The sequence below is a fragment of the Allobosea sp. 05T438 genome (genome assembly GCF_056396025.1).
Genome location: NZ_JBFTKQ010000022.1, coordinates 1 through 53,625, shown reverse-complemented (window position 1 = coordinate 53,625; position 53,625 = coordinate 1). Strand labels below are relative to the sequence as shown.

Sequence of the window (53,625 nt, the reverse complement as noted above, 5' to 3'; positions counted from 1 at the left end):
TGCCCGGCCCGCATTCGGATTGTCCCGCCGCGGCCTTTTTTCTGGCATGGCAGCCTTAACCGCCGCCGCAACGCTTTCACCCCAGGTCTTTGCCCAGACTGCACCACAGAATGCGATCACGCCAGACGAGGCGCTGAAGCGGTTGATGGATGGCAATGCGCGCTATGCGGCCAATACCTCGGCCAATCTGGATTATTCGGCCGGCCGGGCCGCGCGGGTCACGGTCCAGCACCCGATCGCTGCGATCCTGAGTTGCGCGGATTCACGCGTTGCACCGGAGCTCGCCTTCGATCAGGGACCCGGCGACCTGTTCGTGGTTCGCCTCGCTGGCAATTTCGTCAACGATGACGGGCTGGCGAGCCTCGAATATGCAGTGAAGTTCCTCAACACGCCGCTCGTTATGGTCCTTGGCCATTCGCGCTGCGGCGCCATCGATGCCGCGATCAAGGTCGTGCGGGACGGGGCGGCCCTGCCGGGCCATCTCCAGGAAATGGTCCGCGAAATCAGGCCCGCCGTCAAAGCTGCCAAAGCCGACAAGCCGGACGATGTTCTCGCTGCGGCGATTGCAGAGAATGTCCGCCGGGGCGTGCGGCGCCTCGAAACGGCCAAGCCGATCCTCGCGGATTTCGTGAGGAGCGGGAAGGTCAAGGTGGTCGGCGCCCATTACGAATTGGCGAACGGGAAAATCACTCTGCTCTGATGGCTCCGCGGGAAATTATTCCGCTCGCCCAGGCCGATCAGCCTTTACCCAGGCTTCTTGTCACGAGGCGGCTCAGCCCGTCGGTAAAGGTGCTCGCCGTCCAGGACGCCGGAAGCCTCGAGGAGAAGATGGGCGACCTCACCACGCAATGTCCTATCTACCACTCCGGCCAGAGCCATGCCCCCCGCATGCCGCGAGTTGACTTCGAGGATCAGTTTCGCGGCGCTGTCGATACGACCGGCGACGCCGAGCAGGTGCTCAGCCTAATGGTTCCGGCGAGCACGACGTCGGCCACACGAAGCCGGACGAGATCGCAGCCACGTAGCTTGTTGTCGATTGCGAGATTGAACATCGCCAAGTCTCGCACGCAATGTTTGTGCTGCAGCCGTGTCCTGATCGCCCAGATGTGGCGCCTTCAGTGTGACTCAGCTCCCAAGCGTGACCCCGCCATAAATTGTGAGTAAATATTGAATATGAACAATTATCTTCATTTCGCGAGGGGTCACGATCGGCGCCGATCGTGACCCCTCGCCGAACGAAGATATGTCATTTAAGTCAGTGAGTTAAGGGAGGTTTCTGAGGGGTCAGACTTCGGTGCTTACTCACACATTTCGGCCAACGGAGCCCGTATATCGACGTGAAGTCACGAACTATCGCCCTCGCGTTCGTACTGGGCTAGCTCGGCGTTAGGCTCTTCGAAGAGTTCATCCGAAATGTTCGGTGTCCGCGAAACCGGCAGCAGGCCAATCGCGCGGATCTGCAAGCGGAGAAGGATGAGGGCCCACTTGCTGTTGGATTGCGGCCAGATTGTTTCAGATGTTTCGGACTTGGGGCGGCTTCGAGCGCCATGCCCTTCCCAGCAAGTAGCTTGAGCTTCTGGAGCTCCTCTGATGTCCAGGGTTGGCGGTGCCGTTCGAAACGCTCGGTCACGATATGCTCCTATTTTGACGAGACATCGGCGGCATTCCGCACTCGTAGCAGAAGTGGGCAGAGCTTGGTCAAACATTCGCGCCACGCAACCCGTTGTTTGCGCCATTTCCGGACATTGGGCTGTCGCCAGGAAGCGGACATTTTGCGCCACCATGCCGGGTGCACACGCTCGCTCCGAAAGGGTGACCCCAGCGTCGCTGAAGATATGCCTCGACATGCGGCGGAGTTGATTGTTCGCCTGGTCGAGAGGAACGCCGAGGAGGTGGCCGACAGCCCCTTCGAACCACAAGGGTTCCGGAGACGCTGAGCATAGGGACAGATTCATCTGAACAGAGCGCAACCCAGCGGATCTTTCAGCCAGAGTGGCCAGCCGGGATTTGCTCCTCAGGCCGGCTTGAGTGCCTGCAGATGACGGGCGTAGCGGGTCAGCGGCAGGCAGATGACGAAGTAGATCAGGGCGACCAGGCCATAGACCGTCAGCGGCTCGAAGGTCGCGTTCGAGATGGCGTTCGAGGTTCGCATCAATTCGTCGAAGCCGATGATCGAGGTCAGCGCCGTGCTTTTGACGAGCTGCACGAGGTAACCGACGATCGGCGCCCTGGTGATCGCGAAGGCTTGCGGCAGGATCACGAGCCGCATCTGGTAGGGATAATGCAGGCCGAGGCTCCTGGCGGCATCCCACTGACCTTTCGGCAGGGCCTCGACCCCACCGCGCCAAATATCCGCAAGATAGGCGCTGGCGCTGAGCGACAGGGCGACGACGGCGGCGAGCCAAGGCTCGATGCGCAAGCCGAGTAAGGGCAAGCCGAAGAAAACCAGGAATAGCTGCATCAGCAGCGGCGTGCCCTGGAACAGCCCGATATAGGATTCCGCGAAGCGACGCAGCCAGTCACGCCCCGAGACCCGTGCCAGCAGCACCGCCATGCCGAGGACGGCACCGCCGACGAAGGCGACGGCCGAGAGCAGGATCGTCCAGCGCGTCGCCAGCAGCAGGTTGCGCAGAATATCCCAAAAGGTGAAATCCATCACGGCGCTCCTCCGATCAGGTATTTCCGCCCGGAGAGATGCAGGATCCGGCGCAGCGCGATGCTCAGCGCCAGATAGACCATGGTGACGATGAAATAGGTCTCGAAGGCACGGAAGCTGCGGGCCTGCAGCATGTCCGCCTCATAGGTCAGCTCGCGCACCGAGATCTGCGATACGGCGGCCGATTCCAGCATCATGATGATGATCTGGCCTTGCAAGGCAGGGAAGATCACCTTCAGCGCCTGCGGTAGGACGATCTTGACGAAGACTAGCATGGGCCGCAGGCCGAGCGCATGCCCGGCCTCCCTCTGCCCCTTGGGGACGGCATCGAGTCCCGCCGCAACGATCTCCGTCCCATAGGCTGACAGGTTGATCGTCATCGCCAGGATTGCGGCGACGGCGGGGTCGAGCCGCAGGCCCAGGCTGGGCAGACCGAAGAAGATGAAGAACAGCTGGGCCAGGAACGGCGTATTCCGGATCAACTCGACATAGCTGCCAACTGCGCGGCGCAGCCGGGGGGAGCGGCTGCGTATTGCCGCCGCCCCCAATACGCTACAGACGGTTCCGAGCACCGCCGTGACGGCGATCAACCCCACCGTCGCCACCGCGCCGCGCGCGATGGGTTCGGCGGCCTGGCTCAGCCAGTCGAAGTTGAGGTTATAGGCCAAGTCTTACAGATCCTTGGGATCGAGCGGCTTGCCGAGCCATTTGATCGAAGCCTTGTTGAGCGTGCCGTCGGCGAGCAGCTTGGCGACGATCTCGTTGAGCGCCTGCTTGAGGCGCGGCTCGTTCTTGTTGAGCGCGATATGGTCCGGCGAGGTCATGAGCTGGAACTTCTGCTCGGGTTTCAGTGTCGTCTGGCGCGACAGCACCTGGGAGCCGACATCGTTGCCGACGGCCATCAATTGCGCCTGACCGGAGATGAAGGCCTGGATGACGGAATTGTAGCTGTCGAAGCGCTTGATGTCGGCCGAGGGCGGAGCGGCCTCGGTCAGCGAGGTGTCCTCCAGCGTGCCGCGGCTCACCGCGATCGACTTGCCGGCGAGATCGGCCTTGCCCTCGACCTTCACGGCCTGCGGGCCGATGACCGCGATGTAGTAGGGAGCGTAGGCGGCCGTGAAATCGATCACCTTCTCACGCTCGGCACTGTGGCCGACGCTGAGCAGGATATCGACGCGACGCTCGGTCAGGAAGGGGATGCGGTTCTGACCGGTCACGCTGACCAGGCTCAGCTTCACCTTCAGGGCGCTGGCGATGATCTCGGCGACGTCGATATCGTAGCCCTTGAGGCTCATGTCCGGAGTGGCCGACGAGAAGGGCGGGAAATCGGCGAAGACGCCGACCTTGAGCGTGCCGGCCTTGGTGATGTCGTCGAGGGCGTCGGCACGCGCCGATGCGGTGGCAAGGCCGATCCCGGCCAGCAGGCCGAATGCCAGCAGCGATGTCTTGAGCGAGGCGGTCGTGGTCATGTCGTTCATCCTTTCCTGAGAACGCTAGAGTGAAGCCTGAGATGCGGCCCGGTTGCCGGCCGGCAGCGTGATGCAGGCGTCGACCGGAAAGCCGATCGTCACAGCCTTGCCCGGATCGAGACCGTCCCCGACGCGATTGGCCTGCATGACGAGGAGCTGGTCGCCGCCACTGGTCTCGACGAGGATCTGGCGGGTCGCGCCGAGCAGGGCGACGTTGAGAATCCGCCCCTTCGCGCTGTTGACCATGCCGTCCGGGCCAGAGTTATCGGCCGCGCTGAGGACGATGTTCTCCGGCCGGACGCAGATATCGATCGCCTCCGCATCGCAATGGGGCACGGTGAGCGACAGGCCCGAACGGCTGACGGCCTGGGCGAGGCCGGTCTCGCACCGCGTGACCCGGGCCTCGATCCAGTTGGCGCGCCCCATGAAATCGGCGGCGAAGCGCGAGCCCGGGCGGCCATAGACGTCCGACGGGGTGCCGACCTGGACGATGCGGCCGGACTGCATCAGGAAGACGCGCTCGCCGAGGCTCATCGCCTCCTCCTGGTCATGGGTGACGACCATCGCCGTCGAATTGACCGCCGCCAGAACCTGCTTGAGCTCGGCACGCAGATCCTGCCGCAGCTTGGCGTCGAGCGCCGAGAGCGGCTCGTCGAGCAGGACCAGGCCCGGCCGCGTCGCCAGGGCGCGGGCCAGGGCGACGCGCTGCTGCTGGCCGCCGCTGAGCTGCTGCGGCCGGCGCGCGCCGAAGCCTTGCAGCCTGACCAGCGCCAGCATCTCCTCGACACGGTCGGGGATCTCGCGCTTGTCGGTGCCGCGATGGCGCAGCCCGTAAGCAATGTTCTCCGCCACGGTCATGTGCGGGAACAGGGCATAGTGCTGGAACAGCAGCCCGACATTGCGCTCATAGGGCTTGAGCGCGGTGACGTCCCGCCCGCCGATGCTGACCGTGCCGTGGTCGGGGCGTTCGAAGCCGGCGATGATCCGCAGGATGGTGGTCTTGCCGCAGCCGCTCGGCCCCAGCAGGGCGACGGTTTCCCCGGCGGCGATCGAGAAGGAGACGTCATCGACGGCCGTAACAGTGCCGAAGCGTCGGCGTATTCCGTGAAACTCGACGGCGTTGCTCACGGCTCCCCCCTATGAACAAAACAGGCCCTGGCCCAGCAGCCGGTCGAAACCGACGAAGCGCTCCAGGACGATGATGAGAATGGCGGTGACAGCCATCAGCAGGACAGCCGCCGCGGCGATCGAAAGATCGAAGGAGGCGCGCATGCTGCTGACGAGCGCGACGGGGAGCGTGTAGGTCGACGGGTCGGTCAGGAACATGCTGACCGCGACATCGTCCAGGGAGACGGCGAAGGCGAAGACGGCACCGGTGACCATGCCGCTGCGGATCAAGGGCAAGGTGACGGTCCAGAAGGCCTGGCGCTCGGTCGCACCCAGCACCAGGGCGGCCTCGGTCAAGCGCCTGTCGCGGCCGGCAAGGCTGGCGAGCACGGTGCGCACGACATAGGGCAAGGTGATCACGACATGCCCGCAGAGCAGGCGGGTGAAGCCGTCGACGATGCCGATCCGCGACAGGAACAGCAGCAATCCGAGGCCGATCACCACCGCCGGCACGACGAGCGGCGAGAGAAAGGCCGCCATCAGAAGACCGCGCCCGCGGAAGTCGCCTCGGTCGAGCGCGACCGCGGCGGCGGTCCCGACCAGCACGTCGATCGTCGTCGCCAGCACGGCGATCTTCAGGCTCGTTGCCAGGCCGGTGGCGACATAGTCCAGCGAGGCCAGCTTCTCGAACCAGCGCAGGGACAGGGCCGGCGGCGGCAGCGGTCCGAGAAAGCTGCGTGAATCGAAGGCGAGCAGGCAGGTGACCAGCAGCGGCGTCACCAGGAAGGCGAGCATCAGCGTGAGCGTCGCAACCATCGCGCCGCCGAGGATGCGGTCGCTCAGCCGTTTCATCGTGCCGTTCATGAGCGGGCTCCCTTGCGCCGCTGCGCCAGCGAAGCCAACGACAGGACCAAGAGCGAGATGACGAGCATCGCGATCGAGACGGCAGCGCCGCTGGGGTAGTTCGCGACGTCGCTGAAGCGCGTGTAGATCGTGTTCGACAGGAACAGCACCCGGCCCTTGCCCAGCACCATCGGAATGACAAAGGCGCTGATCGCGAAGGTCATGGCGATCAGGAAGGCCGAGACCAGCCCCGGCAGGGCGAGCGGCACAGTGATGCCGAGATGCGCCTTCCAGGCCGGGGCGCCGAGCGATTGCGCGGCGTCGCAGAGCCGCGGATCGATGTTCTGGATCGTGCCCAGCAGGGTCAGCGTGCAGATCGGCATCACGGCATGCAGCAGGCCGGCGCCGACCAGAACCTCGATATAGCCGCGGCTCGTCGGCGAAATCCCCAGCGCCAGCAACAGCGGCCGCGCGATCCCCACCGAACCGAAGGCGAGCTCCAGCGCATAGGTGCGCACCAGCATGCTGAGGAGCACGAGCATCACCAGAAGGCCGATGCAGGCGGCACGCTGACGCGGCGAGAAGCGCCGCACGATGCAATAGGCCAGCGGAAAGGCTGCCAGCAGCCCGGCCAGCGAAGCCGCCGCGCTGAGCTTGAAGGTCTCGTACAGCACGCCGGCGAAGGAAGGCGTCGCGAGCTCGCTATAATTCTCCAGCGTCAGCGGCGCGTCGACGGCCGAGCCGATCCGGCCCGGCACATATTGCTTGAGGCTTTCCAGCACGAGCCCGAGCAAGGGCAAGGCGAAGATACCGAGCAGGATGAGCAGGCCGGGCGCAAGCAGCACGAGCGACATGCGCGCCGGGGTCGGGGCCGGGATTGCCGGCTCCTGCGTTCGGACGGCGGTCACCGCGCTCATAGCAGCGGCGCGATGTCGGATTCCCAGCGCTTGGCCCAGGCGTCCTGCTGGCTGAGCACGACCTTGTAGTCGGGCACATGGACGAAGCTCTCGAATTCCTTCGGCGTGAAGGCGAGATGGGCCAGCTCCGGCGGTATCGCGGCCTTGCCGTTCAGCGGCGCTTCGCCGGCGATCTTCGCGTAGAGAGCGCTCATTTCCGGGCTGATGGCGAAATTGATGAAATCGCAGGTCGCCTTGCGATTCGGCCGGTTCTTCATCACGGCGAAGCCGCTCTGGTAGAGGAAGGTCGCCATGCCGGCCTGCTTGGTCAGGCGGGTGATCTTGAAGTTCTTCGCGACGGCGGCCCAGCTCGGCTCGGCAAAGAAGCCGGCGGAGGTCTCGCCGGAGGTGAAGGAATTAGTGAAATCGACGTCGGTCACGGCGATGCGGCCGATATTGCCGGATTTCGCCAGATCCTTCATAAGCTTCCAGCCGGGCTCCATGTTGGATTCATTGCCCCCGCCCTGCAGAGCGAGCGCGACGATCTGGAGCATCATGCTCTGGGTCGGCCCGGGCCAGCAGATCGCGCCCTTGAGACGCTTGTCGAAGAGATCGTCGATCTTGCTGATGGCGAAGGGGGCGGTGTCGGTGCGGTAGCCGAAATACATGCCGCCGACAGCGCGGGGCACCGCTTTCACATTGCCCTTGGCGTCCCGCATCATGATCTTCTCGGGGATGTCCGCGAGATTGGGGACGTCGGCAGCCGTGATGGTCTCGACCCAATCCTCGGCGATCATGCTGTTGAAGGAGCCTTCCCAGCCGGCGATGTAGTCGTAATCGACCTTGGGCCAGGCCGCCTTGATCTTCGGCAGAATGGCGCCGGCGCCGCCCTGGTGCAGCACCCAGTTGAACTGCGCCCCATTCTGCTTGGCCGCGATCTGCTTCATTGCCTCGACGACGTCGCCGCCCCATTCGGCAGCGGTGAGGCCCGTGGCCGCCTGGGCTCTGCCCAGAAGAGGGCCAGCCAACCCGACCGCGCCGCTCGCGCCGATCAGGGATAGAACGTTCCGGCGTGTCATCGTCATGGCATCAGGTCCTTCGCGCCAAAGGGTCGAGGGGCCGCGGGCTGTGCCGATCGCATGAGGCGATCAGGCTCCCGAGCCGTTCACGGGCACGATTGCACTCAGAAGGGGGGCGCTGAGGTAGGGGGAAAATCCTTGTCCGGCTATAAGCGGACGTGAACGCCGCGACGGCTCAGAGGCGCCGCAGGTCGCTTTGCTGCGCGATGAAATCCGCCAGGTAGCGCGCCTCGCTCGGCGCGCCCGTCCGGGAATAGAGGCCGATGCTGACCTCCACCGGTTCGGGCAGGCCGGCGGCATGGTCGAGCACCCGGCAGTCCTCGGGGATGGTCGCCGCGATCATCGGGCCGATGCCGATGCCGACACGCACGGCGGTCGCCATCGCGACCAGCGTCGAAGCTTCGCAGACGATCTTCCATTGCAGGTCATGCCCCGACAGCGCGGTCAGCGCCGGCGTCCGCCAGGGGCAGGATTCCTCGAACATGATGATCGGCAGTGGCGCGCTCGCCGAGATCACGATGTCCGAGCGCACGACCCAGAGAAGCCTGTCGCACCAGACGAGCGTCGGCTTGCGATTGAGCCGGGTGGTGTCGCAGACCGCTATGTCGAGCTTGTCGTTCTCGAACATCGCGGCAAGCCGCTTGTTCGGTTCGACGATGATGTCGATGTCGACCTTGGGGTTCTGGTCGCGAAAGGCTTTCAGGATCTCGATCAGGCGCGTCGCGGCGAAGTCCTCGACGACGCCGAGGCGAACCCGCCCTTCGATCATCTTTCCGTTGAGGCGCTTTTCGATCTCGCTGTTGAGCCTGAGGATCTCGCGGGCGTAGGGAACGAGCAGGACGCCGTCATTGGTCAGATCGAGCCCCTTCGACGAGCGCTCGAACAGGTTGCCGCCGAGCAATTCCTCCAGCTTGCGGATCTGCATGCTGACGGCCGCTTGCGTGCGGTTCAGCGACAAGGCGGCACCATTCACCGTTCCGACTTCGGCAACGGTCAGGAACGCACGCAGCAGATAGGGATCGAGCTCCAGCATCCGGCCCGCACCATAGCATTGGTGGCCGTCCTGGACAGCCATGCCGGCAAGTTTGCTGCCGCTTCTCCGACCTGCCTTTCGTTGGGGCACCGTTCAGTTTCGTTTATAGGGCCGCGTGAATTTTCGTCGTTCCGGCGATCCAGGGTCGATGCCAGCCTGCGGGCTCCACACCATTCCCCGCAGGTTGCCATGCCCTTTGACGCCGTTGCTCTCGACCGTTTGCGCCAACGCTACGCCTCGGCCGGCGGCGGCGAGATGCACGATCCGCATTTCAAGGCCGTCGCAGACACCATCTTCCAGGGTTCGGACCGGCGCAAATGGCCGTTTGCCGATCCTGCTACTTTCCTCGACGCTCCGTTTCGACCTGATGGGCTCTCGGTCAACGGGCTTGCCGGGCTCGATGTCGCCCTGATCGGCGTGCCGATGGACCTGGGCGTCACCAATCGCGCCGGCGCGCGGCTCGGGCCCCGCGCCGTACGGGCCGTCGAGCGGATCGGGCCCTACGAGCATGTCCTGGGCATCGCCCCGCTCGGGACGTTGCGTGTCGCCGACGTCGGCGATGTCGCGCTGAGCAGCCGCTACAGCCTGGCCGATTGCCACGCGGATATCGAGGCCCGCTACCGCATGATCAGCGAAACCACGACGATCCCGCTTTCGGTCGGCGGCGATCATTCGATCACCGGCTCGATCCTCAAGGGGCTGGGAGCCAGCCGCCCGGTCGGCATGATCCATATCGACGCGCATTGCGACACGGCCGGCCCCTATGAGGGCTCGAAGTTCCACCATGGCGGCCCCTTCCGGGAAGCCGTCCTGGCCGGCGTGCTCGATCCGACCCGGACGATCCAGATTGGTATCCGCGGCGGCGGCGAATATCTCTGGGAGTTCTCCTTCGAGTCCGGAATGACCGTGATCCATGCCGAGGAGGTCGGCGCCATGGGGCTGCCGGCAGTGATCGAGAAGGCGAAGACCGTCGTCGGCTCCGAACCGGTCTATGTTTCCTTCGACGTCGACAGCCTCGACCCGGGCTTTGCCCCCGGCACCGGAACGCCCGAAGTCGGAGGGCTCTTGCCACGCGAAGTGCTGGAAATCCTGCGTGGCGTCGCGGGAGTCGATATCATCGGTGGTGACGTCGTCGAGGTCGCACCGCAATACGACCCGACCACGAATACGGCGCAAGTGGCGGCGCAGATGCTCTTCCAACTCCTTTGCCTCGTGGCTTGCAAAGGCGCCCGGTGAGCCTTGGACGAATTTTCGCGCGGGGCTATGGGCTTCCGGGCATGCTCCCTATTTCGTCATGCAAGTGTTGATCAGAAGGACCTTCCGTTGAACGAATTGACATTCTKAATCTCTGTTGAAAGGCCTCTGCAGGTGGCATCCCTCTGCTGGCTTCGCGCCACAACCAGACATTGGGAGCTCGCTCAAATCCGGACACTCCTCGTTGCGCCAGTGCCAGCTGGCGCCCCAAGCGGACGTGACAGTCCGGTTCTGCGCACTCAGCAAGCATCGGCTAAAAGTCCGATATTCGGTCAACCTTCTTGGTCAGCTTTCCTGCGACTCGATAGCGTTGTCCGGAGGTTGGATTGGCGCCGGCGAGAGAACGCAGTCAGAGGCATGCCAGATGGTCCACGGAACCGAGGGGGAGCCATCGCCTTAGAGTGCTTGACGCAGCGGTCCACAAGCCGGGCGTTCAGCTCCCTGTAGCTTGCGAAGCGCGGCGTCGGCGCGAAGCAGCGCTCGCACACGTTGCCCTCCTGGTTCTCACCCGCGTCATCCTCAGCCGCGCCACAGCAAAGCGGCGCAGCGCAGATGATCCCGGGAAACGGTTCCCTATTGGACGCCGATCACCGGAATTGGCGGAGACTCATCGCACCCCGATTTCTTCTCTGGCCTACCCTGCCGCCCCAAGCCTCAAAGCCGCGGCCGGAGGACGACGCTTACAAACCTGCGGGCCAGCGGCCATAAACTCGCCCTTAACCTCGATCGGTCATTTCGTCGGACTAGTTAGTGGCTTCGCGCGGGCTGTACCTGCTGCGGCGCGAGGGTGGCAAACCATGCGGCTGATCGTCGGCACAATCATCGTCTTCGTCTGCGTCTTCGGCAGCTACGCGGCGATGGGCGGCCACCTCGAGGTGCTTTGGCAGCCGTTCGAGTTTGTTATCATCCTCGGCGCAGCGATCGGTGCCTTCGTCATCGGCAACCCCGCGCCGGTGCTCAAGGCGGTGCCCGCCATGCTCGGCACGCTCATGAAGGGCCCCAAGTACAAGCAGGAATGCTATGTCGAACTCCTGGGGATGCAGTATTCATTGTATAAGCTTGTGAAGCAGAAGGGCATGCTCGCGGTCGAGCAGCACATTGAAAATCCGAGCGAGTCGACGCTGTTCAACGCCTTCCCGACTTTTGCAGCGAACCATCATGCGGTCGAGTTCGTCTGCGACTACATGCGCATGTTGACGATGGGCGCCAACAACGTCCACGAGATGGACGCTCTCATGGACGAGGAACTGGAAACGCACCACCAGGAGCAGGAGCGTGTCGTTGCGGCCATGCAGTCGCTCGCCGACGGAACACCGGCGCTCGGCATCGTCGCCGCCGTGCTCGGCGTGATCAAGACGATGGGGGCGATCACCGAGCCGCCGGAGGTGCTGGGACATCTGATCGGCGGCGCGCTCGTAGGCACCTTCTTCGGCGTCTTCGTCGCCTACGGCTTCTTCGGGCCCATGGCGCAGTCGCTCAAGGGCATCTATGAAGCGGAATCCAAATACTACCTTTCACTCAAGGCGGGTCTCCTCGCCCATATCAGCGGCCAGCCGCCGGTGATGGCGGTAGAATTTGCCCGCAAGGCTCTGATGAGCGACGTCCGCCCGACCTTCAGCGAAGTGGAAGCGGCAACCGCCGGTCTGCCCGCCTAGATCTGACCCAATCTCCAGCAGGCCCTCGATGACCAAGCCCACCCAGCCGATTATCGTCAAGAAGGTCAAGAAGGCCGCTCATGCGCACCACGGCGGGGCCTGGAAGATCGCCTATGCGGACTTCGTGACCGCCATGATGGCGTTCTTTCTGCTGATGTGGCTGATCAGCATGACGACGCAGGAGCAGAAGATCGGCTTGGCGGAATACTTCGCGCCGGCGGCTCCAAGTCTTACAACCAGTGGCGCTGGCGGTGTCATGATGGGCACCGCCCTGGACAAGTCAGGCAGCAGGCCGTCGGCGCCCCGCGACGCGGCGAGGGGCACTAACGGGCAGGAGGACAAGGCGCGCCCACCCAGCTCGGGCCGCAGCGACCGCGAGGTCAGCCGCCCGGCCGCCGGCGTTGAGGCCAGCTACAGCGCCATAGCCAGCCTCCGGCAGGCGCTCCAGAAAATGCCCGAAATTTCCGAGCTGTCGCGCAACATCGTGATTGAGCCGACCAAGGAGGGGTTGAACGTTTCCCTCGTGGACGAGTACGGCCGCTCCATGTTCCCCGAGGGCTCGGTCCAGCCCTACGACCGCACCCGTCTCGTGCTGGAAGCGCTCGCGCCCACCCTGCGCCGGCTGCCCAACCAACTGTCTGTAGCCGGCCACACGGCCGCCGCGCGCCCGGGCTCGGTGCAGGCCGCCGATTCCTGGAGCCTCACCGCCGGGCGCGCGCTCGCCGTGCGCGAGATCCTGTCTGGTGCCGGGCTCCCCAGCAACCGCTTCGCTTCCGTGGTGGGACACGCCGACACCGAGCCGCTCTTCGTCGATGACCCCTACAACCCGTCGAACCGACGGGTGACGATCACGCTGCTCAATGCGGAGCCGCCGCTGCCGCCGGGCGCCTTGCCCTGACGACAAGGCGCTTCGGCCACCTCAGACTCCGCTTGAGATTGAGCTCTGTCGCTGACACGTAAGAGGCTGACCATTGCGACGTGGATCATGGCCTCGGAGACGTCGATGCGCTGCGCGAAGTTACGGACCGGGCGCCGCGAGCAGTCATCTACGCAGGGGTCCGTTCTACGACCTGTGGCGTCGGTGGGACCCTCGAAGCCTTTCCGGTTCGTAAGCGCTCGGCTTAGATCCAGGAGCGGAAGGTCCATGCCTATAGGCGCCCGCCTTCCCCATGTGAGCCCGAGGAGACGTTGCCCAGCGGTGCGGCGAGGTCCGGCTCGGCGGTGCGCGCTTGGGACTTCAACGACAGGTCGATAAAGTGCCGATAATTGAAGATTATCGGGAAAAGCGAGCGGGTCCTTATCATGGTAATCTGCGGCTGAAGCCGAAAAGGTTGAGGTCGGCGTTTTCATGGTGATGGTCGGATTGGGCAAAAAGCCTGTCCCCTGCTTTCGGCCAGCGGAAGCCCGAATTGCCGCCAGATTCTTCTTCGTCGGCTTTTGCCTAGCCTCAGAGCGCCCGCGCTTGCAGCAATTCCCCGCTGGCGCGCGAACGCCTTATCATTGGTTCCGCCTCCGCAGCTACCGACCTCAATAGCGCGCCACTAAACCGACATTCCGAGCGCGAGCTAATGGGCCAGTTTTGGCGGTTCAAGAGTATCTCAGCCAGCCCGCCGGAAAGCGGACGCTCTAGGCGTCCGCAATGGGCCAGCTCCAGTCTGGCGCCTTGTCGCGGCGTCAGCCAATCGGAGACTGGCATAAATACGCGCCGCGTCGACGCTCGAAGCGATTGCGAGATAGTCACAAACAACCTCGGGACGCTTGGCAGTCGCTTGCACCGAGCCTGTTAGGGCGCAGGACCTGGGGCGCGCTCAGCGAGGAGATAGGCGCGGACGGTCCGTCGCGTGAACAGCAAAATAGTCATGACCTCGGGGGTGAAATGCAACGGCCATAAAACCGCACGACTGTTCCATAAGATAGCTTATGCGAACCAGATCGTGTAGGCGCAAAGTTAGAATGTCTCACCGTGTGTCGTGTAGCCCGATTGGACGTCGCACGATTTGCCGCGCGGTCCAGGACGTGCTGATGGCGACGCCAAGCACCGTGCTGATAGGCGGGCAGATTGCCTCTCCCGATGATCGGACGTCTCGCCGAGATGTCGCTTAGTTCGTCAGCCGGGTATCCTGCCGCTCCACAGCTCTCTACGCGAGCACTCGTATTAGCGGCTCACCGTCCTGCTAAGGCGGAGCATTGATCTGGCCGCCCCTCAAGCGTAGCTGGGACGCCGCCAGATCGAAGGTGTGCAAAAAGCGAAGTGACATCGCCCGCTCATGTGAGGTTTCCGATCGATCGTGCGGCCCTGAGGTAAGGTCGGGTCACATCGTCTTAGGGAATGCCTCCAGGCCGGTGAAGTGATACGCCCATGACCAGCTTCAAAGATGGATTCTGCTACGCCGCGATCGATGCAAACTTCCCCGAATATATCAAGATTGGATGCACCGAAGACATCTCGAAGCGATTTCAAAGCGATCCCCACATGTCGATCTTCTTTTGCTGCGGAGACGAGATCGCGGAGCATCCCAAACGTGGCGGTGATGGCGGCGACACCTATAGCGAAGGTCGCCTTGAGCAACTGGTTTTGGATTTCCTCGCCGATATCGGGCTGGTGGCGTTCCCGGATTTCAAATCCACCCTCGCTTACGGCGAAGATCGCACCGGCTATCCAAAGGGCGCTAGCGAGTACGTGAGGATGGATCGAGCCACGATTCTCCGCCATGTCGAGGACGCTGATCGAGAGACTAGGGCGTTCCTCTTAAAAATGGTCGAAGAATGGTATCACACGCAGCTAAGTCCCGACGACGGCGATCCAGACGCCATCACGCTCGACGACCTCGAGGCGAGTTACGACGAAGAATGTCGGCCCGCAGCCAGGCTCCAGGTCCACTTCGACGAACCCAAGATGGATTACGACGACAATGACTGAGCAGTGGGGCACGCCGCTGGCTTCAGCATAGAGATGAGCTCGATCATGCGCGGCACTGTCTGCCGCTCCTACCGATCTGATCGATGATGAGTTCGACGAGCTAGATTGCAGTCCAGAGGTTCTGCTGCAGCTAACAAACCAGCTCTGATCGCTGGTTTCCTCGGCTTCGCCTGAGCAGCGCTCGCTTTTCGCGCGCGCTCGACAGGCTGTTTCCCTTCGTCCCGAACCGAACAAGCGCCGGTCCACGCACCCGGAGAGGTCGTCATGTCTCGAACTACGTCCAAGCCCCCCTCACCCACTTCCGCGCCTAGCGCTCGCCGCGACCTGTTAGCGCGAGCTTACCTCGATGTCCTCGCGCGCGAGGAATCCTCAAGCCGAGTGGCTTGGCGGCGAGGTGCACGTCGTCGGGCCGTACGACATTACGGCGTAGCTTGAGTCTCCGCTTGCAAAATATTGCGCTACACTGAACGCGGAATTGCCTTTCGATACACCGAGCGCGCTCGGCAAACCTGACGTTTTTCTGCCGCTCGGCACGTACTGCGATGGCTAATAAGGCCGCATCGCCACGATCGTGCGCTTGGCGACGCGCTACGCGATCCAGCGCAAGCATCCATGCCTCAACCGCTTGGTCCTCGAAAACTACCTGCGCGATAAGCTCTAGGTCGCCGATCAAGAAAATCCATTCCGGATGACCTCCGAGGAGTTGAAAAAGCTTCCAGCTCTGGTGGCCGCAGCTCGCAAGAATCGTATCGTCGATGCCGAAAAGCGACGCTCGCAGGGGAAGCGAGACCGCACCGCCTTCGGAGCTCGCGGCCGGTGAGGGCCACCAACATCCCCACTTGGATGCCACCCCGCTCGGCGCCGCGGCTGCACCCGGAAGAGCCGCCGCATGGTTTGTACCTTCGCCTGTGCAATATCAACGGCCTCGCCAGGAGCGCCATGATGCGAACCCTGACCGGAGTGCGGTGCGAGAGGACTTGGAACAGCCATGATCTGCATGCGCTCGCCGAGATATCCAAATGCCCGGTGGCCGATCTTGAACAAAGCGCTTTCAGAGGTGGATCGGGTCGCGCAATCCGTGTGCGTGAGCACATATTGGATTCCAGAGACAACGTGCTGAAATCGTCGCGGCGGTGCTGTCCCGACTGCCTCGAAGAATCTCATCATCATCGCTTCTGGTGGGACTTGGCTTTCATCGACACCTGTCCGCGGCACAAGCGCCGGTTGGTTTCGCACTGCAGCTGCGGGCATCATCTAAGCTGGAAGGACGGTCTGCTCGCCCGGTGCTTCGCATGCGATGACGGGGATGTCGCCGCGGTAGCCTTTGAAGAAGCGGACAGCGAAGTTGTCGAACTCGACCGCTGGCTCCTCGCGCAGTTTGGCGTGGAAAATGTTCCCGCCACCCCGCCGGTTCTTCGGAGTTTGCCGATCCGGCACGTAATCCAGGTCATAGAACGTACCGCCGTTCTCGATCTGTTGGGCTACGATGACCCTCACGCTGGACTTTACGACATCCAAATGGCTTTGGCCGCCGCGCGGGCGAGTGGTTTTCGACTGATATGCGAGGGCCGCCTCGAAGCACTGCTCGACCGTGTCCGCGCCGGCAACGTGGCCCATTGGATATATTCTATCGGGATCAAGTTGGGCGGCTAGATTTAGAGGAATCGAAACGGACCTCTTTGAGGCTCGTTGAATCGATGTTCGCCATCCTGGGCCCGTGACCCATGAATTTAACTTCGACATTGACGGCTGAGTGGTTTCTCCCCTCAACGGTCACGCTCGGCTCGTCGGTCCGTGCAACGGGGATCGAACGCGAACTCCGGCGAAAGCTGCCGTGGGGGAAAAAGAAGTCCCTAACGGTCGAGGGCGGGCACGTCGCCTTGGCCATGCCTGCGACCAGCGAGGATTTTGAGGCCGCTGCCGCGATGATAGATCAAGCGCTCCTCGACATTCCAAGCTTGCTCGTGCTGCCAAGCGAAGCCGAGGACATACTCTCGATCTCATCCCGCGAGCGGCACAAGTGGATGGGCGACGGTCGACTCCAAAGCGCCGGAATGAGAACAGTGAAACTTCGTGGGCGCTCCAAGCCGGTGACCTTCCATGTATTCGACCCACGACATATCGAGCATTTTCTCGACAGCAATCTGCCCGAAATCTGGCGCGCGGAGGATATTGCCACTTCAGCCGAGAACCGCCGGCGCGCCGCAGGCAAAGCCGCCCTGACGCGTGCGGGAAAGCGGCAGGCAAAGTCGACAGCCGATCCTGCCGCCCGGGATGAGATATCCGAAGCCCAACTTGAAGGTTGGGAGGAATTCGCCGCGGAAGGGCTGCTCCGTTAGCGGCGCGCCGACGGTTTTCGGCACGCCCAATAACTTATCCGGCTGGCTCGCCTCCTGTGCTTGCATGGGGCCAGATCGATGGCGGCGCGACGTTCAACGCACCACTTCAAACCTTCGGCCAACGGGAATACGATCAGCCGATGGCTCCGATCATCAGCTCGACCCTGACCGCACGCCGCGATCAGATGTTTCCGATCCTCGCAGAGGCGGATATCGAGCGCGCGCGGCGCTTCGGCGAGGAGCGCGCCTATGCTGCCGGCGACCTGATCGTCAGGGCCGGCGAGATCTCGCCCGGCCTGGTCGTCATCCTCTCGGGCAAGGTCGACATCACGCAGTCCGGCGGCCTCGGCCAGAGCGAGACGATCACCACCTACGGCCCCGGCCACTTCATCGGCGAATTGGCCCAGTTGTCGAGCAGGCCTTCCCTGGTCAATGCGCAGGCCATCTCGCCGGTGCGGTCGATCATCATCGCCTCGCCGCGGCTCCGAGACCTGATGGTGCAGGAGGCGAACCTCGGCGAGCGCGTAATGCGCGCGTTGATCCTGCGCCGGGTCGGCCTGCTGGAGAGCGGCGTCAGCGGGCCGATCATCATCGGCCCCTCCGGTAACGGCGACGTCCTGCGGCTGCAGGGCCTTCTCGCCCGCAACGGCATCCCGCATCGTGCCCTCGATTCCGATGCCGACTCTTGCGGCATGACTCTGGTGGAGCGTTTCCAAGTCGATCGGCACCATCTGCCGATCGTCCTGTGCCCGAGCGGCAAGCTCCTGCACAATCCCGGCGACAGCGAGCTCGCACGCTGCGTCGGCCTGCTGCGGCCCATTGATGCCGGCAAGGTCTATGACGTGGCGATCGTCGGCGCCGGGCCCGCGGGGCTGGCTGCGGCCGTTTATGCAGCGTCGGAAGGGCTTTCGACGATCGTGCTGGATTGCCGGGCCTTCGGCGGGCAGGCTGGGGCCTCCTCGCGCATCGAGAACTATCTTGGCTTTCCGACCGGTATTTCGGGAATGGCGCTAATGGCGCGAGCCTATAATCAGGCACAGAAATTCGGCGCCGACATGGCGATCCCCGACGAGGTGAAGCTGCTTGGCGCCGCAGCGGACCGATCCGGCGGCCGCTACGCGCTTGCCGTCGGTGATGGCGAGACCGTGCAGACGCGCACGGTCGTGATCGCGAGCGGCGCACGCTATCGCCGCCTCGACCTCGCGAACCTCGCGGAGTTCGAAGGGACATCGGTGCATTACTGGGCCTCCCCGATCGAAGCTCAGCTGTGCGAGGACCAGGAGGTGGCGCTGGTCGGTGCCGGCAATTCGGCCGGCCAGGCGGCAGTCTACCTGGCCACGCAGGTGAAGAAGGTCACGCTGCTGGCGCGACGCGACAGTCTCGATGCGACGATGTCGCGTTATCTTGTCGAGCGCATCAAGGCCCAACCGAACATCGAGGTGCTGACCGAAACCGAGATCACGGCGCTGGAAGGCAAAGACGGCAAGCTCGAACAGGTCCGCTGGCGTAACCGTTCGACCGATGCCGAAACCCGGCGTCCCATCCGGCACGTCTTCCTGTTCATCGGTGCCGACCCCAATACGGACTGGCTTGCGAATTGCGACATCGCGCTCGACGGCAAGGGCTTCGTGCGCACCGGGCCGGATCTCGCGCCGAACCGTGGCTTGTTGGAAACCAACCACAGCGGGGTCTTTGCGATCGGCGATGTTCGCTGCGGCTCGGTCAAGCGCGTCGCCGCCGCCGTCGGCGAAGGTGCTCAGGTGGTGGCGGCGCTGCATGCCTGCCTGGCTGAGAATAGCGACCACGCCGTTACCTCCGAATCGGCGAGGAGACCGTGATGGACGAATGCCGGCACACCAGGGGCATCCGCGACGTCACGCCGAGCGCGCTCGGCTGCGAGGACTGCCTGAAGACCGGATCGCCGTGGGTGCATCTTCGGCTTTGCCGGACCTGCGGCCATGTCGGCTGCTGCGACGATTCACCCAATCGCCACGCCACTAGGCATTTTCATGCGACCGGCCATCCGATCATCGAGGGCTATGACCCGCCGGAAGGCTGGGGATGGTGCTATGTCGACGAGGTATTCATCGATCTCGGCGATCGCACAACGCCGCAGAACGGACCGATCCCACGCTTCGTCGAGTTTTGACCGGCAGGGACGAAGCGGAGCACCTCATTTGCTCTTACCCCCCGTTCAAATGAGACATGGCATTTCCTCAAACCAAGGGGGCGAGCCCCCGTAAATCGCCAAGGGGCGGCCGCCATTGCCCTATCGTTGGTCGGTTCAGCGGCGTGGTGTGTACTGCCACTTCCCTCATTGATCTGGGCGCTTGTTCTGTTCCCGAATGAGGTCAATGAGCGCCCGCAGTCCCGCCGGAACATGGCGACGGCCGGGGTAATACAGGCATAGCCCCGGATAAGGGGGACTCCAGTCTTCCAGAACCGCGATCAGCCGCCCGGCCGCAACATGGTCGCGCACCGACCATTCGCTCAGATAGGCAAGGCCCGTGCCTGCCAGTGTCGCTTCCAGCATCAGTGACATCTCATCGAGCGTCAGCGCGCCCGGCACGTCGATTTCGACGACCTCGCCGCGCTGCTCAAACTCCCATCGCCAGACCGCGCCGGTCGCCATGCGGGCGCGAATGCAGCGGTGCTGGTGCAGGTCTGCCGGTGCGCGAGGGCGCTCGCGCCCTTCAAAATAAGCCGGAGCGCCGACGACCATCATGCGGATATCCCCGCCAATCGGCACCGCGATCATGTCCTGCGGAACGGCTTCCGCGATGCGGATGCCGGCATCGAAGCCTTGCCCGACGACATCGATCAGCCGGCCCTCCGTCACCAGCACGACGTTCATGTCCGGGTAACGGTGCAGATATTCCAGGATGATCGGCGTCAGGATCATGCGCGCGGCCCCGGCCGAGGTGTTGATGCGGAGCGTTCCTGCGGGCGTGTCGCGATGGCTGTTGATCCCTTCGATCGCGCCGCCGATATCCGCGAGCGCCGGAGCGATGCGCGCGATGAACTGCGCACCGGCATCGGTCGGCGAGACGCTGCGCGTCGTGCGATTGAACAGGCGGGCTCCGAGGCGCCCCTCTAGTGCCGCGACCGCATGGCTGAGTGCCGAGGTCGACATGCCCAGTTCGGTCGCGGCGGCCCGGAAACTGCCGAGCCGTGCAACCGCCACGACGGCGTCGAACTCGGTAAGGCTGGACTTCATAATTGTCCCGATCTCTGCATCACTTCATGACAATCTATCCGACTTATCGATATAATATCACCGCCCTAGATTACGGTCATCCCATCAGGAGACCGACCATGAAAACCATCGACAAGATCTATATCGACGGCGCGTTCGTGACCCCCCACGGCACTGAGCTGTTCGACCTGTACAATCCCGCGGTCGCCAGGGTGATCGGGCAGGTCCGGCTCGGCGATGCGATCGACGCGCGCACCGCCATCTCCGTGGCCAAGCGCGCCTTCCCCGCATTTTCACAGACATCCAAGGCTGAGCGGATTGCCATGCTGAACCGCCTTGCCGACGCGCTCGAAGCGCGTTCGGCCGACCTGATCGAGGCGGTGATCGCGGAATATGGCGCCCCCATGTCGCGCTCGTCCTGGATGGCGGATTATGCCGTCGGCGCCTTCCGGCTCGCGGCCCAGACCCTCGCCGACTACGAGTTCACGCGCCAGGTCGGCACGGCGCGCGTGACGATGGAGCCTCATGGCGTCGTCGGGCTGATCACGCCCTGGAATGCCAATCCGGGCTTCATCGCCAGCAAGCTCGCGATGGTGGTCGCGTCGGGCTCGACCTGCGTCATCAAGCCGAGCGAGATGAGCGCGACGCAGACACAGATCGTGACGGAGGCTCTGCACGAAGCCGGCCTGCCGGCGGGCGTGTTCAACATCGTCAATGGTCGCGGCGACGTGGTCGGCGCCGAGCTCAGCAGCCATCCCGATGTCGCCAAGATCTCCTTCACCGGCTCAACCGCGACCGGCCGCGCGATCCTCCGCGCGAGTGCCGAGACGTTCAAGCGCGTTACGCTGGAGCTCGGCGGCAAATCGCCGATGGTGATCCTCGACGATGCCGATTTCGCGCAGGCGATCCCGTTCGCGCTCGGCTCCGGCTACATGAACAGCGGCCAGGCCTGTATCGCGGGCACGCGCATCCTGGTGCCCGCAAGCCGGCTTGCCGAGTTCGAGGCCGGTATCAAGGCGGCCGTCGCCACGATCCGCTCAGGCGACCCGCGCGATCCTGATACGGCCATCGGCCCGATGGTCAGCCAGCGGCAGTGGGAGCGGGTCCAGTCCTATATCCGCAAGGGCACCGAGGAAGGTGCAGTGCTGCTCGCCGGCGGCGAAGGTCTGCCCGAGGGCACCGCCGATGGCTGGTTCGTGAAGCCGACGATCTTCACGAACGCACGCAACGACATGGCGATTGCGCGAGACGAGATATTCGGCCCCGTCCTGACGATCATCCCGTACGGCTCGGACGAGGAGGCGATCGCGATCGCCAACGATACCGACTACGGGCTCCACGCCTATGTCGCGGGCGGCGACGAAACCCGCGCCCGTGCCGTCGCCGACCAGATCGTCGCCGGCCGGATCATCATCAACGCCGCCCCGATGGAGATGTCGGCACCGTTCGGTGGCTTCAAGCATTCCGGCATCGGCCGCGAGAACGGCGTGTTCGGGCTCGAAGCCCATCTTGAGGCCAAGGCGATCATGGGCTGATCTATGAGGCCCCGGGCCGTTATACGGCCGGGGCCATTTGTGGCCGTTAGCAGCCCGGGCTGCTGCCGAACCCGCGCTTGAACGCGGTGTCGGATTCATGACCGCGGCTGCCCGCCCTCCGATAGAGGTCGCCAGAGCAACGAGAAGTTTTGAGATCCACCGTGCTGCGTGACCCGATCTAGCTCACCGAGCGAAGTGCGCGCGCAATTCGCAAGGCTTAGGGGGCCGCGAACAAATCCAACGGCCCCGCGCGACTTCAGGCGACCGCGTCCGCGAGATCCTTCGCCACCTTGAACTTCACGACCGTCTTCGCGGGAACGTCAATCATGGCGCCGGTGGAGGGATTGCGGGCCTGACGTGCTTCGCGCTTTGCTGAGGAGAGCTTGCCGACGCCTCCGAGGGTTACGTCTCCACCCGTCTTCAGCGTCTTCGAAACCGCACCGGCAAGCGCGGTCAATACAGCCGACACATCGGCTTTGGACTTGGCTGCATCTTCCGCGATCGCCGCAATCAACTCGTTCTTGGTCATCGTTCGCTCCTGTTTGATTGAGAACTCAATTGGCGCTCAGTTGGCTTTTGCAGCCTTCCCACGCGCAGGCGTCTTCCGGCGCTGCTGGCCCAGTCCCATTTTCTTGGCAAGGTTGGAACGAGCCTCGGCGTAAGCGGGAGCAACCATCGGATAATCCGGCGGGAGACTCCAGCGCGCGCGGTAGTCCTCCGGCGTCATGTCGTAAGCCGTGCGCAGATGGCGTTTCAGCGACTTGAACTTCTTTCCGTCCTCGAGGCAGATCAGGAAGTCGGGCGTGATCGACTTCTTCACAGATACCGCCGGTGCCGGCTTCTCTTCGGCGACGGGCGTGGGAGCAGTACCGAGGCGCGTCATTGCCGCATGGGTGGTGGCGATCAGACCGGGAAGGTCAGCCGCCGGAACGCTGTTGTTAGAGACGTAGGCCGACACGATATCGGCAACCAGGCCGATGAGGTTCTGGTCTTCTTCAAGCACAATCTGCTCCTGGAAATATTGAGGGCCGGCGACTCACCGTTCAGCGCCCGAATAATCCGGCGCAATCGGTGATACGCGATATCAATGTGGCAGAAAATGCCCGCAGCTCGATCAATGCTACCGCTGTTGCACCAAATTTCTTCGCACCGTGCGCCATCCGTCCGACGATTGGTTGGCTGATGACTGTATCGCCTGCCCGGAGATTCTGCCCGAAACTCTCTCAAGAGTTTTGAGAGCAGGAAGCGGAGTGCGGCTCTCCTGCAGATCCCCCTAAAACGCCAACATCCGAATGATTGAGGCAGATCGCCGAACGCAGGTTCGATGCGAGCGCCTCGGGGAGCCATCTCAATGCAAGCCGCATCTGTGGAAGACCTCTTGTCCCGAGACCGCGCGGCGGAGACTTATGGGGAAAGGGCGCCGATCCTGAGCCGCTCGATTTTAGAGGGCAACGATCTGATGTGTCGCCCGGGGAGAGTGACGTCCTCGTCTCCGTCAAAGGGCTGTCTCGCCGCTTTGGGAAGCGCAGTTGGTGGCCGGGGCGCTCGACGAGTTTCTACGCCATTCGCGACATTGATATGACGGTGCGTCGCGGTGAGGCAGTCGGGATCGTGGGCGAGTCAGGTTGCGGGAAGAGCACTCTTGGCCGCGTCATCCTGAGACTGTTGGCGCCGACGTCGGGCACGATCGACTTCGCGGGACACAACATTTCGAACATGGGCGAAAGACAATTGCGGCCTCTCCGCAAGAGGATGCAGATGATCTTTCAAGATCCGTTCGGAAGCCTCGATCCCAAGCGGCGTGTCGGCGAGCAGATCGCCGACGCCTTGAAGGTCCACAAGCTGCTCGACGCCAAGGCACGCGCGACGCGCGTTGCGGAGCTTCTTGCCCAGGTCGGTCTGTCAACGGAACATGCAATTCGGCGGCCTCACGAGTTCTCGGGAGGTCAGCGCCAGCGCATTGCCATCGCGCGTGCTCTCGCTCCCTACCCCGACCTGATCATCGCCGACGAGCCGATCGCCGCGCTTGACGTGTCGATCCAGGCACAGGTCGTGAACCTGCTCGACGATATGCGGGTGAAAATGGGGGTCTCGATGCTGTTCATCAGCCACGACCTCCATGTGGTGAAGCATCTCTGCGACCGGATCGTCGTCATGTATCTCGGCCGTATCGTCGAGGAAGGCACATCCCGGCAGGTCTTTGAAGCGCCTCGACATCCCTATACGCGGGTGTTGCTTGATGCGAGCCCTTCGCTGAAACGCACTGACCGCATCAAAGGCCTGAAAGGCGAAATCCCGAACCCTGCCAACCCTCCATCGGGCTGCGGCTTCAGGACACGCTGTCCGATGGCGACGGCAGCCTGCGCCGAAGCCATGCCCGTGCTTACCCGGACGGCCGACGGCCATGCCGTCGCATGTATTCATTCCAATCCGCCGCCTCTGTCCTCGTGAGCACCTGCTCGGATCCTGATTGCAGACATTCGCCGATCCCGCTCCCACGTACGGAGGAAGCCAGCGATCTGTGGTTCGGATTTGAATTGCCTAAGTGTCGCATCTACCCCGATGCTGGCGCGGGGCGGCACCGAACCGATTGCGAAAGGCCCGGTTGAATACCGACAGGTCGCCGAACCCGACTGAGTAGGCGATGGAGGCGATGCTCTCGCCGGTGCGGCGGGGATCGAGCAGTGCGCGCCGGCTCTCCTCCAGCCGCGTGGCCAAGAGCCAGCGGCCGAAGCTCTGACCGGTTGCGGCGAACCGCGCATGCAACGTACGCAGCGAGATGTTGAAATGCGCCGCGACGGTGCCTGGCGAGAGCGTCTCGTCGCCGAGGCGCCCGCGACAGAAAGCGAGGATCGCCTCATGGAGGTTGTCTCGGCTGTGGCCGGCGGCGTCGCTGGAAAGCCCAATTAGATTGCAAAGATTGTCGGTAAGCAGGCTCGCCGACATGTCGTCGAGGACCTCGCCGTGCCGGGCCAGTTCCAGGATGTGCTGCCGCGCGAGCGAGATGAACCGGGATGCGAGCGGAATTCGGTGCGGGCGGCCGCGCACAAGCCAGGGCGCCTTGAGCAAAAGCGTCCGACGCGGCAGCACGGCAACGACGCGCCGAACTTCCTCCGAGAATGACAAGCGAAATGGCCGCGCGCCGTCGACAAGTCCGATCTCGCCGGGCTGGAGCAGCAGCCGCTCGTCGCCCTGAGAGAGCCGACATTCGCCACATTCCTGCAGGCTGACCAGAACGCTGTCATCGCCTTGGGCAACATGGCGCGGGGTGCGCACGACGTCGTGCCGCGAGGAGCGGAAGCTCGCGATCCTGACATCGCCGAAACTGCGCCCGACGAGGGAACCGTGGAATGCCTCCTGCGGGTCGGGCGCTTCGGTCGAAACGCCGAGCACGGCGCGGCACACGGTTTCGCGCCAGTAGTCGAAACCGGAATCGGGCTCCAGGCCTTCTGTGCGCCAGACGATGGTCCCCATGCCCCTCTCCACCCCGCAGCCGACAGAACATCCCGGGGCGCGGCCAGCTTTTCATAAGAATGGTTTGCACTCAAAGCCGGATTTTTCTGCACGCAGCGCCGAGACCTCGCGCGGCCTGGGTCCCTAGCTTTCCAGTCGGAGGGCAGACGGGAATGCAGACGAATTTCAGCGCCGACCAGCTGCGCGATCCAGCGATCCGGGAAGCCGCCGACATCCTCGACACCTGCGTGCATTACGGCTTCTGCACCAATACCTGCCCGACCTATGTGCTCAGCCGCGACGAAAACGAATCCCCGCGCGGCCGCATCGACCTGATCCGCGAGATGCTGGAGAGCACGGCGCCGCCGAAGGCGCAGACCGTCGCGCATCTCGACAGCTGCCTCTCCTGCCTGTCCTGCATGACGACCTGCGCGGCGAAGGTCGATTACGCGCATCTGATCGACCGGGCCCGGATCCATGTCGAGCGCCATCATCGCCGGCCCGCCGCCGATCGCGCCCTGCGAGCCCTGCTCGCCTTCGTCCTGCCGCGCCCGCGATTGTTCCGTGCGGCGCTGGGGTTCGGTCGTCTCGGGCGATCGATGCAGCGGATGCTGCCGCAGCAGCTCCGGCCCCTGCTCGCGATGATCCCGGAGCGCACGCAGGCCGAGATCCTGACGCCGCAGGTCTTCCCCGCGCAGGGCGAAAGGCGCGCGCGCGTGGCGCTGCTCGCCGGCTGCGCCCAGCAGGCTCTCGACGGCAACATCAACGCCGCGACGAWCCGCTTGCTGACCCGGCATGGCTGCGAGGTCGTCGTCACCGCCGGAGCCGGCTGCTGCGGTTCGCTGACGCTGCATATGGGCCGCGAGGCGCAGGCCGCTAAGGCCGCTGCCGCCAATGTCCGGGCCTGGATGCGCGAGCGCCGCGGCGAGGGGCTCGACGCGGTGATCGTCAACGCTTCCGGTTGCGGCACCACGGTCAAGAATTACGGCCATCTCCTCGCCGGGGCCGAACGCGCGGCCGAAGCGAAGGAGATTGCCGGCATCGCGCGCGACGTCACCGAATTCATCGCCGGTATCGGGCTGCTGCCGCCGGCGGCCGAGCGTCCCCGCCTGCGTATCGCCTATCACGACGCCTGCTCGATGCAGCACGGCCAGCGCGTAACGCGGCCGCCGCGGGACCTGCTGCGCGCCGCCGGGTTCGAGGTCGCGGACGTGCCGGAGAAGCATTTCTGCTGTGGCTCCGCCGGAACCTACAACCTGCTCCAGCCCGCCACGGCCGAAATCTTGGGCCGGCGAAAGGCGGGTCATATCGATAGCACCGCGCCGGACGTCGTGGCGGCCGGCAATATCGGCTGCCTCACGCAGCTCAGGCGCTATGTCGCGGCGCCGATGGCGCACACCGCCGAGCTTCTGGACTGGGCGACGGGCGGTCCTCTGCCGCCGGCCCTGGCCGGTGCGGCGCTAACGAGCCGGCCCGCCCCGGAGCGGGAGGAGGCGCCGGCCAATCTCGTGTCGACCGCCCCACCGGCGAGCGACGATGCGGGCTTCTGGTGAGACGAATGCAGGAACGGATGGCAGAAGGGAGAGCCGGCATGGCGGAAGCATTCTTCAACGAGGTCGCGGCAGCGATCGGGGCCGAATGGATCAACCGCAGCGAGGAGACGCTACGCCGCTACGGAGAGAACACGATGCCCGGTGGCGATCGGCGCCCGCTCGGCGTGGTCTATCCCGGCAGCACGGCCGAAGTGCAGGCGATCGTGAAGGCGGCGAACCGCCATGGCGTCGCGCTCTACCCGGTCAGCACCGGCAACAACATCGGCCTCGGCAGCCGCTCCGCGGTGCATGCGGGCCAGGTCGTCGTCGACCTCGGACGCAGGATGAACCGAATCCTCGACATTGACGAAACGCTGGCCTTCGCCGTGGTCGAGCCGGGCGTCAGCTATCAGGCGATGTATGACGAGCTCGTCCGGCGCGGCGACAAGCTCATGGTCGACGTCACCTCAGGTCCGCCCCAGGGCGGCATGCTCGGCAATGCGCTCGACAAGGGCGCCGGCTATGGCCCCTACTTCGACCATTTCGGCTTCTCCTGCGGCATGGAGATCGTGCTCGGCAATGGCGAGGTGCTGCGCACCGGCGACGGTGCCTTGCAAGGCTCCGAACTGCCGAACTGGCATGTCAGCAAATACAGCTTCGGCCCGATCCTCGACGGTCTGTTCGCCCAGTCGAATTTCGGCATCGTCACCCGCATGGGCATCTGGCTGCTGCCACGTCCACCGGCGATCCGCAGCTTCCACTTCACCTATCCGGACGAGGACGATCTTGCCGAGATCGTCGACATCTGCCGCGCGCTCAAGCTCTCGAACTTCGTGCCGACATTGCTGCGCGTCGCCAACGACACCTATCTGTGCGGCTCCGAGCATCCGAGCCCGGATTATCGCCCGGGCAGCCGCGCCTCGATCTCCGATGAGGCCCGACGCGCGTTGCGGGAGAAGGACGGGCTCGGCGCCTGGACGGTCTCGGGCGCCTTCTACGGCCCCAGCATGGCCGCGCTCGAACCGCAGATCGAGCGCGTGCGCGCCGCCTTCGGCAAGTCAGGCAAGGCGACCTACATCCCGCATGAGGACGCATCGTCCTTCCACGCCCTACGAGTAGCCATGGACGCCTGCTCGGGCGTTCCCGGCGTCGGCGAGCTCGGCTTGCTGAAATGGCGCCCTGGCGGCGGCAATCTCTGGTTCCTGCCGGGCACGCCGATGGTCGGCAGCGTCGCCAATGACTGCCAGCGCATGGCGCGCCGCATCTATGCCGAGCACGGCATGGACTACATGATCATGAACGTCTGCAGCGCCCGCTTTGCGCGCGGGCTGCACGTCATCGCCTTCGATCGCGAGAACCCCGACGAGAACGCCCGTGCCAATGCCTGCTACGAGGCGCTGGCGCGTGCCTATGCCGAGCGGGGCATCTTCGTCGGCCGCGCGCCGCTCGATTATCACGCGCTGCATATGGGCCAGGCCATGCCGGCCTTTCGCGAGAGCTGCACGGCAATCAAGGCCACGCTCGATCCGGCCGGCGTCATCGCGCCCGGACGCTACGGCATCGGCTGATTTCGAACGAAGCAATGAGGGGAAGCAGCATGCACAGGACCACAAGGATTGCTCCGACGGCGCTTGCGCTGCTCGCAGCACTATCAGCCCCAGCCTCGGCCGAGCCGGTTAAATCAGTGAAAATCGGCCTGGTCAGCACCCTGACCGGCCCGCCCGCCGTACTCGGCCAGCACACCCGCGACGGCTTCCAGCTCGCGATCAAGCAGCTCGGCGGCAAGATCGGCGGCATTCCGGCAGAAGTCGTGGTTGTCGATGACGAACTGAAGCCCGAGATCGGCATCCAGCGCGTGGAATACCTGATCGAGCGCGAAAAGGTCGACGCCATCGTCGGCATCGTCTTCTCCAACATCCTGATGGCGACGGCCCGGCGCATGGTCGACAGCAAGACCGTCTTCATCGGCACCAATGCCGGCCCCTCGCCGCTGGCCGGCCGGAACTGCAGCCCGTATCTCTTCTCGGCCGCGTATCAGAACGACCAGAACGCTGAGGCGATGGGGCGCCACGCCACCAGCAGGGGCTACCGCAAGATCGTGGTCGTCGCCCCCAACTACCAGGCTGGCAAGGACGTCGTCGCAGGCTTCAAACGGGAATACAAAGGCGAGATCGTCGACGAGATCTTTGTGCCGCTGGCGCAGCCAGATTTTTCCAGCGACCTCGCCAAGGTCGTGTCGTCGGGCGCAGATGCCGCCTTCGTCTTCATGCCCGGCGGCCTCGGCGTCACCTTCGTCAAGCAGTGGAGGCAAGCGGGCGTCGCGCTGCCGATGCTGTCTGCCCACACCATCGACGAGACCAACCTACCCGCGCTGCAGGAAGCGGCGGTCGGAACTTCGGGCGTGACCAACTGGTCACCTGCGCTGGATGTGCCGGCAAGCCGCGCCTTCGTCGAGGCCTTCAGGGCCGAGTACAAATACACGCCCGCCAACTATGCAGCGCACGCCTACGATGCCGCGATGTGGCTGAACGCTGCGGTAACCGCATCGAGAGGCGAGATCGCCGACCGGGCGAAGCTGATCGACGCCCTGCGCAAGACAAAATTCGAATCCGTGCGCGGGCGCTTCGAGATCGGCACAAACCAGTTCCCGATCCAGGATTATTACCTCGTCGCGGTGACGAAGCGCGATGACGGCAGCTACGCCACCGAGATCGATCGCAAGATTGTCGAGGGCCTGCCCGACGCCTATGGCAAGGATTGTAAGATGCCGTTCTGACAGACTCCGTTGTGCACCGGCCCGGATCGGCACCACGTGCTCGGTGACGGCACTCGTCCTGGCTCTCACCCGACCTTGATGAGGTTCTGGTTCGGCAGAGGACCGCCGGGGAACTGCGCGAGCTTGCCGCCGACCGCGAGCGAACCGAGGTCGATTCCGGCGAACCCGAGGCGCTCGATCAGGGCAGCAACCTCGGATTTAGCTGCGGCGTCGTTGCCGGAGTAGAACAGCACGCGCCGCCCGCCATCCGAGCGGGGATTGGTGGCCAGCAGCTCCGCGCGAAGATGGTTGAAAGCCTTCACGACGCGGGCTTCCGGAACGAGATCGGCAACGACCTCGCTCGATGCTCTGCCACCGAGCTCTACAGGCTTGAACAGAGGCGCTTCGATCGCATTGTTGGCGTCGATGACGATCCGCCCTTTCCAGGCAGGAAGTCTCGCCAGCGCGGCCGGGAGCTTGGTCCAGTTGACGGCGACGAAGACGATGTCGGCGCGCGCCGCTTCCTCGCGGCTGACCGCCGTGATGGATGGCCCGAGCTCGCGGACCAGATCTACGAGAGAATCCGGACCGCGGCTGTTCGAGATGCCGGCCTCGATGCCTGCGCGTGCCAGCGTCCGGGCGAAGGCCGTGCCGATCGCGCCCGAGCCGATGATGCCAATGGTCATGTGATGTTCCTTCAGGGTCGGCGCCGGCGGCAGTCAGCGTGCCGGCGCGCTTGATGTCACGATCGGTGTCAGACGGCTGGTGCAGCTCCGAGTTGCTGCATCAGCGAGAAGAGGTTGGCGACGCCCCAGTGCTCCGCGATCTTCCCTTCACGGACGCGCATGACGTCGACGGTCTCGAACTGGATTTTTCGGCCCGTCGGCTTGATCCCGAAGAGCTCTCCCCGATGCGTGCCGTGATAGGTCTTGTAGGTCGTCACACGGTCGCCATCGGCGAGCTGCCAATGGATCTCGGCGTGGAAATCGGGAAAGGCGGTGCGAAGCACCTTGTACAATTCCCTCGCACCGGCCTTGTCCGGGGTGCGACCCGGCTGCGGCGTGTGGTCGAGGAAATCGTCGGCGAACAATTCCTCGAACACCGCGAAATTGCCTCCGCCCTGTACTTCTTCGGTATTGCGGCGAACGACCGCCTTGGCGGCTTCGCTTGGGTTGCTGCTGGTCATGACACGCTCCGATGAGTTGAGAGGTCTGGGCTACGGTTGCTCGCGAGGGCGGCTCACGCCTTGCCGCCGGCCGCCTGCCCCAGCAGTTGCAGTTCCCAGGCGAGCGCGATGCCGGTGCCGCCGCCATGCTCTATGAAGATCTCCCCGCCCTTCCCGACCGTCTCTTCGCGAGCCCAGTCGCGCTGCAGCTCGCCGGCGACCGCCATCCAGGTGATCGGAACGACGCCCGCCATCACCATGCGGCGCACCGCCATGTCGTGCGCTTCTGCGCTCACGCCGCCCGACGCATCGGTGACCGCATAGACCTCGTAGCCTTCGCCCGCCGCCTGGATGGCCGGCATGGCCAGGCAGATCTCGGACCAGAGCGCCGCGATGATGAGCTTCTTGCGGCCCGTCTTCTTCACGGCATCGACGACGCGCGCATCTTCCCAGGTGTTGATGAAGGTGCGGTCGATCGGCTTCTGCTCGGGGAAGACATCCTGCAGGCCCTTGATCAGCTTGCCGCCGCGGTCCTCGAGGACGGTGGTCAGGATCGTCGGCACGCCGAAGAGCTTGGCCGTCTTGGCCAAAGCGATGACGTTGTTCACGATCATCGTTGGCTCGTGGCTGTGCAGATTGGCGAACTGGAAGGGCTGGTGGTCGATCAGCACCAGCACCGACTCTTCCGGGGTCAGCAGGGCCTTGAGGCCGTTCTTCGGGGCGGTGGACTGGGTAGCCATGGGCGTTTCTCCGATTGGTTCTGCGTTGTCCGCCTCACAGCAATCGCGCGTTTATTCGCCTAGGATTAGTCGGCAATGATAGGTAAGTCTTACAAGCATCACTTGAAGGAAGGCGCTTGGAGACACTGGCTAATCTCGAATCCTTCGTCCGCAGCGCGGAAGCCAGCAGCTTCTCGGTTGCGGCGCGGAGGCTTTCCCTGACCCCGGCCGCGGTCAGCCGCAACGTCGCGACGCTCGAACACAATCTCGGTGTCCGGCTATTTCATCGCAGTACGCGCAAGCTGACGCTAACCGACGCCGGAGAGCGTTTCCTGTTGGAGATCCGGGACAATCTCGAAGGACTCCAGCAGTCCATTTCGAGTGTGGCAACGAACGGCGGAGAACCGGCCGGCGTGCTCAAGGTAAGTATGGGCCTCAATTTTGGGGCCGACTATATTCTGCCGATGCTGCCGGCGTTCCTAGCCCGCTACCCCGGCATCCGGCCCGACTGGCAATTCACGACCCGACAGACCGATTTGATCGCCGAGGGCTTCGATGCCGCGATCGGCGGCGGCATCGAGCGGGGACCCGGTATCATCTCGCGCACGCTCGCGCCGCTGCACCTCATTGCGGTGGCTTCGCCCCGATACATGAAGAAGCGCAGGCCTCCGACCGACCCCGCGCAGCTTTCCGCGTTCGATGGGATTGCATGGCGTTCATCGCGGACCGGCCGAATCCGCGAACGCATCATGCGCGACATCGAAGGCACCGAAATTCCGGTCAAGCTCAAGGAGACGATCGTCCTCGACGACCCGGAAGCGACCTGCCGCGCGGCGCTGCTCGGTCTCGGCGTAACGTTGAATGCCGTGTGCCACGTGCTGCCGCATCTGGAGAGCGGCGCGCTCGTCCGCCTGCTGCCGCAGTGGTACATCGACGAAGGGCCGATCTCGATCTACTACGCAAGCCGCACCCTGCTCCCATCAAAGACCCGTGTCTTTGTCGATTTCGTCGCTGACGCGTTTCGGCGCCAGCGGCTCGCCGAGAAATTTGCCGGCAGTCTTGGCTAGCCATAGATATGCCTCAAGGAGCACATGATCCGAGCTTCTAGCGGCGTCATCATAGGCCTCGTACCAATGTCGAGACCATTGAAGACACCGTCATAACCAACAATGGCGGACTTCCATCGCGGCCAACCCGGTTTCACTCAGTAGCGTCGGCTTTTGTGGGGTCGTCCGGGCTCACGGCGTTCCGCATGCCCCGTCTCAGCGCCTGGACAAGCTGGTTGAGTTCGATCATCTGGGGCACTTCGAAACCGGAATGGCGCAATAGCGCGTCGGTGAGGCAGCCGGTTTGGGGATGGAGCTTCCTACCCTTCTCGGTAAGATGCACCTCGACCAGGCGCTCGTCCGTGGTACTGCGCCGGCGACTAAGAAATCCTGCCGCCTCCAGTCGCTTGACGGCGGGCGTGATCGTGCTCGGCTCCAGCGCGAGCCGTTCAGCGATGGCCCCGATCGTCAGCCCGTCCTTTTCCCAAAGCGTGCTTAGGGCGAGATACTGCGTATAGGTCACGCCGAGCCCGTCGAGCATCGGCTTGTAGACCCGCTGGATCGCCAGCGAGGCCGAATAGATTGAGAAACAGAGCTGGCCGTCGAGCGGCAAGGTCGGCCCCGCAGGCGCAGGCGCAGGCGCGGCGGAAGGCTTCTGGGCGTCGGTCATAACGGTCTCCGGAATCGGCTGGCGGGTCGATGTCGAGAAAAACAATATCGCGATAAAGAAAGCGCTTTACAAGCCCCGAGGGGGTGAGTATGAATTGATTATCGCAATAATGATTGTCGCGCCCAAGTTAACCCAAGGAGCCCGCCATGACCAAGTCCATCCTCGCCGCTGCCGCCCTTGCTCTCTCCGCCACCGTCTCCGCCATCCCGGCCCAAGCCGCCCCCGCCGTCAAGAACGTCGTCCTCGTCCATGGCGGCTTCGTCGACGGTTCCGGCTGGCAGGGTGTCTACAATGCCCTCAAGGCCAAGGGCTACAACGTCACCATCGTCCAGAACCCGACTACCTCGCTTGCCGACGACGTCGCCTTCACCAAGCGCGCCATTGCGCAGCAGGACGGCCCGGTCGTGCTCGTCGGCCATTCCTATGGCGGCGTCGTGGTCAGCGAGGCCGGCACCGATCCTAAGGTGAAGTCGGTGGTCTATATCGCCGCCTTCGCGGCCGATGCCGGCGAGTCCGTGATGTCGCTGATCGCCAACCCGCCCGCAGGCGCGCCCGTCCCGCCGATCCTGCCGCCGGTCGAGGGCTTCCTCATGCTCGACAAGGCGAAGTTCGCCGCCTCCTTCGCCGCCGATGTCGACGCCAGGACCGCCGCCTTCATGGCCGACTCGCAGGTGCCGTGGAACGTCGCGGCTGCCGGCGGCACCGTCACCAGCCCGGCCTGGAAGGTCAAGCCGAGCTATTATCTCGTCGCCACCGACGACCACATGATTCCGCCCCCCGCCCAGCGCCAGATGGCCAAGCGCGCCGGTGCGACCGTAGCTGAGACCAAGGGCAGCCATGCCGTTTACGTCTCCAAGCCCAAGGTCGTCGCGGAGTTCATCGAACAAGCCGCTAACCAGAAGTGACGCGGGAGGTACATCCCATCCGATCCATCGGATGCAACGATCGCGCGGGCCCGAAAGGACCCGCTTTCGTGTGCGTGCTACGAAAGGGGATCGCGCCTTTGAAGGTGAGCGGCTGCGATGGGAGGATGACGCTTACCCCGACTGGCATCGTGCCAGAAACGCGACTGCACCGGTCAAGTCAGCGTGAAAACAGGCCCGGCCAATAGTACCCGTCCGGGGTAGGCCGCTTGCCGAAGATGGCCTGGCCGACGCGGACGACGGTGGCGCCTTCCTCGATCACTTCCTCGAAATCTCCGGTCATGCCCATCGACAATTCGGTCAAGCCGGGATGGAGCCTCATCGCTTCGTCGCGCAATGATCGCAGCAGGACGAAGCAGGGCCGCACCTTGGCCATATCGGTGCTGAACAGCGCCAGCGTCATCAGGCCACGCGGCCTCAGGCGCGGAAACCGATGCAGCGTTTCGAGGACCGCGGCCCACAATGCACCTTGCTCGTCTTCATCGACGATGCGACCAGCCGGCTGATGCACCTGCAGTTTGTCACGGCGGAGTCGACCTTCGACTATTTTGCTGCGACGCGGAGCTATCTGCAGCGCCACGGCAAGCCGGTGGCGTTCTACTGGGACAAGCACGCGACATTCCGGGTCAACAAGGTCGGCGCGACCGGYGGCAACGGCATGACGCGGTTCGGCCGGGCGCTGGACCAACTCAACATCGACATCATCTGCGCCAACGTTCCGCAGGCCAAAGGCCGGGTCGAGCGCGCCAATGGCACGCTGCAGGATCGGCTGGTGAAGGAACTGCGGCTTGAAGGAATCTCTTCGATCGAGGCGGGCAACGCCTTCCTGCGGGGCTTCATGGAGTACTTCAACCGGCGCTTCGCCAAGGTTCCCTTCGACGACAAGGATCTACACCGCCCGCTAGCCAGCAACGACGACATCGACGAGGCCTTCGCCGGGAAGGAGGAACGCACGGTCTCGCAGAGCCTGACACTGCAATACGACAAGATGCTGTTCATCCTCGAGCCAACGTCGGTGACATGTCCCCTCGCCCGTCAACGTGTCACGATCTACGACTATCCGGATGGTCGGTTTGCGATCCGGCACCAGGGCCTCGACCTGCCCTATCGAACTTTCGACAAGGTCCAGCAGGTCGATCAGGCCGCGATCGTCGAGAACAAGCGGCTAGGTGCGACGCTGGCCTACATTGCCGAGCGCCAGAAGGAACTCAATATGTCGCGCAGCGGCCGCGCGCCGCGACGGCAGGGTCAGGGCAAAAGCATCTTCAAGGCAGGTTAGCGAAGCGATGCAGCCGGGTGGCCGGCAATGTCTTAGATGAGTCGGGAGCCGACGTTCCCGGCCTGGCCTCCGAAAGGGGGCGGCTTAAGATTTGACATTGCCATGTCGTACCAGCGCGCTAATTTTCCCCGTCCGGTATTTCCTTACGGAGGTGGGATCTATGCCGTTCTCATCGCTTAGTGACCCCGTTGATCTCGCCCGGGCGCAGGGGGCCTTGGATTCCGCTTGGGACGAAGTCAGATCGATCATTCCCCACGCGTGTGAGGAGCAGGAGCGCATCCGGCTGGCCTACATCGTGGCGGCCTTGGTGCATGTCGCCGAAGACGAAGATGACCTGACACGACGGGCCATCGAGCGATACCGGCAATCTGCCGCCGCATGATATCGGCCCCGTCAGCTCAGGCTGGCGGGGTCTTTATTGCTCCACGCCGCACAACACAGCAAAGTCCGCAGGTTCTCGCAAGGGACCTATTGGCGCCCCGATCAGCCATCATCATCTTCGTCGTCCTGCCAGCGACGATTATAATAGCGGCGCCTCCGCTCCCTCTCCCATTCCCGCTCACGATTGTAGCGATCCCTAAGGTAGCGGTCGTAGCGGTCCCTGCGGTCGTTCCACTCACGGGAGGGAGGCTCGGAGGGCACGTAGTACTGCGCATACACAGTCCCCGCCGCCACCGCGCTCGTAAGGGTTCCGCCTATCAGGGCACTCAGGAAACCTCGCCGGTTCATGGTTGCTCCCCTTGGATTCGTCACGGTGCTGGCCAAAGTGGCCTCCGGGAGATGAACGGCCGATGGATGAAGCGGTTCCGCGCCGCCGCTGTAAGGCCCATGCGAAACCCACTCGCGCTGGCTACCTCAGCGGCCACCGCCGCGCCGAGCGCGAGCGCACCATCCACCAATCCATCCCGCAGATGGCCAAAATGTCCCGCTGTGTGCCACCCCAGGCTCCACCTCAGAGACCACCAGCCCACGTGCTCGAATATTGTGTTGCCTCTGCCTGTTAGAGCACGCCCCTTCCGGCATTCCCCATCTCTTCATCGATTAGATGAAAGGCCCGGTCTCGCCTCGGCGGGGCCGGGCTATTTTCTGGTGTCGCGGCGTGTCAGATAGCTATCAGCGAAGAGCCAGGGGCAGCACCACAACCGCGGCTAGAACAACCACGATAGCCGCCCGGATCAAAACGCCGTGGATGCGGGCCATTGAGGCCTCTGAGGTATTGGGCGCACGCATGACAAGCCCTCCTAAGACCGAGCTTTGCTGATCTGTGACGGCAGTGCAACTTTCTGGCCCCACTCTGACAGCATCCGTCCCACGCTGTGATGGCGCGGTCACAGTTAGCGTTCATGGGACGTCGTGGAGGCGCTGACTAGTTCGCCATGTGCAGGTAGCAGGTTCAGCCGAGGTTAGCTTTCGAAGTGCCGAACGTGTCGCAAGCTGGAACTTCTTTAACGAGAAACAGTTCTTGGCCTGCGGCAGTCGTAAGCTCGCCGGACTGCCAAATGCCGTGTCCTCGCTGGAGGATGACGATGCCGTACCTGACAAAAAACCGCACATTCCCGGCCGCAGAACTTATCGAAACTCCCGAACAGTTCCGCGAGGCTCTTGAGCGCTTGCGGTTCCTTGAATGCGAGGCTGAAGACTCTCCCAGAGGGCGCGAGAGGGCAGAGCTTGAGCTCAGTATCAGTCGCTATCTCGCAGGCTGCGAGCATCGAGTTCGCTAGGCGCGCGCGGCGGGCGATGACGTTTTTGCGTTGGTAACAGGGCCGAGATCGAGCGCGATGTGAGGGCGCTAGATCGCGCGCGAACGGTAATCAATTGATCGCGCAGAGGCTCGCCGCTAGGACGCTGATACTTTCCGCCTGCCGCGCGCCCGCTTCGGTGGGGGCAAGGCCTTTCATTTCGGAACTAACGTCGCTAGGTCGCGTTTCCAAGCCGGATTTCAGAGAAGTGCTCGATCTCAGGCCGAGCAATGGGCTGGAGGCCCAAGTGAGCCCCGCCACCCCATGGCGGGGTTTGCCGCTTCAGATGCATCGCAAATTAACATCTGCGCAGCTCAAAGGGCGTTGGGACTAGGTTTTTCGCCGTCTGGCCTGCTGCCGGTTTCGGGGGCACCGAGGTTAGGTGTTTCATGAAGCCGGAGGTGGCGTCTGCAGCGAAGCGAACAGCAGCGCTGCGTCTTGGTTGCCGCCGGCAGATGCTTTGCCAGTCAGCATGCCGGTCAAGGCAGACAGAGCTATATCACGCCTTCGATAAGCCCGAGATTATGGGCCTCATTGGCTTCTATGTACCAATTTTCCGGCGCCAGCCTCAGCACCTGCTCCATGGTCACCGCCGAGCCGGCGATGAGATTCTGGAACCCCTCGTTCTGGATCTGGATCGAATGCTCGATCTCGTTCAGCTTGGCTTTCAGATTGGCGATGCACATGGTCAAGGGGCAATCGAGGATGACATTGGCCTGGAGCTTGCGCTCGTGGATCATGAGCCGTACCGCGCGTCAGATAGCGGTTCGGGCGAGCGAAGAAGCTCATTAAGGTCGCGCCGGCGTAGTAAATGGCGGTCTTGCCGAGGAAGACGAAGCGCCGGCCCGGTTCCTGCTCGCTGTGAAACCGAACGTCCTCGCCGATCATCCGCGCCACTTCGGGATCGCCTCCCAGGGCGGCAGTGGCGGGAAAAACAGCCTCCGTACGGAAGCCTTTTCAAGGCGGACCCGGCTGGCCGCGCATTTTCACGTTGGAACGAGTCGTCATGGGCGCGGCGATCCTCGCACTCTTCGTGCTCGTGGTTTTCCCGCTGTGCTTCCTGCTGATCGGCAGCGTCTGGAGCAATGGGTGCTTCACGCTCGAATACTTCGCCGAGGCGCCTCGAAGGTGATGGTTCTAATAATGTTCTCATTCTTGAGGGCGCAACGCTTCCTCGACGTCTTTGTGCAGGTCAACACGTCGGGCGAGGACAGCAAATTCGCGCTGCATCCGGATGCGCTCCTGCCCTTCGTCGAGATTCTCGGACAGTTTCCGCGCCTACGACCGCGCGGCCTGATGACATTGGCGCTCTTCAGCACCGACATGGCCAAGGTGCGGCCCTGCTTCGTCCTGCTGCGATCGTTGCGCAACGAAGCGGCCAGGCTCCATCCCGGCCTGACCGAATTGTCGATGGGCATGACCGGAGATTTCGAGGAAGCGATCGAGGAAGACGCGACGGTCGTTCGCGTCGGCTAGGCCATCTTCGGCAAACGTCCCACCTCGGACGGACACTATTGGCCCGGCCTGTTTTCGCGCTGACGTGACGGATGTAGTCGGGCTATCGCGCGATTGCCGGTGGGGTCTCCCGGAGCAGGCTTCGCACTCGCGCTGCGTCGAGCCGCCCAGTTTTGACGTAGCAGGCACGATGCGGTATTCGCCAAGTCATCTAGTGATTTGGTGAATTTGCATGCGTGCGCTGACCAGGCCGAGCCTGGCCGAAACGGCCGTCGAAGCGATCCGTGGCGAAATCCTCGCTCGGCGATGGGAAATCGGTGAGAAATTGCCGAACGAGGCGGCCTTGTCGACCGCGCTTGCGGTCAGCCGCGGCACCGTGCGCGAGGCCGTGCGGGTCCTCGCGTCGCAGGGCATCCTCGAAACCCGGCAGGGTTCCGGCACCTATGTGCTGTCGACGACCGGAACGAGCCTGTCGCTCGCCACGGCGAAGCGAGCCGGTCTTCGAGAGCAGTTCGAGGCGCGGCTGGCGCTCGATGTCGAGGCGGCGCGCCTGGCGGCATTGCGCTGTTCCCCTGTCGATGTGGAGCGGCTTCGTACGCTCCTGGCGGAACGCGGAGAGTATGCCGGTGGTGAGAAGGCCGCTTTCGTCGCCCGCGACTTCGCCTTCCACCGGGCGGTGATCGCGGCATCCCGCAACAGCGTGCTGACGGGACTGTACGATTTCTCCTCGCGGCTGATCGCGGAAACGATCGCGGCGACGCTGGAAGACGATCTGCCCGAGCCGGACATGGCGGCGCATCGCGCAATCGTGGACGCCATCGAAGCCGGCGATCCCGACCGAGCTGACGCGGCCGTGCGTCGCTTCATGGCGCCCGTTCTGGCTGCACTCGACAAGGCGCTGCTGTCATGAGCCAGCCAGCCGCCATTGCCTCGGGCACGACCTCGACCGCGCTTTCGCGATTTCTCCTCGGCGCCAGCCTGGTGCTCATCGCGTTCAATCTGCGGCCAGTGTTCTCCAGCGCTTCGACCATGCTGCCGGAGATCAGCAGCACGCTGGGCCTTTCCTCGCTGGGAGCCAGCGTCCTGACGACGCTTCCCGTGGTCTGTCTCGGGTTGTTCTCGCCCTTGGCGCCGCGCCTGTCGCGCTGGATCGGCACGGAGCGGACCCTGCTCGTGGCCGTGCTACTGCTCGCTTGCGGCACAGCACTGCGCGGCTTTGCATCGATTCCGCTGCTTTTCCTGGGCACGGCCCTTGCCGGAGCATGCATCGCCATCGGCAACGTGCTGCTTCCGGGTGTCGTGAAGCGGGACTTCCCCGATCGAGCGGCGCTGATGACGGGCTGGTACACGATGGCGCTCTGTGCGGGGGCGGCCGGCGCTGCCGGCCTGACCTTGCCCCTCAAACAGTCGCTCCAGTTGTCGCTGGGCGGGGCGCTCGCGTCCTGGGCGCTTCCTGCCTTGGTGGCGGGCCTGCTCTGGCTGCCCCAGGTGCTTTCGAGMCGCTTCCAGGTCACGGGGGCTCGGCCGAACGTGCAGGGCTTGTGGCGGAACAGGCTGGCCTGGCACGTCACCTTGTTCATGGGGCTGCAGTCGGCGCTAGCCTATTGCGTCTTCGGCTGGCTGGTGCCGATCCTGCGCGAACGCGGCCTGGACGGCGTCACGGCCGGGGCGATCGTCTCCGTGTCGGTGATGATGCAGGCAGCTGCCTGCCTGATCGCGCCGCATATCGCCGTGCGCGGCCGGGACCAGCGGGCCATCAACGTCGCGCTCAGCGGATTGGCCGTCGTGGCTCTCCTCGGTCTCCTGTTCGCGCCGCTCTGGTCGATCTGGTTCTGGGCGGTGCTGCAAGGCGTCGGGCAGGGCGGCCTGATCGCCGTGGCACTGACGTTGATCGTCCTGCGCGCTCACGACGCGCATGTCGCGGCCCAGCTTTCCAGCATGGCGCAATGCGTCGGTTATCTGCTGGCCGCCATCGGCCCGCTCGTCGTCGGCCTGATCCATGGCTGGGCCGGCAGCTTCGCCTGGAGCGCGGTGCTCTTCGTGCTTCTGGGGGTGGGCACCGCAGTCAATGGCTGGTTTGCCGGCCGGGCCGTTCATGTCGAACCGTAATGGCGCGGCTTTGATGGGAGCGTTCGTGCGAAAGCCGGGCTCTGATCGAACCCGGCCTGTCTGATCGATGCGGCGGTGCGAGCTTGCCGACCGCGCCGTTCACTTCTGGCTAGCGGCGTGTTCGATGAATTCCGCGACGACCTTGGGCTTTGAGACGTAAACGGCGTGGCTGCCCTTGGTCTCGATGACGGTTGAACCGGCGCGCTTGGCCATCTGGCGCTGGGCCGGAGGCGGGAATATGGGCCGCTTCGTGACGAACAGGTTCGTGCGCCTCCTGGGCTGGAGTGCAACGCTGGTAATGGCAGCCGCGGCAGCGTCGATGGTCTTTCACTGACAGTGACGTATCGGAACCGCCCAAGCACAGAGCTCAACGCGAGCGCGCGCTGGATCTCATCCGCCGAGCCTCGCCCCTCATGGCGGGTATCCGATACGTTCGTCTCGCTCAATGGTCGGCTTCGTTAGAGGCTGCTGCCTAGGCAGTTTGCACCGCGCTGACGCCTGGACTATATTCGGGCCGAATTTAGTTCGCGAGGTCGCTTTGCGGTATTCTGCCCAAGTCAAGCCGATCAGTTATCTGAAGGCCAACGCAGCGGAAATCCTCCTCAACCTCGCCGAAAGGCGAGAGCCTCTGGTGATCACGCAGAATGGCGAGGCCAAGGCGGTGCTGCAGGATGTTGCCTCCTTTGAGCAGACGCAAGAGACGCTCGCGCTGTTGAAGCTGCTGGCCCTCGGAAATCAGGACGTCGAGGCAGGCAAGACCAAGCCAGCTCGCGCTGTCGTCGAAAGAATGCGCGGAAAAGCGGCCGATCGCAGGTGAAGGAGGGCGGCTTTGAGGTCGAGCTGACGCAAGGCGCGGAGGACGATCTCGAAGCCATTCACGCCTACCTTGCTCAGCACCGTTCGATGGAAGCGGCCGAGTCGTTGCTCGATGCATTCATCGAGAAGATCTCCACACTGGAGCGTTACCCGGAACGGGGCAGCTTTCCCAAGGAGCTTGAGGCGTTAGGTGTTCGGGAATTCCGGCAGATTCTGCTCGATCCGTATCGCCTAATCTACCGCGTCATTGGCAGTAGAGTCGTCATCTTCGTCATCGCCAATGGCCGCCGCGACATGCAGGCTTTGCTTGAACGCCGGCTACTTGGCCGGTGATCACAGGCCTGCTCCGCAGGTTCTCGACCGCTGTTGCGCTGAGCGCGAACGGACGAACCTTTAAGTGCGCTGACGTCGTCCGCCGAAGCGACGGACGAGTTGGAGCGGGGGCGGTGCAGTATCTCGCCCCGTAAACGACCACGTACAACTATAAATCGAGCTTCACCGCGCGATTATATGGAGAAAACGACGGCCAATCGGGCTACACGGCAGCGATCCGAACATCGCGGCGTCAGCGTTGCGGGTCAGTCATCGCGATGAAACCAGTTTTTGTTCGGTGGTCAAATCTGCGACCGAGCGAGACTGGATACCCAGTCCGAGACCTTTTCGCTGGCCGAGCGGTTTTGCCAATCCGAAAAACTGTAGGGCCGAGAGGCTGCCGCATCCTTCTCGAACAGGGCCATTTGGGTGCTGGCAAATTTCTGATCGAACAGATTGATGTTGGCTTCGTCGTTAAGTCGTAAGGCGCGGTCGTCGATGTTCGTCGAGCCCACCGAGGTCCAGATATCGTCTACGATCACCAGCTTGCAGTGGAAKAACGTGGGCTGATACTCGCTGATCTTCACGCCTGCCTGAAGCAGCTCCCCCCACAGATGCCGGGACGCCTTTCTGACAATGCGCGCGTCGGTCTGGGGGCCGGGGACAATGATCTGAATGTCGACGCCACGCTTGCGAGCCTCAAGAAGTTGCTGGCGCGTCAGTTCGTCGGGAACGAAGTAGGGTGTAGCGATGCGGATGTTTTTCTGCGCGGCGGCGAGCGCGGTCATCAGCATCAGATGCATGACATTGCGCTGGAGGTTCGAACTGATCACGACCTGAGTGGCGCTATCACCCGCCGGCCCAATCTCGGGGAAGAAACGATCGCCGAGCAGCAGTTCGCCGGTCGCCTCGATCCAGTGCTCCGCGAACGCCGCCTGGAACTCCGCTGCAGCCGGCCCTTCCACGCGGTAGTGATTGTCACGCCATTCGTTTGGCGAGCGCGCGTCGCCGTTCCACTCATCGGCGATGCCGACACCACCGGTGAAGCCCACGCGCCCATCGACGATTAGCAGTTTCCGATGGGTTCGGTTGTTCACCCGATCGATCGTGTACCAGGCGACCGGACGGAACCGCACGACCTCGACGCCCGCATCCTGCATCCGCTTGATCAGCCGCTCGTCCATCGGGAGGCTGCCCGCCCAGTCGAGCAGCACCTTCACGCTCAGCCCCTCCCGGGCCTTGATCGAGAGCGCATCGGCGAACTCCTCGGCGATAGCGCCACGCCAATAGATGTAGGTCTCGAAACTGATCGTCTGCCGCGCCTCGCGGATGGCGCGCAGCATCGAAGGGAAAATCTGTACACCGTTTACGAGCGTCTCCACTTGGTTCCCGGGCACATAGTTCGACCCGAAAAGCGCGCCCATGGACGTCTTGAGCTGGCGATCCGACGAGGCCAGATTATGCGGAAGCGGTTGCCTTAGCTCCTGCGGCTCCGGCAGCAGGTTGCCTACCAGGAGGCAGCCCGCGACGCCAAGGGCGGCCGAGAATAATCCGATCATGAAGGGATGTCGTTGGAGGTTCATTGCCAACTTAGAAATAGGGGCTTGCGGCTGTGGAGAGGATCCGGCGTGAGTATCTTCGGTCTCCGATCATGCCGAGTCCCCTTTCTCCGCAAATTTCAGACAGACCCGGCAGATGCTTCGAAAGGAAGTTTCCACTTCGTCAGCAAGCAAGGGGCCCTGGATATCCGCCAGGGAACTGGAGACTTCCGACAGCTGCCCAAAGACGAGGATCGCCATCGGCACGCGGCGACGAAGGCGCCTCAGGGCATACTTCACGTGAGCAGCATTGTGCGGGCCGATATAGCAAAGACAGATCAGAGCCGGGCCTCGCTCGGCAAGGCGCTCCATTCCGGTGGTCGACAGCGTGGTCGGCGGTAACGCATCCGCCGCCAATCCATGCTTTTCCAAGATCTGGCTCAGCATCAGCGCGGCCGCCTCATCGAGCTGCGATCGCGCGCCTATGCAGACCACGCGATCTCGGCCCCGAAACCTCTCGCTCAGCTCAGCCTCGGCGAGCACCGGCAGATCGGAGGTGCCTTCGCTTTCGTTGGTCTGTTCAACGGCAGCCTCGGACTCGGGATCCGTCGTTGCTGCGCCGAGCGAGGGGCGGCCGTCGTCACGGTCGGACAAATCCTCGACGACCTCGCGGATCGTCGCGAGGATTTGGTTTCGCCGAGGTGCATCGAGAACACCGCGCGCCTCATCCGCAGCGGCGAGCCGCAAACCTTCGAGCGCGACCTCGTCGTAATAGGCGGATAGGGAGCGTTCCTTCAGTACTTCCTCGGCCTTGTCGGCTGCCTCCGCGGGATCTCCCGCGAGAATCCGCTGATAGAATATCTCCGCAGCCGAAAGTGGAGGTCGATCCCCCAGCATGACGTCCAGAAATTCGAGTCTTTCGACGTGCCGACCGAGAACTACGAGGCACACAGTCAAAGGTGTCGCCAAGACCAGCCCGATGGGGCCCCATAGCCAGGTCCAGAATGTCGCGGCGACCACAATGGCGACAGGCGATAGCCCGGTAGAGCGGCCATAGGCCAACGGCTCGATCACATGCCCGGCAAGCGGTTCTGCGATCACGAACAAACCGGCTGTCAATGCGAGCATCATCCAACCGGGATCGACCGATGCGGCGATCACCATCGGAAAGACGGCTGACAGCACCGCCCCGAGATAAGGTATGAACCGCAGGATTGCGGCCAGGATGCCCCAAAGCAGCGCGCTGGGAACGCCAATGGCCCAGAGACCGCAACCAATCACCACTCCGAAGCCGGCGTTGACGATGAGCTGCGTGAGGAATAGGCGGCTGAGACGTCTGGCCGCATCATCGAACGCAGCCGTTGTCTTCTGCAGGTCGTAAGTGCCGGTCAAACGGATGAACCGGTTTCGAAGATCTTCGCGCTTTAGCAGGATGAAAACCACGAAGATCAGCACGATACCCGTCGTAGTCAGAGGATGGATCAGCGGCGACAGAAACGCCTGCAGCGTTTCGATCGCGCCAGGTTTCGGTTGATGGACTTCAACCGGTATCGGGCGTCCCTCTCGCGCAAAGCCGGGCGTTTCACTCGGAGCATGAGGCTCTGCCTTGGGGCGGTCGAGTTCTTTGCCCAAGTCTTGCAGGATATCCGCAGCGCGGCTCAAAACCCCGCTCCCGGCCTCCGAACCCTTCAACGCGGCAATCTTGGCCCGCATGGTGCTCTGATAGGTTGGCAGCTCACTTGCCAATTGTGTCGCCTGTCCAATCATAGCCATCGCCAAGGCAGCCAACGTCGCGAATGCAATCAGGACAACCGTAAAAACCGCCAGTGCTCGCGGCACACGTAGCTTCTGCAGTCCTTTGACCAGCGGCGCCAACACGAAGCTGAGCAGGATTGCGAGTGCCCCGGGGACGAAAACCTCACGCCCGAAATATAGCGCGGCAACAATGAAAGCTCCGAGGGCCGCATTCGCGACGCCGTCGATAGGTGATCTTACCGCTGGACTCGCGACAGTGGATGAAGCCTCGATCGCGGGCATCTTTCGGTTTCCTTCAATCTTGACGCCGGCGTTAATCCGTCGACGGAAGATCGGCCGTCGTCGGAAGTCATTTCTTTGACGGCTGGGGCCGGGTGGAATCGCCGGACGGAACGGACCAGGTCGCCGTCCACGTCTCGCTCAGGGTTCGATTTCGCGCTCTAAGAAACATGCGAAGCTCGGCCGACTGACCGTCGGGGAGCGTCGCATCGACGGTGGCGCGCACGCCTTTCAAGGGGGCATTGAACGCGAGGATCTTGGACGAGATCGTGCCGCTTGTTGTGGTCGCGACCAGCTCCAGGCGATCAAGCTCGCTTTGGTAATAGGCGAGATCGCCACCGGCGAAATCGACGATGAAGCGCTTGGTGCCGTTCCAGTCGACGACGCCGTCTTCGATGTCCGAGCCGTTGAAGGTCTGTTGCACCTGCGCGTAGGGATGCAGGTGCCAGGTCGTCGAGTTCGCCGAGATTCGGTAGCGGAACTCCGCCGCTTTTCCGGGGGGCAACGGCGCGTTCGGGGTCCAGCACGCGACGATGTTGTCGAACGCCTCGTTCACCGTCGGGATTTCAATCAGGTCGATCCGGCCCTCGCCCCAGTCGCCCTGAGGCTGAACCCAGTAGCCCGGCCTGGCATCGTAGCGTGCTTCGAGATCCTGATAGCTGCCGAAGTTACGGTCGCGTTGCATCAAACCGAAGCCGCGCGGGTTCTTGTCGCTGAAGCTCGATATGCGCAGCGCCTTAGGATTTCGAATGGGTCGCCAGATCCATTCTCCGCTGCCGGACTGCATCATTAGCCCGTCCGAATCATGGATTTCCGGCCGGAAATCTGCCCGCTGACCGAGATCGCCTTCACCGGCCTGAAACATTGACGTTAGCGGTGCGATGCCGATCCGCTCGATCTCCTTGCGCGGGAAGATCGTCGCGGTGACGTCCATATAGGTGTCGCGGCCCGGGCTGACGGCGTAGCGATAGGCTCCGGCGACCGACGGAGAGTCTAGCAGGGCGTAGATGACGAGCTCGGTCGTGTCGCGCGACGGCTCCTCCACCCAGAGCGCCCGCATGAATGGGAACTCCTCGGGCTGCTTGCCTCCGACATCCAAAGCCAGCGAACGCGCCGAAAGCCCGTAGCGATGTCCTCGCCCGATCAACCGGAAATAGCTCGCGCCCAGGAACGAAATGACCTCGTCCTGCACCTTCGGGCTGTTCAGGTTGGTCGTTACGGCGAAACCCGCGAAGCCCAGCGCCGGCGAGAGGCCTTTCGGGACGGGGACCTTGCCGTATTCGAAGAGGCCGGTCGTGAAAGGGATCGGGATCGCGTTGCCGTGGTTGATGATGTGAACTTGGACTGGCTTGTCGTGCAGAAAGCCGAGATGGAAGGGCAGCAGGCGGAAATCCGACCCGCCATCGCGCCAAAACGCCTTGTCCCGGCGAAATCGGATTTCGCGATAGCCGTCATAGGTCAGCTTCGACAGTTCGGCTGGAATTTTGGCGCTTTCGGCATCGAAAGGCTGCTTTGCTAAGGCCGTCGCCCGCTCGATGACATCCTTATAGTCGAAGCTCTTCGCTGGGCCTGCGGGCGCCTGAGCCTGGGCGCGGCTCGCAAGCAGGCAGGTGCTGGAGAGCAGAGCGAGAATCGCACGGCGAGACGGTTCGTACAATGCTGCCCCCAAGCCGAAGAACCGCTGCCGATCTGGCTTCGGTCGAGCAGATTTAGAACGCCGGTAAAGTGTCGGGGTTCCCGCATCATCGGTAACGGCACCATCAACTGGATTTCACGTCGTCGTGCCGGCCAACAAAGTCATAGCAAGCTTCCAGCAGGTGGTCTGTTGGCAATCGGAGCCTCAAGGGGCCACGAAGCGAAAAATCGAGCACGTCCCTATCACCCAAAAATCCTATGAGGACTCATGCGCGCGCGACACACTGTTAATCGAGGGCCTTCACTGCTTTGGGGCGAAATGGGACGATATTCGAAGAATTGGCGGCGCTTCGTGCCGCATCTAGATTGTCAAATGCGTTCCGAATGGAATCTCTCAGACGTAGATCTTCTTCCTTTTCGCCGATTGCGCAAAGGAATGCACTTTTCAAGAAAACCATACATTGGTCATAGCTCGAAGTGAGATTTTCGCGACTTAGATCTGACCTCATGGTGGCCCCACGCAACTAAAAGTGGTTCAAGACGGGCCGGCGTAGTCGTAGCAGGGAAGAGAAGCATAAAATATAGGCCGATGGCCCGTCAAAAGACATGACCTACGTCAAATCGGATGTCTATTTTTCGACGGTTTTAGTGGGGTTGCCAGCATTCGGGCCCGCAAAGTAAACGCCAAACTCATGGCGCCAACGGTGGTAGTTAACCTCTGTCACGCCGATTGACGAGGGTCTACTGAAAGCACCCACGAAGATATAAGGAATCGATCAACCGCCCGTAGCTGTTCCCTGCGCCGACACCGCCCCCCGGAATCGACACCTTGCCGGTACGCGGGAAATTTCCGCTGCTTTTGGTCGCATCGCTTTGAGAGAGGTCGATCCGCTTCGAACCATAGCTCGAACGGTTAGGGCCGACTGACCCCATGTCCTAAATGTGCCGCGTTAGAGATGCAGTTGACGCTCGTGGCCGGCGAACGCGAGCGTATGGGAGTTCCGCTCTACAACGATGCGAGTTATCGCGAGGCGTTCACGCGCTCGCGTCACGGTGACGAAACTCACATCGCCGAGACGGGGACATGGCACGGGGGGGCAGCTTTGTCATTGCTTGAAAAGTGCGCATACTGTGCATAGATTGTGCGGGTGCTCTTTTGCCAGGAGAAACCCATGTCTGCGCTCGCGCTGCCCGACGTGCTGGAGTCGGTGCATCAGCCCGGAACCTCTGATCTTTCGGCGCCCGGCGTTGCCGGCCTGTTTGGTCTTCAGCTCCAGGATCTCGCCGCGATCGCGGCAGTTCACCGCAACACGATCCGGACACATCCCAATACGCCCAAACTGCAGGCGGTTCTCCGTGATCTGATGCGGGTTCTGTCCGCTGCATCTACAGTGCAGCCCAACCAGGATCGGGCGCTTTTTCTTATCAAGAACGCTCCGATTCCAGCCTTCCGACATAAGACAATCTTGCAGTTAGTCGCGGAAGGACGAACCAATGATGCAATCGACTACCTCGAGTCCGTGAGCTCGGGGTATGTCGGGTGATCCTCAAGGATTTTCCGGCCGGCACGTTGCTGTTCCGGGCTCACACACCGGAGTGGGCTAGCCGGCCAACAAGTGGCGCTGGGGCCGCGCTCAAGGGCGGCCGCTTCAATCGGGAGGGTGTCGAGGCGCTCTATATGTCGCTCGACGAAGCGACGGCGTTGCGGGAGTACCAGCAGACGTCTCCCTTCCTGCCGCCTTGCACGATCTGTTCCTACACCGTGTCGTTGCAGAAACTCGTCGATCTCCGACAACTGAGCCACGGGGAACCGTGGGATGATCTCTGGCATAGCTGGCAGGAAGATTGGCGACACCTGAAGTTCGACCTGCATATCGAGCCTCCGACGTGGGTGCTCGGTGATCTGGTTCTGGGCGCTGGCCACACGGGCATTATCTTTCCGAGCGTGGCCAATCCAGGCGGCGTCAATGTCGTCGTTTTCAACGAGCAGCTGAAGGGCGACAGCAAGGTCGAGGTGAACGATCCGGACGGAAAATTGCCCGATGACAGATCCAGTTGGCACAATCGGCCCTGAGAGCTTGAGCGGTCATCCCTAAAAGGCGTGTTCCCGCTCGTACTCTTCCATGGCGTTGATGAGCTCGACCAGTTCCTTTTCTTCAAGGCTATCTTCGATCGCGTCCGTCAGTTCCTGGACCCTATCCCAAGCTCGCTCGAAGGCATGGGAGTCGGCAATTTCCATTGGGATCTCCCTTGGAAAGCCAGCTGGGATCGTGTTGGTGCGCACTGGCGTCGCTGTGCCGTGCGCGATCCACATATCTTCGGAGGCAATCCGCCTCGATCAAAGACAGGAACGGATTCAACAGGCCTTCCGGGCCTTGACCGGTCGGAATGTCTTAGGACGCGTGTCTCGTGGCTTCCTCGATCTCGGTCAATCCGTCTGGCGTGTCGTTAGCCTCACTGCCCTCGTCATGCACCTTGGTCTGATGGCTCACACGCCGCCCGGTCTGAACCGAATCCGCCGCTAGAGGGCTTTCTTGCGGTGTAGTCAGGAGCCTATCATCGTCGAGGCGGGCCGGACTTTCCTTTTGCATTTGCATGACTGCACTCCTGCCAAGCATTGAAGCTGGAGCGGGGCAAGATGTTCCCCGCCTTAAAACAAAGTGCGGAAATGCAAACTCGAACGCGGTTTCGGAAATCCAGTCGTGCACGCCTGTCAACGGGCCGCCGGATTCTCAGCAAACGGCACTTGCCAACCTCATGGACGGGTTATCGAGCACGCCGCCGCCGGCTAGCACCAACCGGCTCTCCTAACCGTCGATACCAAGCCGTGCTTTCCCGACGATCAGTTCGATCGACGTACCCGCTTGGACCCAGTGCGCGCGCCTCCAGAGAACGAGAACTCAGGGCGATCAGTCACCCCGGACCAACCTGATCGTTCCGCTCGGCCTGGCGGCCCGGGCATCTCCGGAGCTATCTGCCGGGTCTGCTTTATGCTTCTCGGCTGCGAGCCCTTATTGCCCTGATCGAACGGGTGATGCGGTCCCGTCGGATTCGGAGACCTCGGATACTCGGGCGCCGCAGGGCTTAACGGATCACAATTGGCCGTCGATCAATGACGACGGGACGCGGCCGAACGACTGGCCGAGGAGCGACCACAACAGGCCGGGGAGCGACAACAACGGGGCGCGGTGCAACGACGACGCTCCCGCCGCCTCGGACGCAGCCGCCGAGAGGCCCGCGATAGAAGCCGACACCGCATCCGCCCGCGACCTTTGTGACGTCGTATGTCCTTGTCTGCGACAGGGCGGATGACGTCGGCATGGCCTGCGCCCCAAACGATGTCAGGGCGAGGAACGTGACGCTCATCGAGGCCATAACAATTCTCACGAGCATTCTGGTCGCTTCCTATTCCATTTCGAAATATAATCAGGCTGCCGAGCAGCCAAATTGGCTCAAGGTGTCTCTCCCCTGAATAGCGGAAAACAACACCGGGATTGCTCCTGCCGAACAATTGAGGGCAGGACCTGACGCGCCTCTGACTGGGGCAACCGGAAGAACAAACCTTCTTCAAAATGGGTTAATATAATTGGTGATCGCGACCTGACGCAGCAGCACCCTACGGATCAGATGCGTCGGCTTGACCTGATCCGTGAAGATCGCAGCCTCGCCTGTGCTCCCGGCAGGCAGCGACCCGGCAAAGGTTTCATCGTCAAGCTTGACGCGCACGACGAAGGGCGCTGATGCGATTGCCTTTGGCGCAACGGCTACGCCGGAAACCTGAACCTGGCCTGTGGCAATCGCCTGCACGAGGCTCTCGACCTTGCCTGTTAGTACCCTGCCCGGGAACATCTTGAAGGTGAGTTCGACTTGCTGGCCGGGAGCGAGATAGCGTGCGTCGATCTGAGCGATTTCCACACCGATGGCCGTCTCGGAGGTGTCGATGAAGGCCATCACCGGCGCCAGCGGGAGATTCGCGACACGAGCTCCCTTTCGCAGCGCGACATTGGTGACGTAGCCGTCGGTGGGCGCGCGAACCACGGTTTTGTCGAGGTTCCACTGGGCCGCCGCGAGTTGAGCTTTCAGCTGTTCGACCTCGGCCTGGCGCTGCTCGACGTCGAAGGCGCGTCCCGTGCCGTGCGTCTGCAACTGGGTCATCTCGGCCAACCTCGTCTCCTGAAACTTGAGCTGCGCGGCGAGGGCATCGACCTGTGACTGGAACGGAACCGGATCGATCCGGAACAGCACGTCGCCCGCCTTGAGCGGCTGGTTCGGCCGGACCGGCACGTCGACGACCTCACCCGCGACATCAGGCACGATGGCTACCGAATTCCGGACGACCAGCGCCGCCCCTTGCGGAGCGCCCCAGTTCATCGGCACGAACAGGCCGACCAGCAAGAGCACGAAGACAACGGCCGGCGAGACCTTCCAGAACAGGTTGAAGCGAATGATCCCGAGCTTCACCAGGATGAAGAGCAGGGCGAGATAGACATTGAGGAGAACCAGGATCACGGCGCAGTCGCCTCACCGCCCGAGCCGAGGCGCGGCTTGGCCGGCCAATCGACAAAAGCCCAGATCAGGACGGCTGGCCACAGCACGAAGCCGAGGATGAATGTTACCCATCCGCCTGCGGCGACAGCCTCGACCCAGGGATGGTTGCGCTTCCGGGCTATCATGCCCGGAAGCATGGCGAGGAAGACCACGACGGCGATCATGCTGAAGACCAGCACGACCAGTACGATCCATGCGAAGATGTCAAGAAGGGACATGACTGTTTCATCCTATGGGAACGCTTTCGGAGACAGTCACTTGCAGCTCCGAAGCGCAGAAAGAAGTAATCCGGACGAGGAGATGCGCCCCTGTGATGAATTCGGCATTCACGAAGGCTCCCATCAGAGCCGACGCGGGGCCAACGGATCGGAGAGCCGAAGAGCGGCAAATGAACCTTGGCGAAACGCATTGGGAGGCGTCGGCCCTGCGAGGAAACGCAGTCGAATGACTCATGAAGGACGGTCCGTGCCCGAGTCTGCCAGACACGGACCGTCGCCTCATTCGGCGCGGCGAGCTTTTTCGGCCTTCAAAAGTACATCGATAGCTTTGATGATCGTCGATCCTTGATTCGCCTTGCAATAGACGATCAGCTCATGGACGCCTTCTTTGACCCTGGGCAGATTGACGGAAGACTTCTTCCCGAGTCCGTTATACCAGCCGCTGTACCAGATGCCGAGAAAGTTCGCGTCTTCCTGGAACGTTCCGGCGAGCTGTCCGCAGGTCAGTTTCTGGACATTGATGTAGCCATTCTTATCGGCATAGGCGCTCAGTTCCGTTTGGGCCTGAGCCGGGATCAACGGCATCACGGCCGCGGCAACAAGAACAAGAGCAAGTCGTTTCAACATGAAGTTTCCCTTTTTTTCAATTCGGCAGTGCATTCGACCGACACGTGCCCCCTCCGGCTCGAAGGAGAGACGTTTCCACGCCGTCGAAATTAAGAAGGAGGCGGCGAGGATCGTGCTCGCCGCCTCCGGTTGGTCGGCGCTCAGTCCAGGTAATCGACCGTCAGATGCCGAATCTTGCCGTTGAAGGCGAAGGGCTTGCGGTCGAAATACGCAAGTGAGACGGGGGAATAGCTGTCCCGGCCAACGTCGAAGGCATCATTGGCGGTAAAGCTACCCGATGCCGAGCGTGGGACACGGCCCTTGCTGACTTCCTTGCCGTCGACGCGGATGACGATGTCGAGAGACGCGGGGCGGGCGCCGCTGGCCTTACGCGTTGTTTCGACCTCGATCTTGACCTTCCCGGTCGGGAGCGGTGCGGTCGTCTCCAGCCGCGTCCGATCGATCTCGAACAGGTTGTACTCGTAGTTGAGCTTCCCTTCCTCGACCCACAGTGCGATGCCGCCCGAGACGGCACCAAGCGCGTAGAGCACGCCTTTCGAGCCAGGCTGCAAATCCGCATCGATGGTGACGAGGTTGCTGCGTGATCCGAGCTTCGGCGCGGTAAACTCGGGGACGCCGACGACCTCCTGCGTGAAGCTGAACGACTTGGCGGGGTTGGACGGAGCATCCTCCGGGTGGAAGATCGCGGACCATAGCGCGCCGCCGACCGGATAGACCTTATTATCTTTCGCGCTCAGCTCGAAAGCCTTCTTCAGCTCGTCGAGCTTGCCGGGATGAGCGGCGGCGACGTCCTTCGCCTGCGAGAAATCCTTGTTGAGCTCGTAGAGCTCCCAGACATCGTTCTTCGGCGACCATGTCATGATCGAGGGATCGACGCCCGCTTGCCAGGGTACGCGCGGCCCGAATGCCGAAGCGATCCAGCCGTCCTTGTAGTAAGAGCGGCTGCCCATGACCTCGAAATACTGCTCCTTCTTGCGATCCGGCTCAGTCGGGGACGCGAAGGAATAGGTCATGCTGGTGCCGTCGAGCTGATCCTGGCTGACGCCATCGACGAGCTTGGGCGGCGTGAT

General features: G+C 63.0%; 49 protein-coding genes and 6 pseudogenes. 26 read left to right on the top strand and 29 right to left on the bottom strand.

Features of this window, described 5'->3' with window-relative positions; translation table 11 throughout:
- The first annotated feature begins 19 nt into the window (after window positions 1-19).
- Window positions 20-700, top strand: a complete 681-nt coding sequence (locus AC1DIN_RS26220) for a carbonic anhydrase (RefSeq protein WP_476811872.1) — start codon at window positions 20-22, stop codon at window positions 698-700.
- A gap of 259 nt (window positions 701-959) precedes the next feature.
- Here AC1DIN_RS26220 and AC1DIN_RS26215 read toward each other — a convergent pair.
- From AC1DIN_RS26215 to AC1DIN_RS26175, 9 genes and pseudogenes are all read right to left on the bottom strand, one after another.
- A pseudogene (locus AC1DIN_RS26215) lies at window positions 960-1,106 on the bottom strand (integrase); the annotation flags it as partial.
- Between the two features lie 908 nt (window positions 1,107-2,014).
- Entirely contained in the window at window positions 2,015-2,659 is a 645-nt protein-coding gene (locus AC1DIN_RS26210) for an amino acid ABC transporter permease (protein WP_476811866.1), read from the bottom strand.
- A complete protein-coding gene (locus tag AC1DIN_RS26205; protein WP_476811865.1) occupies window positions 2,656-3,324 on the bottom strand; it encodes an amino acid ABC transporter permease in 669 nt (222 codons plus the stop codon). The genes AC1DIN_RS26210 and AC1DIN_RS26205 overlap by 4 nt, the downstream gene beginning before the upstream one ends.
- Before the next feature lie 3 nt (window positions 3,325-3,327).
- Complete coding sequence (locus tag AC1DIN_RS26200; RefSeq protein WP_476811864.1) at window positions 3,328-4,125, bottom strand: transporter substrate-binding domain-containing protein; 798 nt, start codon at window positions 4,123-4,125, stop codon at window positions 3,328-3,330.
- A 24-nt stretch (window positions 4,126-4,149) separates the two neighbouring features.
- A complete protein-coding gene (locus AC1DIN_RS26195) occupies window positions 4,150-5,253 on the bottom strand; it encodes an ABC transporter ATP-binding protein (RefSeq protein WP_476811863.1) in 1,104 nt (367 codons plus the stop codon).
- A 9-nt stretch (window positions 5,254-5,262) separates the two neighbouring features.
- The gene (locus AC1DIN_RS26190) at window positions 5,263-6,096 is read right to left on the bottom strand and encodes an ABC transporter permease (RefSeq protein ID WP_476811862.1); all 834 of its coding nucleotides are present in this window, start codon (window positions 6,094-6,096) and stop codon (window positions 5,263-5,265) included.
- Window positions 6,093-6,983, bottom strand: a complete 891-nt coding sequence (locus AC1DIN_RS26185; RefSeq protein WP_476811861.1) for an ABC transporter permease — start codon at window positions 6,981-6,983, stop codon at window positions 6,093-6,095. The genes AC1DIN_RS26190 and AC1DIN_RS26185 overlap by 4 nt, the downstream gene beginning before the upstream one ends.
- A gap of 5 nt (window positions 6,984-6,988) precedes the next feature.
- Window positions 6,989-8,056: an ABC transporter substrate-binding protein gene (locus tag AC1DIN_RS26180; RefSeq protein WP_476811860.1), complete on the bottom strand. Its 1,068-nt coding sequence runs from the start codon at window positions 8,054-8,056 to the stop codon at window positions 6,989-6,991.
- Window positions 8,057-8,225: 169 nt separating this feature from the next.
- Window positions 8,226-9,083, bottom strand: a complete 858-nt coding sequence (locus AC1DIN_RS26175) for a LysR substrate-binding domain-containing protein (protein WP_476811871.1) — start codon at window positions 9,081-9,083, stop codon at window positions 8,226-8,228.
- Window positions 9,084-9,272: 189 nt separating this feature from the next.
- On the opposite strand from AC1DIN_RS26175, the gene speB reads away from it, so the two are divergent.
- The 5 genes and pseudogenes from speB to AC1DIN_RS26150 all read left to right on the top strand — a co-directional run.
- On the top strand, window positions 9,273-10,319 hold the full coding sequence (speB, locus tag AC1DIN_RS26170; RefSeq protein WP_476811859.1) for an agmatinase: 1,047 nt from the start codon (window positions 9,273-9,275) through the stop codon (window positions 10,317-10,319).
- 614 nt (window positions 10,320-10,933) lie between these two features.
- The gene (gene motA, locus AC1DIN_RS26165; protein ID WP_476811858.1) at window positions 10,934-11,992 is read left to right on the top strand and encodes a flagellar motor stator protein MotA; all 1,059 of its coding nucleotides are present in this window, start codon (window positions 10,934-10,936) and stop codon (window positions 11,990-11,992) included.
- 28 nt (window positions 11,993-12,020) lie between these two features.
- A complete protein-coding gene (locus AC1DIN_RS26160) occupies window positions 12,021-12,890 on the top strand; it encodes a flagellar motor protein MotB (RefSeq protein ID WP_476811857.1) in 870 nt (289 codons plus the stop codon).
- 1,461 nt (window positions 12,891-14,351) lie between these two features.
- Window positions 14,352-14,912 (top strand): hypothetical protein, encoded by a 561-nt coding sequence (locus tag AC1DIN_RS26155; protein ID WP_476811856.1) that lies wholly within the window; start codon window positions 14,352-14,354, stop codon window positions 14,910-14,912.
- Between the two features lie 843 nt (window positions 14,913-15,755).
- Window positions 15,756-16,127 (top strand): annotated as a pseudogene (locus AC1DIN_RS26150) (TniQ family protein); the annotation flags it as partial.
- A gap of 39 nt (window positions 16,128-16,166) precedes the next feature.
- On the opposite strand, the gene AC1DIN_RS26145 reads toward AC1DIN_RS26150, so the two are convergent.
- Window positions 16,167-16,529, bottom strand: a complete 363-nt coding sequence (locus AC1DIN_RS26145) for a hypothetical protein (RefSeq protein WP_476811873.1) — start codon at window positions 16,527-16,529, stop codon at window positions 16,167-16,169.
- Between the two features lie 107 nt (window positions 16,530-16,636).
- On the opposite strand from AC1DIN_RS26145, the gene AC1DIN_RS26140 reads away from it, so the two are divergent.
- The 3 genes from AC1DIN_RS26140 (at window position 16,637) to AC1DIN_RS26130 (ending at window position 19,400) form a co-directional block, all read left to right on the top strand.
- Window positions 16,637-17,251, top strand: coding sequence for a hypothetical protein (locus AC1DIN_RS26140; RefSeq protein ID WP_476811855.1), 615 nt, complete (start codon window positions 16,637-16,639; stop codon window positions 17,249-17,251).
- Between the two features lie 140 nt (window positions 17,252-17,391).
- Entirely contained in the window at window positions 17,392-19,089 is a 1,698-nt protein-coding gene (locus AC1DIN_RS26135) for an FAD-dependent oxidoreductase (protein ID WP_476811854.1), read from the top strand.
- Window positions 19,089-19,400 (top strand): UBP-type zinc finger domain-containing protein, encoded by a 312-nt coding sequence (locus AC1DIN_RS26130; protein WP_476811853.1) that lies wholly within the window; start codon window positions 19,089-19,091, stop codon window positions 19,398-19,400. Before AC1DIN_RS26135 ends, AC1DIN_RS26130 begins: the two co-directional genes overlap by 1 nt.
- A gap of 165 nt (window positions 19,401-19,565) precedes the next feature.
- Here AC1DIN_RS26130 and AC1DIN_RS26125 read toward each other — a convergent pair whose 3' ends face one another.
- Window positions 19,566-20,468 carry a LysR family transcriptional regulator gene (locus AC1DIN_RS26125; protein WP_476811852.1) on the bottom strand — a complete coding sequence of 301 codons (903 nt, stop codon included), beginning with the start codon at window positions 20,466-20,468 and terminating at the stop codon, window positions 19,566-19,568.
- A gap of 98 nt (window positions 20,469-20,566) precedes the next feature.
- Between AC1DIN_RS26125 and AC1DIN_RS26120 the strand changes: the two genes are divergently transcribed.
- On the top strand, window positions 20,567-21,982 hold the full coding sequence (locus AC1DIN_RS26120) for an aldehyde dehydrogenase family protein (protein WP_476811851.1): 1,416 nt from the start codon (window positions 20,567-20,569) through the stop codon (window positions 21,980-21,982).
- A 256-nt stretch (window positions 21,983-22,238) separates the two neighbouring features.
- On the opposite strand, the gene AC1DIN_RS26115 is transcribed toward AC1DIN_RS26120, so the two are convergent.
- Together AC1DIN_RS26115 and AC1DIN_RS26110 are read right to left on the bottom strand one after the other, a co-directional pair.
- A complete protein-coding gene (locus AC1DIN_RS26115; RefSeq protein WP_476811870.1) occupies window positions 22,239-22,529 on the bottom strand; it encodes an HU family DNA-binding protein in 291 nt (96 codons plus the stop codon).
- 18 nt (window positions 22,530-22,547) lie between these two features.
- Window positions 22,548-22,985, bottom strand: a complete 438-nt coding sequence (locus AC1DIN_RS26110; protein ID WP_476811850.1) for a Ros/MucR family transcriptional regulator — start codon at window positions 22,983-22,985, stop codon at window positions 22,548-22,550.
- Between the two features lie 575 nt (window positions 22,986-23,560).
- On the opposite strand from AC1DIN_RS26110, the gene AC1DIN_RS26105 reads away from it, so the two are divergent.
- Window positions 23,561-24,433: an ABC transporter ATP-binding protein gene (locus AC1DIN_RS26105; RefSeq protein ID WP_476811849.1), complete on the top strand. Its 873-nt coding sequence runs from the start codon at window positions 23,561-23,563 to the stop codon at window positions 24,431-24,433.
- A gap of 90 nt (window positions 24,434-24,523) precedes the next feature.
- On the opposite strand, the gene AC1DIN_RS26100 is transcribed toward AC1DIN_RS26105, so the two are convergent.
- The gene (locus AC1DIN_RS26100; protein ID WP_441473563.1) at window positions 24,524-25,456 is read right to left on the bottom strand and encodes a helix-turn-helix domain-containing protein; all 933 of its coding nucleotides are present in this window, start codon (window positions 25,454-25,456) and stop codon (window positions 24,524-24,526) included.
- Between the two features lie 152 nt (window positions 25,457-25,608).
- On the opposite strand from AC1DIN_RS26100, the gene glcF reads away from it, so the two are divergent.
- Genes glcF through AC1DIN_RS26085 form a run of 3 tightly spaced genes read left to right on the top strand, consistent with a single transcriptional unit; the run spans window position 25,609 to window position 29,743 of the window.
- A complete protein-coding gene (gene glcF / locus AC1DIN_RS26095; protein ID WP_476811848.1) occupies window positions 25,609-26,988 on the top strand; it encodes a glycolate oxidase subunit GlcF in 1,380 nt (459 codons plus the stop codon).
- Between the two features lie 38 nt (window positions 26,989-27,026).
- Window positions 27,027-28,535 (top strand): FAD-binding oxidoreductase, encoded by a 1,509-nt coding sequence (locus tag AC1DIN_RS26090; RefSeq protein ID WP_476811847.1) that lies wholly within the window; start codon window positions 27,027-27,029, stop codon window positions 28,533-28,535.
- Window positions 28,536-28,549: 14 nt separating this feature from the next.
- A complete protein-coding gene (locus AC1DIN_RS26085) occupies window positions 28,550-29,743 on the top strand; it encodes an ABC transporter substrate-binding protein (protein WP_476811846.1) in 1,194 nt (397 codons plus the stop codon).
- A gap of 65 nt (window positions 29,744-29,808) precedes the next feature.
- On the opposite strand, the gene AC1DIN_RS26080 is transcribed toward AC1DIN_RS26085, so the two are convergent.
- From AC1DIN_RS26080 to AC1DIN_RS26070, 3 genes are read right to left on the bottom strand one after another with little or no spacing between them, the layout of a single operon-like run.
- On the bottom strand, window positions 29,809-30,423 hold the full coding sequence (locus AC1DIN_RS26080; RefSeq protein WP_476811869.1) for an NADPH-dependent F420 reductase: 615 nt from the start codon (window positions 30,421-30,423) through the stop codon (window positions 29,809-29,811).
- Window positions 30,424-30,476: 53 nt separating this feature from the next.
- Window positions 30,477-30,908, bottom strand: coding sequence for an ester cyclase (locus AC1DIN_RS26075; RefSeq protein ID WP_441473567.1), 432 nt, complete (start codon window positions 30,906-30,908; stop codon window positions 30,477-30,479).
- A gap of 53 nt (window positions 30,909-30,961) precedes the next feature.
- Window positions 30,962-31,627, bottom strand: a complete 666-nt coding sequence (locus AC1DIN_RS26070) for a hydrolase (protein ID WP_476811845.1) — start codon at window positions 31,625-31,627, stop codon at window positions 30,962-30,964.
- A gap of 116 nt (window positions 31,628-31,743) precedes the next feature.
- Between AC1DIN_RS26070 and AC1DIN_RS26065 the strand changes: the two genes are divergently transcribed.
- Window positions 31,744-32,673: a LysR family transcriptional regulator gene (locus AC1DIN_RS26065; protein WP_476811844.1), complete on the top strand. Its 930-nt coding sequence runs from the start codon at window positions 31,744-31,746 to the stop codon at window positions 32,671-32,673.
- A 133-nt stretch (window positions 32,674-32,806) separates the two neighbouring features.
- Here the strand turns inward: AC1DIN_RS26065 and AC1DIN_RS26060 are convergent, their stop codons facing one another.
- Entirely contained in the window at window positions 32,807-33,322 is a 516-nt protein-coding gene (locus tag AC1DIN_RS26060; RefSeq protein ID WP_476811843.1) for a MarR family winged helix-turn-helix transcriptional regulator, read from the bottom strand.
- A 146-nt stretch (window positions 33,323-33,468) separates the two neighbouring features.
- Here AC1DIN_RS26060 and AC1DIN_RS26055 point away from each other — a divergent pair, with 146 nt between their 5' ends.
- Window positions 33,469-34,227 (top strand): alpha/beta hydrolase, encoded by a 759-nt coding sequence (locus AC1DIN_RS26055; RefSeq protein ID WP_476811842.1) that lies wholly within the window; start codon window positions 33,469-33,471, stop codon window positions 34,225-34,227.
- 178 nt (window positions 34,228-34,405) lie between these two features.
- On the opposite strand, the pseudogene AC1DIN_RS26050 reads toward AC1DIN_RS26055, so the two are convergent.
- Window positions 34,406-34,684, bottom strand: a pseudogene (locus tag AC1DIN_RS26050) (YggS family pyridoxal phosphate-dependent enzyme); the annotation flags it as partial.
- Between the two features lie 3 nt (window positions 34,685-34,687).
- Between AC1DIN_RS26050 and AC1DIN_RS26045 the strand changes: the two are divergent.
- Together AC1DIN_RS26045 and AC1DIN_RS26040 are read left to right on the top strand one after the other, a co-directional pair.
- Window positions 34,688-35,524 (top strand): annotated as a pseudogene (locus AC1DIN_RS26045) (ISNCY family transposase); the annotation flags it as partial.
- Window positions 35,525-35,684: 160 nt separating this feature from the next.
- Window positions 35,685-35,906: a hypothetical protein gene (locus AC1DIN_RS26040; protein WP_476766050.1), complete on the top strand. Its 222-nt coding sequence runs from the start codon at window positions 35,685-35,687 to the stop codon at window positions 35,904-35,906.
- A 1,851-nt stretch (window positions 35,907-37,757) separates the two neighbouring features.
- Here the strand turns inward: AC1DIN_RS26040 and AC1DIN_RS26035 are convergent.
- Window positions 37,758-38,003, bottom strand: a complete 246-nt coding sequence (locus AC1DIN_RS26035) for a hypothetical protein (protein WP_476811841.1) — start codon at window positions 38,001-38,003, stop codon at window positions 37,758-37,760.
- A 266-nt stretch (window positions 38,004-38,269) separates the two neighbouring features.
- Here AC1DIN_RS26035 and AC1DIN_RS26030 point away from each other — a divergent pair, with 266 nt between their 5' ends.
- The 6 genes and pseudogenes from AC1DIN_RS26030 to AC1DIN_RS26005 all read left to right on the top strand — a co-directional run bounded on the left by AC1DIN_RS26030 (window position 38,270) and on the right by AC1DIN_RS26005 (window position 41,976).
- On the top strand, window positions 38,270-38,395 hold the full coding sequence (locus AC1DIN_RS26030) for a hypothetical protein (protein ID WP_476811840.1): 126 nt from the start codon (window positions 38,270-38,272) through the stop codon (window positions 38,393-38,395).
- Window positions 38,396-38,430: 35 nt separating this feature from the next.
- A pseudogene (locus AC1DIN_RS26025) lies at window positions 38,431-38,736 on the top strand (YggS family pyridoxal phosphate-dependent enzyme); the annotation flags it as partial.
- A 214-nt stretch (window positions 38,737-38,950) separates the two neighbouring features.
- Window positions 38,951-39,628, top strand: a complete 678-nt coding sequence (locus AC1DIN_RS26020; RefSeq protein WP_476811839.1) for a FadR/GntR family transcriptional regulator — start codon at window positions 38,951-38,953, stop codon at window positions 39,626-39,628.
- Window positions 39,625-40,827, top strand: a complete 1,203-nt coding sequence (locus AC1DIN_RS26015; RefSeq protein WP_476811838.1) for a CynX/NimT family MFS transporter — start codon at window positions 39,625-39,627, stop codon at window positions 40,825-40,827. The genes AC1DIN_RS26020 and AC1DIN_RS26015 overlap by 4 nt, the downstream gene beginning before the upstream one ends.
- A 538-nt stretch (window positions 40,828-41,365) precedes the next feature.
- Complete coding sequence (locus AC1DIN_RS26010) at window positions 41,366-41,644, top strand: type II toxin-antitoxin system Phd/YefM family antitoxin (RefSeq protein ID WP_476811868.1); 279 nt, start codon at window positions 41,366-41,368, stop codon at window positions 41,642-41,644.
- Window positions 41,641-41,976 (top strand): type II toxin-antitoxin system RelE/ParE family toxin, encoded by a 336-nt coding sequence (locus AC1DIN_RS26005; protein WP_476811837.1) that lies wholly within the window; start codon window positions 41,641-41,643, stop codon window positions 41,974-41,976. The genes AC1DIN_RS26010 and AC1DIN_RS26005 overlap by 4 nt, the downstream gene beginning before the upstream one ends.
- Before the next feature lie 281 nt (window positions 41,977-42,257).
- Here AC1DIN_RS26005 and AC1DIN_RS26000 read toward each other — a convergent pair whose 3' ends face one another.
- The 3 genes from AC1DIN_RS26000 to AC1DIN_RS25990 all read right to left on the bottom strand — a co-directional run bounded on the left by AC1DIN_RS26000 (window position 42,258) and on the right by AC1DIN_RS25990 (window position 47,184).
- Entirely contained in the window at window positions 42,258-43,514 is a 1,257-nt protein-coding gene (locus tag AC1DIN_RS26000) for a phospholipase D-like domain-containing protein (RefSeq protein ID WP_476811836.1), read from the bottom strand.
- A gap of 90 nt (window positions 43,515-43,604) precedes the next feature.
- Window positions 43,605-45,530: an AI-2E family transporter gene (locus tag AC1DIN_RS25995; RefSeq protein WP_476811835.1), complete on the bottom strand. Its 1,926-nt coding sequence runs from the start codon at window positions 45,528-45,530 to the stop codon at window positions 43,605-43,607.
- Window positions 45,531-45,597: 67 nt separating this feature from the next.
- Window positions 45,598-47,184, bottom strand: coding sequence for an OpgD/OpgG family glucan biosynthesis protein (locus AC1DIN_RS25990; protein ID WP_476811834.1), 1,587 nt, complete (start codon window positions 47,182-47,184; stop codon window positions 45,598-45,600).
- 1,150 nt (window positions 47,185-48,334) lie between these two features.
- Between AC1DIN_RS25990 and AC1DIN_RS25985 the strand changes: the two genes are divergently transcribed.
- Complete coding sequence (locus AC1DIN_RS25985; RefSeq protein ID WP_441473991.1) at window positions 48,335-48,706, top strand: hypothetical protein; 372 nt, start codon at window positions 48,335-48,337, stop codon at window positions 48,704-48,706.
- Complete coding sequence (locus AC1DIN_RS25980) at window positions 48,703-49,236, top strand: RES family NAD+ phosphorylase (protein WP_476811833.1); 534 nt, start codon at window positions 48,703-48,705, stop codon at window positions 49,234-49,236. The genes AC1DIN_RS25985 and AC1DIN_RS25980 overlap by 4 nt, the downstream gene beginning before the upstream one ends.
- 18 nt (window positions 49,237-49,254) lie before the next feature.
- Here the strand turns inward: AC1DIN_RS25980 and AC1DIN_RS25975 are convergent, their stop codons facing one another.
- The 6 genes and pseudogenes from AC1DIN_RS25975 to AC1DIN_RS25950 form a co-directional block, all read right to left on the bottom strand.
- Window positions 49,255-49,401, bottom strand: coding sequence for a hypothetical protein (locus AC1DIN_RS25975; RefSeq protein ID WP_441473989.1), 147 nt, complete (start codon window positions 49,399-49,401; stop codon window positions 49,255-49,257).
- Window positions 49,402-50,246: 845 nt separating this feature from the next.
- Window positions 50,247-50,483, bottom strand: a complete 237-nt coding sequence (locus tag AC1DIN_RS25970; protein ID WP_476811867.1) for a GCG_CRPN prefix-to-repeats domain-containing protein — start codon at window positions 50,481-50,483, stop codon at window positions 50,247-50,249.
- 246 nt (window positions 50,484-50,729) lie between these two features.
- Window positions 50,730-51,671, bottom strand: coding sequence for an HlyD family secretion protein (locus AC1DIN_RS25965; protein ID WP_476811832.1), 942 nt, complete (start codon window positions 51,669-51,671; stop codon window positions 50,730-50,732).
- Window positions 51,668-51,928 (bottom strand): DUF3302 domain-containing protein, encoded by a 261-nt coding sequence (locus AC1DIN_RS25960; protein WP_441473994.1) that lies wholly within the window; start codon window positions 51,926-51,928, stop codon window positions 51,668-51,670. Before AC1DIN_RS25960 ends, AC1DIN_RS25965 begins: the two co-directional genes overlap by 4 nt.
- A 279-nt stretch (window positions 51,929-52,207) precedes the next feature.
- Window positions 52,208-52,555, bottom strand: a complete 348-nt coding sequence (locus AC1DIN_RS25955; RefSeq protein ID WP_441473995.1) for an HdeA/HdeB family chaperone — start codon at window positions 52,553-52,555, stop codon at window positions 52,208-52,210.
- Between the two features lie 140 nt (window positions 52,556-52,695).
- Window positions 52,696-53,625: pseudogene (locus AC1DIN_RS25950) on the bottom strand (arylsulfatase); the annotation flags it as partial.

Coding starts and splice junctions, on each gene's coding strand:
- AC1DIN_RS26200 (WP_476811864.1), bottom strand. CDS start 4,125: ATGACCACGACCGCCTCGCTCAAGACATCGCTGCTGGCATTCGGCCTG.
- AC1DIN_RS26190 (WP_476811862.1), bottom strand. CDS start 6,096: ATGAACGGCACGATGAAACGGCTGAGCGACCGCATCCTCGGCGGCGCG.
- AC1DIN_RS26180 (WP_476811860.1), bottom strand. CDS start 8,056: ATGACGATGACACGCCGGAACGTTCTATCCCTGATCGGCGCGAGCGGC.
- AC1DIN_RS26175 (WP_476811871.1), bottom strand. CDS start 9,083: ATGCTGGAGCTCGATCCCTATCTGCTGCGTGCGTTCCTGACCGTTGCC.
- speB (WP_476811859.1), top strand. CDS start 9,273: ATGCCCTTTGACGCCGTTGCTCTCGACCGTTTGCGCCAACGCTACGCC.
- AC1DIN_RS26160 (WP_476811857.1), top strand. CDS start 12,021: ATGACCAAGCCCACCCAGCCGATTATCGTCAAGAAGGTCAAGAAGGCC.
- AC1DIN_RS26155 (WP_476811856.1), top strand. CDS start 14,352: ATGACCAGCTTCAAAGATGGATTCTGCTACGCCGCGATCGATGCAAAC.
- AC1DIN_RS26145 (WP_476811873.1), bottom strand. CDS start 16,529: ATGGGCCACGTTGCCGGCGCGGACACGGTCGAGCAGTGCTTCGAGGCG.
- AC1DIN_RS26140 (WP_476811855.1), top strand. CDS start 16,637: ATGAATTTAACTTCGACATTGACGGCTGAGTGGTTTCTCCCCTCAACG.
- AC1DIN_RS26135 (WP_476811854.1), top strand. CDS start 17,392: ATGGCTCCGATCATCAGCTCGACCCTGACCGCACGCCGCGATCAGATG.
- AC1DIN_RS26130 (WP_476811853.1), top strand. CDS start 19,089: ATGGACGAATGCCGGCACACCAGGGGCATCCGCGACGTCACGCCGAGC.
- AC1DIN_RS26125 (WP_476811852.1), bottom strand. CDS start 20,468: ATGAAGTCCAGCCTTACCGAGTTCGACGCCGTCGTGGCGGTTGCACGG.
- AC1DIN_RS26120 (WP_476811851.1), top strand. CDS start 20,567: ATGAAAACCATCGACAAGATCTATATCGACGGCGCGTTCGTGACCCCC.
- AC1DIN_RS26105 (WP_476811849.1), top strand. CDS start 23,561: ATGACGGTGCGTCGCGGTGAGGCAGTCGGGATCGTGGGCGAGTCAGGT.
- AC1DIN_RS26100 (WP_441473563.1), bottom strand. CDS start 25,456: ATGGGGACCATCGTCTGGCGCACAGAAGGCCTGGAGCCCGATTCCGGT.
- AC1DIN_RS26090 (WP_476811847.1), top strand. CDS start 27,027: ATGGCGGAAGCATTCTTCAACGAGGTCGCGGCAGCGATCGGGGCCGAA.
- AC1DIN_RS26085 (WP_476811846.1), top strand. CDS start 28,550: ATGAGGGGAAGCAGCATGCACAGGACCACAAGGATTGCTCCGACGGCG.
- AC1DIN_RS26075 (WP_441473567.1), bottom strand. CDS start 30,908: ATGACCAGCAGCAACCCAAGCGAAGCCGCCAAGGCGGTCGTTCGCCGC.
- AC1DIN_RS26070 (WP_476811845.1), bottom strand. CDS start 31,627: ATGGCTACCCAGTCCACCGCCCCGAAGAACGGCCTCAAGGCCCTGCTG.
- AC1DIN_RS26060 (WP_476811843.1), bottom strand. CDS start 33,322: ATGACCGACGCCCAGAAGCCTTCCGCCGCGCCTGCGCCTGCGCCTGCG.
- AC1DIN_RS26055 (WP_476811842.1), top strand. CDS start 33,469: ATGACCAAGTCCATCCTCGCCGCTGCCGCCCTTGCTCTCTCCGCCACC.
- AC1DIN_RS26040 (WP_476766050.1), top strand. CDS start 35,685: ATGCCGTTCTCATCGCTTAGTGACCCCGTTGATCTCGCCCGGGCGCAG.
- AC1DIN_RS26035 (WP_476811841.1), bottom strand. CDS start 38,003: ATGATCCACGAGCGCAAGCTCCAGGCCAATGTCATCCTCGATTGCCCC.
- AC1DIN_RS26030 (WP_476811840.1), top strand. CDS start 38,270: ATGGGCGCGGCGATCCTCGCACTCTTCGTGCTCGTGGTTTTCCCGCTG.
- AC1DIN_RS26020 (WP_476811839.1), top strand. CDS start 38,951: ATGCGTGCGCTGACCAGGCCGAGCCTGGCCGAAACGGCCGTCGAAGCG.
- AC1DIN_RS25995 (WP_476811835.1), bottom strand. CDS start 45,530: ATGCCCGCGATCGAGGCTTCATCCACTGTCGCGAGTCCAGCGGTAAGA.
- AC1DIN_RS25985 (WP_441473991.1), top strand. CDS start 48,335: ATGTCTGCGCTCGCGCTGCCCGACGTGCTGGAGTCGGTGCATCAGCCC.
- AC1DIN_RS25975 (WP_441473989.1), bottom strand. CDS start 49,401: ATGGAAATTGCCGACTCCCATGCCTTCGAGCGAGCTTGGGATAGGGTC.
- AC1DIN_RS25970 (WP_476811867.1), bottom strand. CDS start 50,483: ATGCCGACGTCATCCGCCCTGTCGCAGACAAGGACATACGACGTCACA.
- AC1DIN_RS25960 (WP_441473994.1), bottom strand. CDS start 51,928: ATGTCCCTTCTTGACATCTTCGCATGGATCGTACTGGTCGTGCTGGTC.
- AC1DIN_RS25955 (WP_441473995.1), bottom strand. CDS start 52,555: ATGTTGAAACGACTTGCTCTTGTTCTTGTTGCCGCGGCCGTGATGCCG.